Annotated in this window: 64 protein-coding genes and 4 tRNA genes (1 of these 68 running past the window's edge); 13 read left to right on the top strand and 55 right to left on the bottom strand. The window is 56.2% G+C overall.

Annotated features, from left to right (window positions below; translation table 11 throughout):
• Both clsB and IB250_RS19550 read left to right on the top strand, forming a co-directional pair.
• Positions 1-611 carry the 3' end of a cardiolipin synthase ClsB gene (clsB, locus tag IB250_RS19555; RefSeq protein ID WP_192345282.1) on the top strand. The gene continues 676 nt to the left of window position 1, outside the view, so 611 of the gene's 1,287 nt are visible here — the last part of the coding sequence; its start codon lies beyond the left edge, outside the window; it ends in the stop codon at positions 609-611.
• Entirely contained in the window at positions 608-1,594 is a 987-nt protein-coding gene (locus IB250_RS19550; RefSeq protein ID WP_192345281.1) for a lysylphosphatidylglycerol synthase domain-containing protein, read from the top strand. The genes clsB and IB250_RS19550 overlap by 4 nt, the downstream gene beginning before the upstream one ends.
• 130 nt (positions 1,595-1,724) lie before the next feature.
• Here the strand turns inward: IB250_RS19550 and IB250_RS19545 are convergent, their stop codons facing one another.
• The 3 genes from IB250_RS19545 to IB250_RS19535 all read right to left on the bottom strand — a co-directional run bounded on the left by IB250_RS19545 (position 1,725) and on the right by IB250_RS19535 (position 4,883).
• Positions 1,725-2,483 carry an alpha/beta hydrolase family protein gene (locus tag IB250_RS19545; protein WP_192345280.1) on the bottom strand — a complete coding sequence of 253 codons (759 nt, stop codon included), beginning with the start codon at positions 2,481-2,483 and terminating at the stop codon, positions 1,725-1,727.
• Positions 2,473-3,582: a DUF3182 family protein gene (locus tag IB250_RS19540; RefSeq protein ID WP_192345279.1), complete on the bottom strand. Its 1,110-nt coding sequence runs from the start codon at positions 3,580-3,582 to the stop codon at positions 2,473-2,475. The genes IB250_RS19545 and IB250_RS19540 overlap by 11 nt, the downstream gene beginning before the upstream one ends.
• 305 nt (positions 3,583-3,887) lie before the next feature.
• On the bottom strand, positions 3,888-4,883 hold the full coding sequence (locus IB250_RS19535; protein WP_192345278.1) for a GlxA family transcriptional regulator: 996 nt from the start codon (positions 4,881-4,883) through the stop codon (positions 3,888-3,890).
• Between the two features lie 102 nt (positions 4,884-4,985).
• Here IB250_RS19535 and IB250_RS19530 point away from each other — a divergent pair, with 102 nt between their 5' ends.
• The 10 genes from IB250_RS19530 (at position 4,986) to IB250_RS19485 (ending at position 14,320) form a co-directional block, all read left to right on the top strand.
• Positions 4,986-5,534: a cysteine hydrolase family protein gene (locus tag IB250_RS19530; RefSeq protein ID WP_192345277.1), complete on the top strand. Its 549-nt coding sequence runs from the start codon at positions 4,986-4,988 to the stop codon at positions 5,532-5,534.
• 215 nt (positions 5,535-5,749) lie between these two features.
• Positions 5,750-6,439 (top strand): YjfI family protein, encoded by a 690-nt coding sequence (locus IB250_RS19525; protein ID WP_412548347.1) that lies wholly within the window; start codon positions 5,750-5,752, stop codon positions 6,437-6,439.
• Positions 6,440-6,463: 24 nt separating this feature from the next.
• Positions 6,464-7,162, top strand: coding sequence for a PspA/IM30 family protein (locus tag IB250_RS19520; RefSeq protein ID WP_192345275.1), 699 nt, complete (start codon positions 6,464-6,466; stop codon positions 7,160-7,162).
• 156 nt (positions 7,163-7,318) lie between these two features.
• Positions 7,319-7,882 carry a rhomboid family intramembrane serine protease gene (locus tag IB250_RS19515; protein ID WP_192345274.1) on the top strand — a complete coding sequence of 188 codons (564 nt, stop codon included), beginning with the start codon at positions 7,319-7,321 and terminating at the stop codon, positions 7,880-7,882.
• Between the two features lie 73 nt (positions 7,883-7,955).
• Positions 7,956-8,990, top strand: a complete 1,035-nt coding sequence (locus IB250_RS19510; RefSeq protein WP_192345273.1) for an ion channel — start codon at positions 7,956-7,958, stop codon at positions 8,988-8,990.
• The gene (locus IB250_RS19505) at positions 8,977-9,651 is read left to right on the top strand and encodes a DUF2491 family protein (protein ID WP_192345272.1); all 675 of its coding nucleotides are present in this window, start codon (positions 8,977-8,979) and stop codon (positions 9,649-9,651) included. Before IB250_RS19510 ends, IB250_RS19505 begins: the two co-directional genes overlap by 14 nt.
• Before the next feature lie 15 nt (positions 9,652-9,666).
• Positions 9,667-10,095, top strand: a complete 429-nt coding sequence (locus IB250_RS19500) for a DUF350 domain-containing protein (RefSeq protein WP_192345271.1) — start codon at positions 9,667-9,669, stop codon at positions 10,093-10,095.
• A 19-nt stretch (positions 10,096-10,114) separates the two neighbouring features.
• Entirely contained in the window at positions 10,115-10,840 is a 726-nt protein-coding gene (locus IB250_RS19495; protein WP_007896804.1) for a DUF1190 domain-containing protein, read from the top strand.
• A gap of 12 nt (positions 10,841-10,852) precedes the next feature.
• Positions 10,853-12,010 (top strand): glutathionylspermidine synthase family protein, encoded by a 1,158-nt coding sequence (locus tag IB250_RS19490; protein ID WP_192345270.1) that lies wholly within the window; start codon positions 10,853-10,855, stop codon positions 12,008-12,010.
• A gap of 105 nt (positions 12,011-12,115) precedes the next feature.
• Entirely contained in the window at positions 12,116-14,320 is a 2,205-nt protein-coding gene (locus IB250_RS19485; protein ID WP_192345269.1) for an OsmC domain/YcaO domain-containing protein, read from the top strand.
• Positions 14,321-14,389: 69 nt separating this feature from the next.
• On the opposite strand, the gene IB250_RS19480 is transcribed toward IB250_RS19485, so the two are convergent.
• Both IB250_RS19480 and IB250_RS19475 read right to left on the bottom strand, forming a co-directional pair.
• A complete protein-coding gene (locus IB250_RS19480) occupies positions 14,390-14,911 on the bottom strand; it encodes a single-stranded DNA-binding protein (protein WP_007933689.1) in 522 nt (173 codons plus the stop codon).
• 9 nt (positions 14,912-14,920) lie between these two features.
• Positions 14,921-16,318: an MFS transporter gene (locus IB250_RS19475; protein ID WP_038981318.1), complete on the bottom strand. Its 1,398-nt coding sequence runs from the start codon at positions 16,316-16,318 to the stop codon at positions 14,921-14,923.
• Positions 16,319-16,509: 191 nt separating this feature from the next.
• On the opposite strand from IB250_RS19475, the gene uvrA reads away from it, so the two are divergent.
• Entirely contained in the window at positions 16,510-19,344 is a 2,835-nt protein-coding gene (uvrA, locus tag IB250_RS19470; RefSeq protein ID WP_008008903.1) for an excinuclease ABC subunit UvrA, read from the top strand.
• Between the two features lie 63 nt (positions 19,345-19,407).
• Here uvrA and bfr read toward each other — a convergent pair whose 3' ends face one another.
• From bfr to birA, 50 genes are all read right to left on the bottom strand, one after another.
• Positions 19,408-19,872 (bottom strand): bacterioferritin, encoded by a 465-nt coding sequence (bfr, locus tag IB250_RS19465; protein ID WP_007896795.1) that lies wholly within the window; start codon positions 19,870-19,872, stop codon positions 19,408-19,410.
• A gap of 155 nt (positions 19,873-20,027) precedes the next feature.
• On the bottom strand, positions 20,028-21,476 hold the full coding sequence (locus IB250_RS19460; RefSeq protein ID WP_192345268.1) for a catalase: 1,449 nt from the start codon (positions 21,474-21,476) through the stop codon (positions 20,028-20,030).
• Positions 21,477-21,716: 240 nt separating this feature from the next.
• Entirely contained in the window at positions 21,717-22,103 is a 387-nt protein-coding gene (gene rplQ / locus IB250_RS19455) for a 50S ribosomal protein L17 (protein ID WP_192345267.1), read from the bottom strand.
• 42 nt (positions 22,104-22,145) lie between these two features.
• Complete coding sequence (locus tag IB250_RS19450) at positions 22,146-23,147, bottom strand: DNA-directed RNA polymerase subunit alpha (protein WP_003186012.1); 1,002 nt, start codon at positions 23,145-23,147, stop codon at positions 22,146-22,148.
• Positions 23,148-23,169: 22 nt separating this feature from the next.
• Positions 23,170-23,790 carry a 30S ribosomal protein S4 gene (gene rpsD / locus IB250_RS19445; protein WP_003176404.1) on the bottom strand — a complete coding sequence of 207 codons (621 nt, stop codon included), beginning with the start codon at positions 23,788-23,790 and terminating at the stop codon, positions 23,170-23,172.
• A gap of 18 nt (positions 23,791-23,808) precedes the next feature.
• Complete coding sequence (rpsK, locus tag IB250_RS19440; RefSeq protein ID WP_002555466.1) at positions 23,809-24,198, bottom strand: 30S ribosomal protein S11; 390 nt, start codon at positions 24,196-24,198, stop codon at positions 23,809-23,811.
• Positions 24,199-24,228: 30 nt separating this feature from the next.
• Positions 24,229-24,585, bottom strand: coding sequence for a 30S ribosomal protein S13 (gene rpsM, locus IB250_RS19435; RefSeq protein ID WP_003186020.1), 357 nt, complete (start codon positions 24,583-24,585; stop codon positions 24,229-24,231).
• 130 nt (positions 24,586-24,715) lie between these two features.
• Positions 24,716-24,832 (bottom strand): 50S ribosomal protein L36, encoded by a 117-nt coding sequence (gene rpmJ, locus IB250_RS19430; protein WP_002555468.1) that lies wholly within the window; start codon positions 24,830-24,832, stop codon positions 24,716-24,718.
• 27 nt (positions 24,833-24,859) lie between these two features.
• Positions 24,860-26,188 carry a preprotein translocase subunit SecY gene (secY, locus tag IB250_RS19425; protein WP_008073883.1) on the bottom strand — a complete coding sequence of 443 codons (1,329 nt, stop codon included), beginning with the start codon at positions 26,186-26,188 and terminating at the stop codon, positions 24,860-24,862.
• Positions 26,189-26,626 (bottom strand): 50S ribosomal protein L15, encoded by a 438-nt coding sequence (gene rplO / locus IB250_RS19420; protein WP_007896782.1) that lies wholly within the window; start codon positions 26,624-26,626, stop codon positions 26,189-26,191.
• A 3-nt stretch (positions 26,627-26,629) separates the two neighbouring features.
• Positions 26,630-26,806 carry a 50S ribosomal protein L30 gene (gene rpmD, locus IB250_RS19415; RefSeq protein WP_003186033.1) on the bottom strand — a complete coding sequence of 59 codons (177 nt, stop codon included), beginning with the start codon at positions 26,804-26,806 and terminating at the stop codon, positions 26,630-26,632.
• Positions 26,807-26,808: 2 nt separating this feature from the next.
• Positions 26,809-27,309, bottom strand: a complete 501-nt coding sequence (gene rpsE, locus IB250_RS19410) for a 30S ribosomal protein S5 (protein ID WP_003186035.1) — start codon at positions 27,307-27,309, stop codon at positions 26,809-26,811.
• 3 nt (positions 27,310-27,312) lie between these two features.
• Positions 27,313-27,663, bottom strand: a complete 351-nt coding sequence (rplR, locus tag IB250_RS19405; RefSeq protein ID WP_003186037.1) for a 50S ribosomal protein L18 — start codon at positions 27,661-27,663, stop codon at positions 27,313-27,315.
• A 10-nt stretch (positions 27,664-27,673) separates the two neighbouring features.
• Positions 27,674-28,207, bottom strand: a complete 534-nt coding sequence (gene rplF / locus IB250_RS19400) for a 50S ribosomal protein L6 (protein ID WP_003176412.1) — start codon at positions 28,205-28,207, stop codon at positions 27,674-27,676.
• Between the two features lie 12 nt (positions 28,208-28,219).
• The gene (gene rpsH / locus IB250_RS19395; protein WP_003186040.1) at positions 28,220-28,612 is read right to left on the bottom strand and encodes a 30S ribosomal protein S8; all 393 of its coding nucleotides are present in this window, start codon (positions 28,610-28,612) and stop codon (positions 28,220-28,222) included.
• 207 nt (positions 28,613-28,819) lie between these two features.
• Positions 28,820-29,125 carry a 30S ribosomal protein S14 gene (gene rpsN, locus IB250_RS19390; protein ID WP_003176414.1) on the bottom strand — a complete coding sequence of 102 codons (306 nt, stop codon included), beginning with the start codon at positions 29,123-29,125 and terminating at the stop codon, positions 28,820-28,822.
• 13 nt (positions 29,126-29,138) lie between these two features.
• Positions 29,139-29,678, bottom strand: coding sequence for a 50S ribosomal protein L5 (gene rplE / locus IB250_RS19385; RefSeq protein ID WP_003176415.1), 540 nt, complete (start codon positions 29,676-29,678; stop codon positions 29,139-29,141).
• 20 nt (positions 29,679-29,698) lie between these two features.
• Positions 29,699-30,013: a 50S ribosomal protein L24 gene (rplX, locus tag IB250_RS19380; protein ID WP_007896770.1), complete on the bottom strand. Its 315-nt coding sequence runs from the start codon at positions 30,011-30,013 to the stop codon at positions 29,699-29,701.
• Positions 30,014-30,024: 11 nt separating this feature from the next.
• Complete coding sequence (gene rplN, locus IB250_RS19375) at positions 30,025-30,393, bottom strand: 50S ribosomal protein L14 (RefSeq protein ID WP_002555479.1); 369 nt, start codon at positions 30,391-30,393, stop codon at positions 30,025-30,027.
• Between the two features lie 23 nt (positions 30,394-30,416).
• Positions 30,417-30,683 (bottom strand): 30S ribosomal protein S17, encoded by a 267-nt coding sequence (rpsQ, locus tag IB250_RS19370; protein ID WP_003176419.1) that lies wholly within the window; start codon positions 30,681-30,683, stop codon positions 30,417-30,419.
• Between the two features lie 2 nt (positions 30,684-30,685).
• Positions 30,686-30,877, bottom strand: a complete 192-nt coding sequence (gene rpmC, locus IB250_RS19365; RefSeq protein WP_002555481.1) for a 50S ribosomal protein L29 — start codon at positions 30,875-30,877, stop codon at positions 30,686-30,688.
• Positions 30,877-31,290, bottom strand: coding sequence for a 50S ribosomal protein L16 (gene rplP, locus IB250_RS19360; protein ID WP_007896757.1), 414 nt, complete (start codon positions 31,288-31,290; stop codon positions 30,877-30,879). The genes rpmC and rplP overlap by 1 nt, the downstream gene beginning before the upstream one ends.
• Positions 31,291-31,302: 12 nt before the next feature.
• Positions 31,303-31,989 (bottom strand): 30S ribosomal protein S3, encoded by a 687-nt coding sequence (gene rpsC, locus IB250_RS19355; RefSeq protein ID WP_003176422.1) that lies wholly within the window; start codon positions 31,987-31,989, stop codon positions 31,303-31,305.
• A gap of 13 nt (positions 31,990-32,002) precedes the next feature.
• On the bottom strand, positions 32,003-32,335 hold the full coding sequence (gene rplV / locus IB250_RS19350) for a 50S ribosomal protein L22 (RefSeq protein WP_003103908.1): 333 nt from the start codon (positions 32,333-32,335) through the stop codon (positions 32,003-32,005).
• Between the two features lie 13 nt (positions 32,336-32,348).
• Complete coding sequence (gene rpsS, locus IB250_RS19345) at positions 32,349-32,624, bottom strand: 30S ribosomal protein S19 (protein WP_002555486.1); 276 nt, start codon at positions 32,622-32,624, stop codon at positions 32,349-32,351.
• A gap of 16 nt (positions 32,625-32,640) precedes the next feature.
• Complete coding sequence (gene rplB / locus IB250_RS19340; RefSeq protein WP_003176423.1) at positions 32,641-33,465, bottom strand: 50S ribosomal protein L2; 825 nt, start codon at positions 33,463-33,465, stop codon at positions 32,641-32,643.
• 14 nt (positions 33,466-33,479) lie between these two features.
• Positions 33,480-33,779, bottom strand: coding sequence for a 50S ribosomal protein L23 (gene rplW / locus IB250_RS19335; protein ID WP_002555488.1), 300 nt, complete (start codon positions 33,777-33,779; stop codon positions 33,480-33,482).
• Positions 33,776-34,378, bottom strand: a complete 603-nt coding sequence (rplD, locus tag IB250_RS19330) for a 50S ribosomal protein L4 (RefSeq protein ID WP_007896707.1) — start codon at positions 34,376-34,378, stop codon at positions 33,776-33,778. The genes rplW and rplD overlap by 4 nt, the downstream gene beginning before the upstream one ends.
• Positions 34,379-34,390: 12 nt before the next feature.
• Positions 34,391-35,026 carry a 50S ribosomal protein L3 gene (gene rplC, locus IB250_RS19325; protein ID WP_003186059.1) on the bottom strand — a complete coding sequence of 212 codons (636 nt, stop codon included), beginning with the start codon at positions 35,024-35,026 and terminating at the stop codon, positions 34,391-34,393.
• Positions 35,027-35,106: 80 nt separating this feature from the next.
• Positions 35,107-35,418, bottom strand: a complete 312-nt coding sequence (rpsJ, locus tag IB250_RS19320; RefSeq protein WP_003186070.1) for a 30S ribosomal protein S10 — start codon at positions 35,416-35,418, stop codon at positions 35,107-35,109.
• Positions 35,419-35,575: 157 nt separating this feature from the next.
• Positions 35,576-36,769, bottom strand: coding sequence for an elongation factor Tu (gene tuf / locus IB250_RS19315; RefSeq protein WP_007896660.1), 1,194 nt, complete (start codon positions 36,767-36,769; stop codon positions 35,576-35,578).
• A 31-nt stretch (positions 36,770-36,800) separates the two neighbouring features.
• A complete protein-coding gene (gene fusA / locus IB250_RS19310; protein WP_007896659.1) occupies positions 36,801-38,906 on the bottom strand; it encodes an elongation factor G in 2,106 nt (701 codons plus the stop codon).
• A gap of 30 nt (positions 38,907-38,936) precedes the next feature.
• Positions 38,937-39,407 (bottom strand): 30S ribosomal protein S7, encoded by a 471-nt coding sequence (rpsG, locus tag IB250_RS19305; RefSeq protein WP_002555493.1) that lies wholly within the window; start codon positions 39,405-39,407, stop codon positions 38,937-38,939.
• Between the two features lie 118 nt (positions 39,408-39,525).
• Entirely contained in the window at positions 39,526-39,897 is a 372-nt protein-coding gene (gene rpsL / locus IB250_RS19300; protein WP_002555494.1) for a 30S ribosomal protein S12, read from the bottom strand.
• A gap of 216 nt (positions 39,898-40,113) precedes the next feature.
• Entirely contained in the window at positions 40,114-44,313 is a 4,200-nt protein-coding gene (gene rpoC / locus IB250_RS19295) for a DNA-directed RNA polymerase subunit beta' (protein ID WP_007896632.1), read from the bottom strand.
• Positions 44,314-44,377: 64 nt separating this feature from the next.
• Positions 44,378-48,451, bottom strand: a complete 4,074-nt coding sequence (rpoB, locus tag IB250_RS19290) for a DNA-directed RNA polymerase subunit beta (RefSeq protein ID WP_007896631.1) — start codon at positions 48,449-48,451, stop codon at positions 44,378-44,380.
• A 220-nt stretch (positions 48,452-48,671) separates the two neighbouring features.
• On the bottom strand, positions 48,672-49,037 hold the full coding sequence (gene rplL, locus IB250_RS19285; RefSeq protein WP_008073881.1) for a 50S ribosomal protein L7/L12: 366 nt from the start codon (positions 49,035-49,037) through the stop codon (positions 48,672-48,674).
• Between the two features lie 80 nt (positions 49,038-49,117).
• Positions 49,118-49,618 carry a 50S ribosomal protein L10 gene (gene rplJ / locus IB250_RS19280; RefSeq protein ID WP_007896629.1) on the bottom strand — a complete coding sequence of 167 codons (501 nt, stop codon included), beginning with the start codon at positions 49,616-49,618 and terminating at the stop codon, positions 49,118-49,120.
• Positions 49,619-49,816: 198 nt separating this feature from the next.
• Complete coding sequence (gene rplA / locus IB250_RS19275) at positions 49,817-50,512, bottom strand: 50S ribosomal protein L1 (protein WP_007896626.1); 696 nt, start codon at positions 50,510-50,512, stop codon at positions 49,817-49,819.
• Positions 50,512-50,943: a 50S ribosomal protein L11 gene (gene rplK, locus IB250_RS19270; RefSeq protein WP_008008888.1), complete on the bottom strand. Its 432-nt coding sequence runs from the start codon at positions 50,941-50,943 to the stop codon at positions 50,512-50,514. Before rplK ends, rplA begins: the two co-directional genes overlap by 1 nt.
• Positions 50,944-51,060: 117 nt before the next feature.
• On the bottom strand, positions 51,061-51,594 hold the full coding sequence (gene nusG / locus IB250_RS19265) for a transcription termination/antitermination protein NusG (protein ID WP_007896622.1): 534 nt from the start codon (positions 51,592-51,594) through the stop codon (positions 51,061-51,063).
• 9 nt (positions 51,595-51,603) lie between these two features.
• Entirely contained in the window at positions 51,604-51,972 is a 369-nt protein-coding gene (gene secE / locus IB250_RS19260; protein WP_192345266.1) for a preprotein translocase subunit SecE, read from the bottom strand.
• Positions 51,973-52,017: 45 nt separating this feature from the next.
• Positions 52,018-52,093: transfer RNA gene (locus tag IB250_RS19255), tRNA-Trp, on the bottom strand.
• Between the two features lie 53 nt (positions 52,094-52,146).
• Positions 52,147-53,340, bottom strand: a complete 1,194-nt coding sequence (gene tuf, locus IB250_RS19250; RefSeq protein ID WP_007896619.1) for an elongation factor Tu — start codon at positions 53,338-53,340, stop codon at positions 52,147-52,149.
• Positions 53,341-53,424: 84 nt separating this feature from the next.
• A tRNA-Thr gene (locus IB250_RS19245) sits at positions 53,425-53,500 on the bottom strand.
• 26 nt (positions 53,501-53,526) lie between these two features.
• Positions 53,527-53,600, bottom strand: a tRNA-Gly gene (locus IB250_RS19240).
• 24 nt (positions 53,601-53,624) lie between these two features.
• Positions 53,625-53,709 (bottom strand) — tRNA-Tyr (locus tag IB250_RS19235).
• 142 nt (positions 53,710-53,851) lie between these two features.
• Entirely contained in the window at positions 53,852-54,292 is a 441-nt protein-coding gene (locus tag IB250_RS19230; RefSeq protein WP_192345265.1) for a hypothetical protein, read from the bottom strand.
• Between the two features lie 7 nt (positions 54,293-54,299).
• The gene (locus tag IB250_RS19225) at positions 54,300-55,049 is read right to left on the bottom strand and encodes a pantothenate kinase (RefSeq protein WP_192345264.1); all 750 of its coding nucleotides are present in this window, start codon (positions 55,047-55,049) and stop codon (positions 54,300-54,302) included.
• Complete coding sequence (gene birA / locus IB250_RS19220; RefSeq protein ID WP_192345263.1) at positions 55,039-55,998, bottom strand: bifunctional biotin--[acetyl-CoA-carboxylase] ligase/biotin operon repressor BirA; 960 nt, start codon at positions 55,996-55,998, stop codon at positions 55,039-55,041. The genes IB250_RS19225 and birA overlap by 11 nt, the downstream gene beginning before the upstream one ends.
• Between the last annotated feature and the right edge of the window lie 203 nt (positions 55,999-56,201).

The following is a 56,201-nucleotide window of genomic DNA, read 5'->3' as shown; positions in this document are numbered from 1 at the left end:
TGTATCGCGACAATGGCGAACACCCGGGCGATATCGAAGAGGTGTACTTGCAGGTCGTGCGCAATGCCCGACATCGCGTGGTAATCGCCAACGCCTACTTCTTTCCCGGCTATCGGCTGCTGCGGGAAATCCGCAACGCGGCACGCCGAGGGGTCGAGGTACGCCTGATTCTTCAGGGGCAGCCGGATTTGCGGGTGGCCAGACTCGCCGCGCGCATGACCTACGATTATCTGCTGCGAGCCGGAGTAGCGATTTACGAATACTGCGACCGTCCCCTGCATGGCAAAGTCGCCCTGGTCGATGAAGACTGGAGCACCGTCGGCTCAAGTAACCTCGACCCGCTGAGCCTGGCCCTGAACCTGGAGGCCAATGTGTTGATCCGCGACCGCGCCTTCAACCGCGACCTGTTCGAGCGTCTCGACGAATTGAGCAGCAACCACTGCAAGGTCATGTCGGCGGACAAGGCGCCTCGCGGACGGGTCTGGCACATGACCATCGGTTTTCTGGTGTTTCACTTCCTGCAGCATTTCCCGGCATGGGCCGGTTGGCTGCCGGCGCATAAACCGCGTCTGAAACCCTTCATTCATCCGACCGGGAGCGATAAGGCATGAGCCATTCTGATGCGCAGCCTGCCCCTCACTCCGACACGCCGCGAAAATCCCACTGGCACCGCTGGAAAAAGCCGCTGACGATGCTGTTTTTTCTGGCGTTGATCGTACTGTTCACGATGCTCGCCCAACGCATCGAATGGGGCGAAGTGTTCGATACCCTCGCCGATTTCAAAGTGCGCACACTGATCATCGCGTCCGGACTGACGTTGCTGAGTTTTCTGGTGTACGCCTGTTTCGACTTGATCGGTCGCACCTACATCCGACAGGATCTGACCTGGCGACAGATCCTGCCGGTGGGGATCATCAGCTATGCCTTCAACCTTAACCTGAGCGCCTGGGTCGGCGGCATCGCCATGCGTTATCGGCTGTATTCGCGGCTCGGCGTGAGCAAAAGCAACATCGCGAAAATCCTCGGGCTGAGCCTGGCGACCAACTGGTTCGGCTACATGGTGATTGCCGGCACGGTGTTCAGCAGCGGACTGGTGCGAATGCCGCCAGGCTGGAGGCTGAGCAGCGGTGCCCTGCAAGGCGTGGGCGTGTTATTGCTGCTGCTGAGCGCGGGTTATCTGGCGGCCTGTCGGTTTTCCAGGCGACGGGAATGGTCGATTCGCGGCGTGGAAATCAACCTGCCGTCGCTGCACATGGCCGTCCTGCAACTGGCCCTCGGCGCACTGAACTGGTCGTTGATGGCGGCGGTGATCTTCACCCTGCTACCGAGCAAACTGGATTATCCGCTGGTGCTTGGCGTGTTGCTGATCAGCGCCATTGCCGGGGTCATCACCCACATTCCGGCCGGGCTTGGCGTGCTGGAGGCGGTGTTCGTGGCGTTGCTGCAACACGAGGCCTCACGGGGAAGTCTGGTGGCGGGATTACTCGCGTATCGGGCGATCTATTTCCTGCTGCCGCTGCTGATTACCGTGGTGATGTACCTGGTGGTGGAAGCCAAGGCGAAGTCGTTGCGGATTTCGAAAAAACCGGGGTGAGGTATGGCGTTCGGGATGACGCCTTCGCGGGCAAGCCTCGCTCCTACATTGGATCCGCGCTGCCTGTCTGAAACGCGGTTTAATGTGGGAGCGAGCCTGCTCGCGAATGATCGCAAGAACACCACAAATCTCAACTCGACTGAATGATGCTCAACCGCTCGCCCACCACCATTTCCGTGATCCAGCCCACCAGGATCGAGGTGTACGCCTGTTGCGAGACAGGCTCGCTCAAGGCGTGATCGGCACCGTCGATAATCCGGTGAGTCAGCGAGTGGGTCTGCTGACACGCCGCGCGGTAACTCATGATGGTCGCGTGGGGCACATAGGCATCGGTCTCGGACTCCACCAGCAATACATCCCCGGTAAATTGCGAGCAGGCATGCAGTGCGCGATTGCTGTCGGCGCTGACCCGCGTGCTGCGGTAATCGCGCAGATCGAGCTTGTCCAGCTCACGCTTGGGTGTGTGCCAAAAGTCGTCGCGATACAACGCCGGCACCCGCAGCGCCAGCCAGCGCACCGGGCGCAAGGACGTCAGGATCGCCGCCAGATAACCACCATAACTGGTGCCGACCACGGCGATCGCAGACGTGTCGAGCGCCGGGTGGGCGAGCAAGCGGTCATAGGCTGCCAGCAGGTCACGCAGATTGTCTTCGCGGGTGACCCGGGACAACGGAATACCGGTCCCGCCGGTATGGCCTCGCAAGTCGAATGTCAGGCACACGCAACCCAACCCGGCGATGCCTTTGGCGCGCTCCAGGTCGCGCTCCTGACTACCGCCCCAGCCATGAACGAAAAGCACACCCGGGACTTTCGATTTGGGGCTGAGGAAGGTTCCGCTCATCTGTTCATCATCGATGTCGATCGCAATGGTTTCGCTTCTAGCCGTCATAGGATTTGACCGTTACGTACTTGAGAAGAAAGTCACTGTGTTCCGCAGGCCCGCGATAGACCTCAATGGCGTTGGCCGGCAGCGGTCGGTCGGTATAGGTTTCGCCCGACGACACGCGAATCGCGCGCAAGCCGGGGTTGTTGACGAAGCTCTGCAGCGCCGCGACTTCAGCACTGCTGGCACCGCCCAGGCGCCAGGACTGTTCGAGCACGCCGCTGCGTTGTTTGCCATCGCAATCCAGCCCCTGGGCGATGTCGTAGTTGCGCCGTGAGGCATAGAAACCGGGGTAGGCTTCATCGGCCGCGCTGTCGAATACCTGCGCTTGCTGGATCGCCAGCCTCGTGTCGTCCGGGAGCTCCAGCGCCAGCAGGTCCTCGTAATAACCCTGCACCACCAACAGATTGGACCCTCCATAAACCTGCTCGCCCTGACCGTCTTCGGTCAAGTATTGATCACCGCAATAACTCAGCACTTTGTCGCCGATAAAACTCTGACCGACGCTATGGGTGACCACCTCGGTCAAGTCTTGTTCCAGCACCACGCCGTCGGTGAACAATGTTTTGGCATCGGGGCGCGCGAGGATGGCGTCGAACTGGTCGAGGCTTTTGATCACTTCCTGACCACGTCCGGCGCAGGCATGAATAGGCTTCATGCGGATCGGACCGCTGTAGAGCAGGTGCTCCGCTGCCGGGCGAGCATCCTCCAGGGAGAACACGCTGAGGCCATCGAGCACTACGCTGCGTACCCGTTCGGAAAACAACGACGACCAGCCTTCGGGCGCGAACGCATAGCGATTCAACAACCCATGGCTGATGGCTTTGGTGCAGATGAAATCGTGGTCGACGTAACCGCCCCACAAATCCTCCGGCCCTTTGACACCCAGCTGCCGGGCGGCAGTAACGCCCACAAGCGTCTGGGTCGGCAACAGATAAATGTCCCGGCCGCTATGCAGCTGTGGGTCGTAACTGCCGCCGTATTCGAGCCCGACGACCTGCGCCAGCCAACGGGCCAGCGCGCGGTTGGTTTCGACTTCGTGCAGCGAGGCGTCGGGGCGCACCGAATGGGCGAGCACCAGTTTGTTGCGACTTGTTGGGGTCATGCGTTCCCCTTCAATCTGCGTTTGATAAATGTAGCTGAAGGAGGTGCAGAGATCAGGCCAATGGCGGCTGGAAAGAAACGGTTTTTAAATCAGCCAATTGCGAAACAGGTGGTAGCACAAGGCCTGTTTTATTCTGCACGACACCTTTCAATACCCCCGGCATTTTGCACGACCCTAGCTTGGCACAGATCCAATGTGGGAGCGGGCTTGCTCGCGAATGCGGTGGGTCAGTCAGCATCAATGTCGACTGATAGACCGCTTTCGCGAGCAAGCCCGCTCCCACATGGGTTCTGCAGTGATGCTCGCTACCGAGCCGTTGCCGCGGCCGCAGACACACCAAACCGCGCCCGGTAATCACTCGGCGCAAGCCCGGTAATCTTCTTGAACGTTGCCCGAAACGCACTCGGGTCCTGGTAACCCACGGTCCAGGCAATGTGATCAATGGTGCCGTTGGTGAATTCGAGCATTTCCCGCGCCTTGCCAACTCGCAGGTGCTGGCAGTACTCGGTGGGTTTCAACCCGGTCGCCGCACGGAATCGCCGCAGGAAAGTGCGCTCTTCCAGCCCCGCCCGCTCGGCCATTGCCGCCAGCGAGACATCGGTTGCCCCGGTGCTTTGCAGCCAATGTTGGACCTTGAGAATCGCCGCATCGCCATGGCTGAGAATCGGTGAAAAATTACTGCCGCACTCGCTCGCGCTGTCGCTGTGTTCCACCACCAGAAACCGCGCCGTGCCGGTGGCAATGCTCGGCCCGAGCAAGCGGTTCACCAACCGTAATCCCAACTCTGACCAGGCCATCAAGCCGGCGGTGGTGATCAGGTCACCGTCGTCGACAATCGGCGTGTCGGCCTTGAGCTTGATCGCCGGGTAACGCTCGGCGAAAGCCTTGGCCGAGGTCCAGTGGGTGGTGGCGCTACGGCCGTCGAGCAAGCCGCTTTCAGCCAACAGAATAGAACCCACGCAGACCCCGCCAAGGGTCGCACCGTTGGCATGTTGCTGACGAAGCCAGCGAATCAGCCCTTGGGGCGCCTGCCCCTCGGAAAAACCTCCGATCGAGGGCGGGATCAATATGGCAACCAATGCGCCGGCCGGGCCGGGATCAGTGTCATAGACCCGCTCGGGCACTTGATCACCCTCGACCTGCCAATGACTGACCCGCAGCAACGGTAGCTGCGCCGACTGATGCTCGGCGGCGATCCGGTTGGCCACGCCGAACAGGTCCGTCAACCCATGCACCGCCGCCATCTGCGCACCGGGATAGATCAGCACTCCCAGTTCGGCGACTGCCCTTTCCATGCCCATTGTCAGTTTTCCCCCTTCTATTGTCGGTGCGGCCAATCCTCGAATGAACGGCCAGCGCCAATACTTGATTCCACACCCAATACACACTTAGAGGAAACACCCATGGCCAAGCAAGCACTCATCGTAGTCGATATCCAGAACGACTACTTCCCCCAGGGCAAGTGGCCGCTGGTAGGCGCCGACGCCGCAGCAGACAACGCCGCACGGATGATTCAGGCGTTTCGCGAGGCCGGTGATCCGGTGGTGCATATCCGCCACGAATTCACCTCCGACGCCGCGCCGTTCTTCACTCCGGGCTCCGACGGCGCGAAGCTGCACCCCAAAGTCCTCAACCGCGCCGACGAGCCGGTGGTACTCAAGCACTTCGTCAACTCGTTCCGCGAGACCGAACTGGAGGCCATCCTCGACCAGAAAGGCATCGAACACCTGGTAATCGTCGGCAGCATGAGCCACATGTGCATCGACGGCATCACCCGCGCCGCGGCCGACCTGGGCTATACCGTCACAGTGATCCACGACGCCTGTGCCACCCGCGACCTGGAATTCAATGGCATCACCGTCCCGGCCGCACACGTGCACGCTGCCTTCATGTCGGCCTTGGGTTTTGCCTATGCAAGCGTAGTGTCCACTAACGATTTTCTGGCTGATTAAGATGAGGAACCTGTGGGAGCGGGCTTGCCCGCGATGAGGTCATCACATCCAACATCTTTGTTGACTGCTACATCGCTATCGCGGGCAAGCCCGCTCCCACAGGATTACTCGCTAGACACAACAGTCGAAAAAATCTCACGCGTGAGCTATTGAGGGCCACGAAAATTGCCTGTAGTGTTTCTCACGCGTGAGATTTTCACTACGGAGTCACCAGTATGAAAAGCAGCTCTCCATCAGATCCGCCTACCGGGTCTGTTACCGATTCAGCGAGCCAAAAGGGAGAGCGCTCAAAACCGTCCGCGAAAAAACCATCCAGCTTCTATATGAAGCAGATGCGCGCGGGCCTGGGTGCCGCCGGTTATGTGAAACACGAGACTTGGGTGCTTCCCGAAAACCGAAGCCTGCTCAAGCAGATGGAGAAACAGCTACGCCAACCGATTCTGGCTGGCTCATTCATGTCGGAGAATTACATGAGCGCAGGTAATAACTGGAACATCGATCGCCTCTACAGCGCCCTTCAGGCCCTCGACGAAGTGGTTTCGAACGACATCACCCTTTCCCTCATTCAAGGCTCCGAGTCCAGCATCAAGCTGGAAATGAACGAGTTCGGTGGCTTGCCGATTTACATCGCGGTGGTTGGCGATCAGATCATCGTCGATACCGTTCTGGTCGATATCGAGTCCATCAACGACGTACCGGCATTCAATGATGCTGTTCTGCGCAGCCGGGAAATGTTCCCGCTATCCTCGATCGGTATTGAGTCCATGCCCAACGGGCAGATCGTTTACAACATGTTCGGCGCACTCAGCTCCGACTCCAGCCTGACCAACGTCGTGACCGAGGTCAAAACCCTCGTCGACAACGTCCAGCGCGCCAGCGAAGCCTTTGAACGTTTCTTCATCTAATTTTTCGGGAACAGGAAATATCCAATGACTCAGTCCATCTGGAGCAAATTGTTCACCGCGCTGCGTGGCGGTGCCAACGAAGTCGGCGAATCGATCGTCGACCAACAGGCCCTGCGCATCCTCGACCAGGAAATTCGCGATGCTGACAGCGCGCTGGCCAATGCCAAGCGTGAGCTGGTCACCATCATGGCCAAGCACAAACTGTCGGCTGATCGCGTCAGCGAGTACAACGCCAAGATCAAGGATCTGGAATCCAAGGCCCTGGCCGCGATCCAGGCCAACCGCGAAGACCTGGCACTGGAAGTGGCCGAAGCCATTTCGACCCTGACCAACGAACTGGACGTTGAACAAAAGCAGGCCACCGAATTCGGCGGTTACGCTGAGAACATGCGTAAAGACATCACCAAGGCCGAAAGCCGCATCAAAAGCCTGCGTCAGCAAGTGGACATGGCCAAGGCGCGTGAAAGCGTACAGAAAGCCCAGGTCAGTGCTTCGATCGCCAGTGGCGGCGCCAACGGCAAGCTGGAAACCGCCGTCGGTACGCTGAACCGCCTGCAAGCCAAGCAGCAGCAACGCGCCGCGGAACTGGAAGCCCAGGACCAACTGGCCGATGCGTCGACCGGCACCGATCTGGAGCGCAAGCTGCGCGACGCCGGCATCACGCCGAACGAAGGCAGCGCCAATGCGATTCTGGAACGCCTGAAGAAAAAATCGGCTGAGTAACCGGCCCTGATGCCTGGCGCATAACCTGTGGGAGCGGGCTTGCTCGCGAAGAGGGAGTATCAGGCGACATCAATATTGCCTGACACACCGCCTTCGCGAGCAAGCCCGCTCCCACATGGATTCGTTGCCATATTTTTTGCCGAATCGAGGTCACGGATGGATGCCCTGAAGGGTTTCAAGACAATCGCGGGCGTGGCCCTCTTCATGGTCGCGCTGCAACTGCTCAATGTGGCGACCGGCTACAGCCTTATTGCCTTCGGCCTGGTCCCGAGAACATGGCAGGGACTGGTCGGCATCATCACCTCGCCTTTCTTGCACGGGTCCTTTGCGCACCTGAGCGCCAACCTGATTGCCTTTTTGATCCTCGGTACTTTGGTCATTGTCGAAGGGCTCAGCCGGTTCATGGCCGTCAGCACTATCATTATTCTGCTGGGCGGTTCGCTGGTCTGGCTGTTCGGTTTTGCAGGCGTTCACATCGGTGCCAGCGGATGGGTATTCGGGCTGTGGGCGTACCTCCTGTCGCGCGCCTGGTTCCAGAGGAGCTGGAGCAACCTGATAACAGCCAGTGTCGTGGTCCTGCTCTATGGTGGCCTGATTTTTGGCTTCCTTCCTCGCCAGGGCATGTCTTTCGAAGGGCATATCTTTGGTGCGATCTCCGGATTTATTGCAGCCAAGGTACTGTTATCTACGCCGCGCAGCAGGTTTAATGCCGCCGGGTAACCGCATTTGAGCACTCAGATGCCAGAGCGATAACTCGCCAGGAACGAGCCCCCCACGGAGTCAGGGATTTGTAATGTCGATTCTCCTTTTGCTGCGCACGTACGCCTCGTCCTTCTTCCATCGGTTCGGCTGGGCAGGCCTGACCATTGCGCTGGGTATACACATGAGCACGGCCTATATCGGCCTGGTGCTTCTGGGCGAACAACACCTCACCGCCCCCGCCACGTTTACCTATTTCTATCTCACCACCACGCTCACCGTCGGCTATGGCGATCTAGCGCCACAGACAGCCGCGGGACGAATTTTCGTGGCTACCTGGGTCATGCTCGGGGGCATTGCGCTGCTGACGGCAGCCATCGGCAAAACCACCAGCAGTGTCATCGATGTATGGAGAAAAGGCATGAAAGGCAAAGGCGATTTCACCGGCAAGGTCGGCCATACCGTACTCATCGGCTGGGAAGGCGCGTCCAGCGAGCGGGTCATTGAATTATTGCTGCAGGACGAAACCTCCAATGACAACCTGATCGTCATTTGCGATTGCGACCTCGAAGAAAATCCCATGCCGGGCAAAGCGGACTTTATCAAAGGCGAAAGCCTGTCCTCTGCCGCGCTGTTGCTGCGGGCCGGCGTTCCCGGTGCCGAACGCGTGCTGGTGCGAACCCATTCAGACGACCTGACCCTGGCCACCGTGCTGGCAGTCAATCAACTGAGCCCTGTCGGCCATGTGGTCGCCCACTTCAATGAAAGCGAAATCGCCGCCCTTGCCAGCGCCTACGCGCCCAGCCTGGAATGCACCTCGAGCATGGCCATCGAGATGTTGGTACGCGCCTCCCAGGATCCGGGCTCATCCGCGGTCATCAATGAATTGCTGTGCGTGGGTCAAGGCGCCACGCAGTACCTGATGAAACTGCCCGAGACCTTTGAAGCCACGTTCGGCGATCTGTATGCACAGCTGAAAGAACAGCACAACGCGACCCTTATCGGCTACCGCGCCAAAGACGCCCGACAGCCGTGGATCAATCCGCCCGGCACCACTCGCGTTGAGGGCGGCGAACTCTTCTACATCGCCTCCTCTCGCCTCAAGGAAATCACCAATGGGATGGTTTAAACAGTTGATGGGGCTTGAGGCCCCGAAAGCGAATACTGAATCGAAATGGGCAGCCAACGAAACCCTGCCCGCCATCGGCCCGCTGGGCCTGGCATTGGGCAAAGAGGTGATGTTCGACACCACCCTGAAGTTGTTGCTCGACGGTAACACCACCGTGGTCATCCCTGGCTCCCAACAGATCTGGAGCGCTGGCACGGTTGATCTCGGGCAGTCGACCTGGCTGTCACGCTATTACATGAATGACGAAGACTTCTGGCTGCAAGTGCACACCACTGGCGACATCGCCGGCCAGGTCGAGTCGGTGATCCTGTTCAATTACCTCAGTTACGTCACCATCAACAGTGAAGCAGAGCTGCGTCGACTGGCCGGCCCTCAGAGCCTGATCGGACTGCCGACCTACAACCACAACGGTGTCGAATACACCCGAGAATGGGGCACCGAAAGCGGCCAGACAGAACTGGTCGCACTGAGCGAACACCTGAAAAACCCGGATGAGTCCTACACCATCGAGCACCGTTCGATGCTGTATGCCCGCGAAACCGGCCTGACCGATCGCCGGGAATTCCTGCTGTTTTCCGTCGAAGAAGACGCCGAAGGCACCATCAGCTTGAGCACTTCGCTGGGCATTTCGCTGTACACCACTGACCTGAACACTTTTTAAATAAGGAAGAAGTCCATGCTTGAAGCGCTCTCCATCTCCCTGAACAAAGCCGCCGTGCTCGGGTTTGTTTTGTACATCCTCGGTGCCGCCGTATTGTTCGCGCTGTTCCAGTTCATCTACACCCGAATCACCCCGCACAAAGAGTTCGAACTGATCCGTTCTGGCAACGTTGCGGCCTCGATCGCACTGGGTGGCGCCATCATCGGTTTCGCCATTCCGGCCAGCAATGTGATTGCCTATTCGATCAGCATTCTGGACTTCGTCGTCTGGGCAGTGATCGCCGCTTTCGTACAACTGCTGGCTTTTCTGGTGACCAGCCTGGTGCTTAAAGGCGCCTCTGAACGAATTAAGAAAGGCGAAATCGCTGCGGGTATCTATGTCGCAGCAGTGGCCATCAGCGTCGGCATGTTGAACGCCGCCTGCATGACCCCTTCCCAGAACTGATTGCGCCACGGAGATCCCGATGAAACGAAGCAAGTACGTTCAGCTCTCGCTGGCCGCGTCGGTCGCCATGGCCATATCAGGCTGCGGGCAAGCGGAAAAAACCTACCCGGTGCAGAAGAAATACAACTTCCAGTCCGTTCAGCAGTGCGCCGATGAAAAGCTCCCGGTGGACGTCTGCTCTGACGCCTACATGAGCGCCATGGCCGAGCACCGCCGCATCGCGCCGGTCTACGACAACCAGGCCGATTGCGATGCCGACTTTGTCGCCGACTGGTGCCAACAGGATTCCGCCGGCAAGTTCATCCCCAAGCTGGGTGGTTTCGAACTGACTGCCGATGGCGAGGTAACACAATCCCAAGTGGACGCAGCCAAAGCTCAATTACCCGCATCGGAAGCGAACAGTGGAGGCTCCGGGTTCTCCGGCACCAGCCTGCTGACCGGCCTGCTGATCGGCAACATGCTGAGCAGCAACCGCAACAGCTACTTCTCCGAGCCGGTCTACCGCTACCGCGATGATCGCGGCAACTACGGCTCCTCGACGCTCAACCAGCGGATTTCCAAAGGCTCAACCTTTACCAAGTCCAATCAGGCGAGGTATGGCAGCAGCAGCTACGCCGACTCGATCCGTTCCGGCAGCAAGCCGATGTCCGTTGCCTCATCCACCTCCCGTGGCGGCTTCGGCAGCAAAGCCAGCGCCCGCAGCGGCTGGGGCGGTTCGAGTAGTGCTGGCCGATCGAGCAGTTAAGGAACGAGCACCATGAAGAAGATCCTCTGCGCAGAGCGTCATGACTGGAAACAGACCGCCGAAAGTCTTGGCTTTCTGTTCCATACCATCGACGACGAACCCTATTGGGACGAGAGCGCGTATTACCAATTCACGCTCAAACAGATCGAGAACGATCTCGAAGACCCGACCACCGAGATTCATGAGATGTGCATGGACCTGGTGGCCCGCGTGGTTCAGAGCGAGGAGTTGCTGGAGCGCCTGAGCATTCCCGCGCCATTCTTCGACATGGTTCGCAATTCATGGCTCGAAGGCCACCCGCACCTGTATGGGCGCATGGACTTCTCCTACAACGGCAGCGGGCCCGCCAAGCTGCTGGAACTCAACTACGACACGCCGACCAGCCTGTATGAGGCCGCGGCGTTTCAATGGGGCTGGCTGGAGCAATGCATCGAACGCGGCTTGCTGCCCAAGCATGCCGACCAGTTCAACAGCATCGACACCAAGCTGCATCAGGCCTTTGCCCAACTGCAGCTCAAACAGCCCTTCTATTTCGCCTCGATGAAAGACTCGGTCGAAGACAAAGGCACCACCGACTATTTGCGCCTGATCGCGGAAAAGGTCGGCATCGAATCGCGACACATCGATATCGAAGACATCGGCCTCACCGCTGAAGGACGTTTCGTCGATTTAGAAGATCGCTGGATTCCTCACCTGTTCAAGCTGCATGCCTGGGAGTTCATCTTCCACGAACCCTTCGGCGCAGCGATTGCCCAGAGCGACACCCAGTTTTTCGAACCGCCCTGGAAATCCATCATCTCCAACAAGGGCATCCTGCCACTGCTGTGGGAGTTCAACAAAGGTCACCCGAACCTGCTCGCGGCACACCTGGATACCGACCCAGGCAAAGCGGTGCCCAAAGGCTGGGTGCGCAAGCCGTTCTTCTCCCGGGAAGGCGCCAACATTGAGCTGCAAACCGCTGACGGTCTGATCGTGAAAGAGGACGGACCCTACACCGACGCGCCATTTATCCTTCAGGAGTTCGCTCCGCTGCCGAAGTTTGGCGACAGCTTTACGCTGGTGGGTTCCTGGGTCATTGGCGATCAGGCAGCCGGTATTGGTGTGCGGGAAGACAACAGTTTGATCACCAAGGATTCGAGCCGTTTCTTGCCGCACCTGATACTCGACTGACCCATCCATCGCCGGTGTGGACATAAGTACGATGTCCGCAAGACTTACGGCTGAAATACCGGATAATGGCGGCCATTCGTTTAGCCGTTATTCTGGTAATCCCCCATGGAAATCAAGGTCAACTTTCTCGACAACCTTCGACTTGAAGCCAAGTTCGATGACTTCACGGTGGTGGCCGATCAACCTATCCGCTACAAGGGCGATGGCTCTGCACCGGGTCCGTTCGACTACTTTCTGGCTTCATCGGCTTTGTGTGCGGCTTATTTCGTGAAGTTGTACTGCGACACTCGCAGTATTCCCACGGATAACATCCGCCTGTCGCAGAACAACATTGTTGATCCGGAAAACCGCTACAACCAGATTTTCAAGATCCAGGTCGAGTTGCCGGCGGACATCTCCGACAAGGATCGCCAGGGCATCCTGCGTTCCATCGACCGTTGCACCGTGAAAAAAGTGGTGCAAGCCGGGCCTGAGTTTGTGATCGAAGAGGTGGAAAACCTCGACGCCGATGCCCAAGCGTTGCTGATGCCTGCGTCCCGTTCAGAGGCGAGCACTTACATCGCGGGCAAGGATCTGCCGCTGGAGCAAACCATCGCCAATATGTCGGCCATTCTGGCGGACCTGGGCATGAAGATTGAAATCGCCTCGTGGCGCAATATCGTGCCCAATGTGTGGTCGCTGCATATCCGCGATGCGCACTCGCCGCTGTGCTTTACCAATGGCAAGGGTGCGACCAAAGAAGGCGCGTTGGCCTCGGCGCTGGGCGAGTTTATCGAGCGACTCAACTGCAACTTCTTCTACAACGACCAGTTCTGGGGCGAAGACATCGCTAACGCAGCGTTTGTGCACTACCCGGACGAACGCTGGTTCAAGCCTGGCCGAAAAGATGAGCTGCCGGCCGAAATTCTCGACGAGTACTGCCTGAAGATTTACAACCGCGACGGCGAGCTGCGTGGCTCCCATCTGATCGATACCAACTCGGGCAATGAAGAGCGCGGCATCTGCTCGCTGCCGTACGTGCGCCAGTCGGACGGCGAGGTGGTGTATTTCCCATCCAACCTGATTGAAAACCTGTTCCTGAGCAACGGCATGAGTGCCGGTAACACGCTGGCCGAAGCCCAGGTGCAGTGCCTGTCGGAGATCTTCGAGCGCGCAGTAAAACGCGAAATCATCGAAGGTGAATTTGCCTTGCCGGATGTGCCGGCCGATGTACTGGCGAAGTACCCCGGGATACTGGCCGGTATTCAGGCGCTGGAAGCGCAAGGATTCCCCGTGCTGGTGAAGGATGCATCCCTGGGCGGTGAATTCCCGGTGATGTGCGTCACCTTGATGAACCCGCGTACCGGCGGTGTGTTCGCCTCGTTCGGCGCGCATCCGAGCCTGGAAGTGGCGCTGGAACGCAGCCTGACGGAATTGCTGCAGGGCCGCAGCTTCGAAGGCCTCAACGACTTGCCGCAGCCCACGTTTGAAGGGCATGCGGTGACCGAGCCGAATAACTTCGTCGAGCACTTTATCGACTCCAGCGGCGTGGTGTCGTGGCGCTTCTTCAGTGCCAAGTCGGATTACGAATTCGTGGAGTGGGACTTCTCCGGCCAGGGTGAAAACTCGAACGCGGAGGAAGCCGCGACCTTGTTCGGCATTCTCGAAGGCATGGGCAAGGAAGTGTACATGGCGGTCTACGAGCATATCGGTGCGAAGGCATGCCGCATCCTGGTGCCGAACTATTCGGAAATCTATCCCGCAGACGATCTGATCTGGGATAACACCAACAAAGCGCTGTTCTTCCGCACCGACATCCTGAACCTGCATCGCCTGGACGATGAAGAACTGCAAGCGCTGGTTGAGCGTCTGGTGGAAAGTGAGCTGGACGACTACACCGATATCACCTCCTTGATCGGCATCGAATTTGACGACAATACGGCTTGGGGTCAGCTGACGATCCTGGAGTTGAAACTGCTGATTTATCTCGCCTTGCAGCAATTTGAAGAGGCGAAAGAGGCGGTGGAGATGTTCCTGCAGTACAACGACAACACGGTTGAGCGTGGCTTGTTCTACCAGGCCGTCAATGTGGTGCTGGAGATGAAGCTGGACGAAGACCTGGAACTGGAAGACTACGAGGCCAATTTCCGCCGGATGTTTGGCAACGAGCGGACGGATGCAGCGATCGGCTCGGTAGACGGCAGCGTGCGCTTCCATGGCTTGACGCCGACCAGCATGAAACTGGAGGGGCTCGACAGGCATCTGCGGTTGATTGATAGCTACAAGAAGCTGCACTCGGCACGGGCCAATGTGACTGCTGTATTCAGTTAACAACGCCCACAAAAAAGCGAAGCCAGATCACTGGCTTCGCTTTTTTATTACTTACTGGATAGCTGCTTTTTAGAACGGGATATCGTCATCAAAGCTGTCGAAATCCGGAGCCGGCTGCGGTGCGGCCTGCGGTGGAGCCGGACGCGACTGTTGCGGTGCCGACTGCTGCGGACGCGGAGCCTGTTGGCGTGGAGCCGGGGCGGACTGCTGGTAGTTATTGCCCCCACCTTGTTGGTCGCCCTGCTGTGGACGGCCGCCCAGCAGTTGCATGGTGCCTTGCATGTCGACCACGATTTCAGTGGTGTAACGCTTGATACCGTCTTTTTCCCACTCGCGGGTCTGCAGCTTGCCTTCGATGTACACCTGCGAACCTTTACGCAGGTATTCGCCGGCGATTTCGGCAACCTTGCCGAACATCGAAACACGGTGCCATTCGGTCTTCTCGACCTTCTGACCGGTTTGCTTGTCGGTCCACTGTTCGCTGGTCGCCAGACTCAGGTTGGTCACGGCGTTACCGTTAGGCAAGTAGCGAACTTCGGGATCCTGGCCGCAAGTGCCGACCAGTATGACTTTGTTAACCCCACGGGCCATAACGTTCTCCTAGGCTACGCACGCCGCCCCGGCCGGGTTGTTCACCAGGCGCTCAAGGGTGGTGCGATCCAATAGTTCTGTGTCCAATTTGATGTAAATCGCCGCTTCATCTTCGACGATCACTGCATCTGTTACCCCTACGACGGCCTTCAGGCGCTCGACCAGACCCGCTTCGCGGATCGCCTCGGGCGACAACGGCAAGCGCAGGCTCGTGACGTAAGGTGGTTCGCGCATGGTAACAGCAAAGGCCAGCCAGAGGGCAGCCAGGCCGGCGCATCCGAGGAATACAACCGACAAACCGCCGTGCTGGAACATCCAGCCGCCGAGGATCCCGCCCAGTGCCGAACCGAGGAACTGACTGGTGGAATATACCCCCATCGCTGTGCCCTTGCCGCCTGCCGGTGAAACCTTGCTGATCAACGATGGCAAGGAGGCTTCCAGCAGATTGAACGCGGTGAAGAACACCACCGTACCAATCACCAGAGCCCGCAAGCTGTCGCCGAACTGCCAGAAGAATAGCTCAGTGAACATCAGCGTCACGACGGCACCGAGCAAAACTCGTTTCATTTTGCGTCGCTTCTCGCCGTAGATAATGAACGGGATCATGGCGAAGAAGGAAATCAGCAACGCGGTCAGGTACACCCACCAATGCTGCTCTTTGGGCAGTCCGGCTTTTTCGACCAGGGCCAGGGGCAATGCAACGAAGCTCGACATCAACATCGCGTGCAACACAAAAATACCCAGGTCCAGGCGCAGCAGGTCCGGATGCTTGAGTGTCGGTATCAGCGCCTGGCGCGCAACACCGGATTCACGGTGCTGCAACGGCCCGGTTGCACGCGGCACCATGAACATCACGATGACGATGCCGACCAGCGCCATGCCACCGGTGGCGAAGAACAACCCGGACAGACCGAAGACACGGGTCAGCAACGGTCCTACAACCATGGCGACAGCGAACGACAGACCAATCGTCATGCCGATCATGGCCATGGCTTTGGTCCTATGCTGTTCTCGGGTCAGATCTGACAGCAACGCCATCACCGCCGCAGAAATCGCCCCGGCACCTTGTAAGATACGCCCGGCGATAACGCCCCAGATCGAATCGGCATTGGCCGCCAGCACGCTGCCCAGGGCGAAGATGATCAGCCCCAGATAAATCACCGGACGTCGACCGATGCGGTCGGAAATGAAGCCAAAAGGAATCTGAAAGATCGCCTGGGTCAGGCCGTAAGCGCCAATCGCCAACCCGATGAGGGCCGGGGTCGCTCCCGCCAGGTCCATCCCATAGGTCGCCAGAACCGGCAACACCATGAACATGCCAAGCATACGGAAGGCGAACACCAGGGCCAGACCGCTTGCTGCGCGGGTCTCACTGCCACTCATGCGTTCGCTGTGGGGATCGTGCATGGAAAAACCTCATGTGAACCGGCGGCGATTCTACCAGTCCCATCGATTGACGGGGTATATCGCGACGCTATGACGCGCACAGATGACGCAGTCTTCATGCAAGGCTGCGCACCCCGCATTTGATAGTGTGCATCCATCCAGTATTTGGCCGTATACTCCTACGTTTTCGACGCCCGCCGAGCGAGGCCACTTTGGACAAGATCCTGATTCGTGGGGCCCGAACCCACAACCTGAAGAACATCGACCTGACCCTGCCACGGGACAAACTGATCGTCATCACCGGCCTGTCCGGATCCGGCAAGTCGTCGTTGGCCTTCGACACGCTGTACGCCGAAGGCCAACGCCGTTACGTCGAATCGCTGTCGGCCTACGCCCGGCAATTCCTGTCGATGATGGAAAAACCTGACGTCGATACCATTGAAGGTCTGTCGCCAGCGATCTCCATCGAACAGAAGTCGACCTCGCACAACCCGCGCTCGACGGTTGGCACCATTACCGAAATCTACGACTACCTGCGCCTGCTCTATGCTCGCGTTGGTATTCCGCGCTGCCCGGATCACGACATTCCGCTGGAAGCCCAGACCGTCAGCCAGATGGTCGACCTGGTGCTGGCACAACCGGAGGGCAGCAAACTGATGCTGCTGGCCCCGGTGATCCGCGAGCGCAAAGGCGAACATCTTTCGGTCTTCGAAGAACTGCGCGCCCAGGGTTTTGTGCGGGCCCGGGTCAACGGCAGGCTTTGTGAGCTGGACGAGTTGCCGAAGCTGGATAAACAGAAGAAGCACTCGATCGATGTTGTGGTCGATCGCTTCAAGGTCCGGGCCGATTTGCAACAACGCCTGGCCGAATCGTTCGAGACCGCGCTGAAACTGGCGGACGGTATCGCTCTTGTGGCGCCAATGGATGACGAACCCGGCGAAGAAATCATCTTCTCCGCGCGCTTTGCCTGCCCGATCTGCGGCCACGCCATCAGCGAGCTGGAACCCAAGCTGTTTTCCTTCAACAACCCGGCCGGCGCCTGCCCGACCTGCGATGGTCTGGGGGTTAAACAGTTCTTCGACACCAAACGACTGGTGAACGGTGAACTGACCCTGGCCGAAGGTGCGATCCGCGGCTGGGACCGGCGCAACGTCTATTACTTCCAGATGCTCGGCTCGCTGGCCTCGCACTACAAGTTCAGCCTTGAAGTGCCGTTCAACGACCTGCCGGCCGATCAGCAGAAGTTCATCCTGCATGGCAGTGGCTCGCAGAACGTCGACTTCAAATACCTGAACGACCGTGGCGACATCGTCAAACGTTCGCACCCGTTCGAAGGCATCGTGCCAAACCTGGAACGCCGCTACCGCGAAACCGAATCGGCTTCGGTCCGTGAAGAACTGGCCAAGTTCCTCAGCACCCAGCCCTGCCCGGATTGCCGCGGCACTCGTCTGCGTCGCGAGGCGCGGCACGTGTGGGTTGGCGAGAAGACCTTGCCGGCGGTAACCAATCTGCCGATCGGCGACGCCTGCGAATATTTCGGCGTACTGAAACTGACCGGTCGCCGTGGCGAGATCGCCGACAAGATTCTCAAGGAAATCCGCGAGCGTTTGCAGTTCCTGGTCAACGTTGGCCTGGACTATCTGTCACTGGATCGTAGTGCCGACACGCTGTCCGGCGGCGAAGCCCAGCGGATCCGTCTGGCCAGTCAGATTGGCGCCGGTTTGGTGGGGGTTCTGTACATTCTCGATGAGCCATCGATCGGTCTGCATCAACGGGACAACGACCGGTTGCTGGGCACCCTCAAGCACCTGCGGGACATCGGTAACACGGTGATCGTGGTCGAGCACGACGAAGACGCGATTCGTCTGGCCGACTATGTGGTGGATATCGGCCCGGGCGCGGGTGTACACGGTGGGCATATCGTTGCCGAAGGTACGCCGGCCGAGGTCATGGCTCACCCTGATTCGCTGACCGGCAAGTACTTGTCGGGGCGAGTGAAGATCGCCGTGCCAGCCAAACGCACGCCGCGTAACAAGAAGTTGTCGCTAGCCCTCAAGGGCGCTCGCGGAAACAATTTGCGCAATGTCGATCTGGAGATTCCGATCGGCCTGTTGACCTGCGTGACGGGTGTTTCCGGTTCAGGCAAGTCGACGCTGATCAACAACACACTGTTTCCTTTGAGCGCTACCGCACTCAATGGGGCAACGACGCTGGAAGCGGCTGCTCACGACAGCATTAAAGGCCTGGAACATCTGGACAAGGTTGTGGACATCGACCAGAGCCCGATCGGTCGCACACCGCGCTCCAACCCCGCGACCTATACCGGGCTGTTCACGCCGATTCGCGAGTTGTTCGCCGGTGTGCCGGAATCCCGCTCCCGCGGTTATGGGCCGGGGCGGTTCTCCTTCAACGTGAAGGGTGGTCGTTGCGAAGCCTGTCAGGGCGATGGCCTGATCAAGGTGGAAATGCACTTCCTGCCGGACATCTATGTCCCGTGCGACGTCTGCAAGAGCAAGCGTTACAACCGCGAGACGCTGGAGATCAAGTACAAGGGTAAGAGCATCCACGAAACCCTCGAGATGACTATCGAGGAAGCCCGAGTATTCTTCGACGCCGTTCCAGCTTTGGCGCGCAAGCTTCAGACGCTGATGGACGTAGGCCTTTCCTACATCAAGCTGGGGCAATCGGCGACGACGCTGTCCGGCGGTGAAGCCCAGCGGGTGAAACTGTCTCGTGAGCTGTCCAAGCGTGATACCGGCAAGACCCTGTACATCCTCGATGAACCGACTACCGGCCTGCACTTTGCGGATATCCAGCAACTGCTCGACGTACTGCATCGTCTGCGCGACCACGGTAATACCGTGGTGGTGATCGAGCACAACCTGGACGTGATCAAGACCGCCGACTGGTTGGTGGACCTGGGACCGGAAGGTGGTTCCAAGGGTGGGCAGATCATTGCCGTCGGTACGCCTGAAGAAGTGTCCGAGATGAAGCAGTCGCATACCGGCTTCTATCTCAAGCCACTGCTGGAGCGTGATCGGGCCTGAATCCGGCTCCAAAAAAAGCCCCTGTCACTTGCTCAGTGACAGGGGCTTTTTGTATCGGTGCAATCAGGCGTGGGATTGCAGGTAGTTCTCGAGACCGATCAACTTGATCAGACCCATCTGCTTTTCAAGCCAGTAGGTGTGGTCTTCTTCGGTGTCATGCAACTGAACCCGCAGCATCTCGCGGCTGACATAGTCCTTGTGCTGCTCGCAGAGTTCAATGCCCTTGCAGAGCGCGGCGCGGACTTTGTATTCCAGGCGCAGGTCAGCGGCGAGCATGTCCGGCACAGTGGTGCCAACATCAAGGTCGTCCGGACGCATGCGAGGCGTGCCTTCGAGCATCAGAATACGACGCATCAGGGCATCAGCGTGCCCGGCTTCTTCTTCCATCTCGTGGTTGATACGTTCGTAGAGCTTGGTGAAACCCCAGTCCTCATACATCCGCGAATGGACGAAATATTGATCACGGGCTGCCAGTTCGCCTGTCAGCAACGTGTTGAGGTAATCGATTACGTCTGGGTGACCTTGCATCGCCCTACATCTCCCTGCTTGAAAGTCTGTAGTTTGAACCAACCTGACTGGAAGGTCACTCGCCCGACGCTATAAAAGCGAAGATATTCTTAGAAAAGCAGCTTAAATAACGCAAAAACCGCCCAAATGAGGGCGGTTCTGCTTATCGTTTAGACTTAGTTAAGCTGTACGTTGAGCGCTTTTGCGATTGCTTCTCCATACGCCGGGTCGGCCTTGAAGAAATGCTGCAATTGGCGATCAACCACATCGCTGGAAACCCCTGCCATTGCGCCGGCAATGTTGTTGATCAGCAGAGTTTTCTGCTCATCGCTCATCAGGCGGAACAGCGCACCGGCGTGGCTGTAGTAGTCGGTGTCTTCGCGATGATCGTAACGATCAGCCGCGCCGCTCAAGGCCAAAGCAGGTTCCGCGTAGCGCGGTGCCTGTTTCGGTGATTCTACGTAACTGTTCGGTTCGTAGTTAGGGGCTGCGCCGCCATTGGCGCCAAACGCCATGGAGCCGTCGCGCTGGTAAGTGTTGACCGGGCTGCGAGGCGCATTCACCGGCAGTTGCTGGTGATTGGTCCCCACACGATAGCGGTGAGCATCAGCGTAAGCGAACACACGACCTTGCAGCATGCGATCAGGCGACAGACCGACGCCCGGGACCATATTGCTCGGACCGAACGCCGCCTGCTCGACTTCAGCGAAGTAGTTCAGCGGATTGCGGTTGAGTTCAAGCTCACCCACCTCGATCAATGGGAACTCTTTCTGCGACCAGGTCTTGGTCACGTCGAACGGGTTCTCGTAGTGAGCCGCAGCCTGAGCCTCGGTCATGATCTGGATATTGACACTCCATTTCGGGAAATCACCGCGCTCAATGGCGCCGAACAGATCACGTTGCGCGTAATCCGGATCAGTACCCGCCAGGCGTGCTGCTTCTGCCGGAGCGAGGTTCTTGATCCCTTGCCTGGTTTTGTAGTGCCACTTCACCCAGTGACGTTCGCCATTGGCGTTGATCAGGCTGTAGGTGTGGCTGCCGAAGCCATGCATGTGGCGATAGCCGTCAGGGATACCGCGGTCCGAGAACAGGATAGTGACTTGGTGCAACGCCTCTGGTGAATGCGACCAGAAATCCCACATCGCCTGCGCGCTTTTCAGGTTGCTTTGCGGCAGGCGCTTTTGGGTGTGGATAAAGTCGGGGAATTTCAGCGGATCGCGAATGAAGAACACCGGCGTGTTGTTACCGACGATGTCCCAGTTGCCTTCTTCTGTGTAGAACTTCAGGGCAAAACCGCGTGGGTCACGCTCAGTGTCAGCCGAACCGCGTTCGCCGCCCACAGTGGAGAATCGCAGGAAGGTCGGGGTTTGTTTGCCGACGGACTCAAACAGCTTGGCACTGGTGTACTCGGTAATGTCGCGAGTCACGGTGAACGTACCGTAAGCACCCGAACCTTTGGCGTGTACACGACGCTCAGGAATGTTTTCACGGTTGAAATGCGCAAGCTTCTCGATCAGGTGGAAATCGTCGAGCAGCAAAGGGCCACGAGGGCCGGCGGAGCGGGAATTCTGGTTGTCGGCGACAGGAGCGCCACTGGCGGTCGTAAGCGTTTTGTTTTGGCTCATGCGATCTCATCCTCTGTCAGTTTTGGAACTGCCGGCTAATCGGCGTGGGAGGGAGTATTGACCATCAATCATGGCACCTACAAATTCATTAATTTGTAGACATCAATAGAAAAATACTACCAACAATCCCGCTCATATACTGAAGGCATGAACCGCAAGGAAGCTTGTACGAACAGCGCGTTTTCTGACACGCACAAAAAACCGGGCACTAGGCCCGGTTCTTTGTTTCAGACTGACGTCTTACTCAGCGGATACAGCTTCACCGCCGACAGGACGATCAACCAACTCGACGTACGCCATAGGCGCGTTGTCGCCAGTGCGGAAGCCGCACTTGAGGATGCGCAGGTAGCCACCCTCACGGGTAGCGTAACGCTTGCCCAGCTCGTTGAAGAGCTTACCAACGATAGCTTTCGAACGAGTACGGTCGAAAGCCAGACGGCGGTTAGCCAGGCTGTCTGTCTTGGCCAAAGTGATCAGCGGCTCAGCAACGCGGCGCAGTTCTTTGGCTTTTGGCAGTGTAGTTTTGATCAGCTCGTGCTCGAACAGCGACACCGCCATGTTTTGAAACATGGCCTTGCGGTGCGAGCTGGTGCGGCTCAGGTGACGACCACTTTTACGATGACGCATGGTTCATTCCTTACCAAACACAACGTTCGGTGATTACGACGATCAGGCAGTCGCCTTGTCGTCCTTCTTAAGACTTGCAGGCGGCCAGTTGTCGAGGCGCATGCCGAGGGACAGACCGCGGGAGGCCAGAACGTCCTTGATTTCAGTCAAGGATTTCTTGCCAAGGTTCGGAGTCTTCAACAGCTCTACTTCGGTACGCTGAATCAGGTCACCGATGTAGTAGATGTTTTCCGCCTTAAGGCAGTTAGCCGAACGTACAGTCAGTTCCAGATCGTCAACCGGGCGAAGCAGGATCGGATCGATCTCGTCTTCCTGCTCGACAACCACTGGCTCACTGTCACCTTTGAGATCGACGAACGCAGCCAACTGCTGTTGCAGAATGGTTGCAGCACGGCGGATAGCCTCTTCAGGATCCAGGGTACCGTTGGTTTCCAGATCAATAACCAGCTTGTCCAGGTTAGTACGCTGTTCGACACGGGCGTTTTCCACCACGTAAGCGATACGGCGAACCGGGCTGAACGAAGAGTCAAGCTGCAAGCGACCGATGCTGCGGCTTTCGTCTTCATCGCTCTGACGCGAGTCTGCCGGTTCATAACCACGACCACGAGCTACGGTGAGCTTCATGTTCAGGGCGCCGTTAGACGCCAGGTTAGCGATTACGTGATCGGGGTTAACGATCTCGACATCATGATCCAGCTGAATATCGGCAGCGGTAACCACCCCCGAACCCTTCTTCGACAAGGTCAGCGTAACTTCGTCTCGACCGTGCAGCTTGATAGCCAGACCTTTAAGGTTCAACAGGATTTCAATTACGTCTTCCTGTACACCTTCGATGGCGCTGTACTCATGGAGCACACCGTCAATCTCGGCCTCGACTACTGCACAGCCGGGCATTGAGGACAACAGGATGCGGCGCAGCGCGTTGCCCAGGGTGTGGCCAAAACCACGCTCGAGAGGCTCGAGAGTGATCTTGGCGCGGGTTGGACTGACAACCTGCACATCAATATGGCGGGGTGTCAGGAACTCATTTACCGAAATCTGCATGGATGCACCTATTTTCTAGCCCTTACTTGGAGTAGAGCTCGACAATCAGGCTTTCGTTGATGTCGGCGGACAGATCACTGCGAGCAGGAACGTTCTTGAAAACGCCCGACTTCTTCTCAGTGTCTACTTCTACCCATTCTACGCGGCCACGTTGGGCACACAGATCGAGAGCTTGGACAATGCGAAGTTGGTTCTTTGCTTTCTCGCGAACTGCGACCACGTCACCAGCACGAACCTGGTAAGACGGAACGTTTACGGTCTGACCGTTAACGCTGATCGACTTGTGCGATACCAGCTGACGGGATTCGGCACGAGTAGAGCCAAAACCCATACGGTATACAACGTTGTCCAGACGGCATTCGAGCAGCTGCAACAGGTTTTCGCCAGTTGCGCCTTTCTTGCCAGCAGCTTCTTTGTAGTAGCCGCTGAATTGACGCTCGAGAACGCCGTAGATACGACGGACCTTCTGCTTTTCACGCAGTTGGGTGCCGTAATCGGACTGGCGACCGCGGCGTTGGCCGTGGATACCAGGTGCTGCTTCGATGTTGCACTTCGATTCGATCGCGCGCACGCCGCTCTTCAGAAAGAGATCGGTGCCTTCGCGACGAGCGAGTTTGCATTTTGGACCAATGTAACGAGCCATTCTTTACAATCTCCTGGATTACACGCGGCGCTTCTTCGGCGGACGGCACCCGTTGTGCGGGATTGGCGTCACGTCGGTGATGCTGGCGATCTTGTAGCCACAGCCGTTCAAAGCGCGGACTGCGGATTCACGACCTGGGCCTGGACCTTTGACGTTAACGTCGAGGTTTTTCAGGCCGTATTCCAGCGCAGCTTGACCAGCACGTTCAGCAGCTACTTGAGCAGCGAACGGGGTGGACTTGCGGGAACCGCGGAAACCCGAACCACCGGAGGTAGCCCAGGAAAGAGCGTTGCCTTGACGGTCGGTGATGGTCACGATTGTGTTGTTAAAAGAAGCATGGATGTGGGCGATGCCATCAACCACTGTCTTTTTAACTTTTTTACGAGGACGAGCAGCAGGTTTAGCCATGATTAATTTCCTGTCGATTCGCTGGGGCGATTACTTGCGGATCGGCTTACGCGGACCTTTACGGGTACGCGCGTTAGTCTTCGTACGCTGACCGCGCACTGGAAGACCACGACGATGACGCAGACCGCGATAGCAACCGAGGTCCATCAAACGCTTGATTTTCATGTTGATTTCGCGACGCAGGTCACCTTCAGTGGTGAACTTCGCCACTTCGCCACGCAGCTGTTCAATCTGCTCGTCGCTCAGATCTTTGATCTTTGCGGCTGGGTTTACCCCAGTCACTGCACAAATTTTCTGTGCAGTAGTGCGACCAACACCATAGATGTAGGTCAGCGAGATAACAGTATGCTTGTTATCTGGAATGTTAACGCCTGCAATACGGGCCATTCAGTGGGACTCCAATTGACAGCTACCTACGCCCCGGAAGCCAAGAAATAGGGCGCGAGATAATATCGCTGTAATAACAAATAATCAACCCGGCAGCGCACTAGCTGCCGGGCTTGAAGCACAATCACACTCAGCCTTGGCGCTGTTTGTGACGCGGTTCCGCGCTGCAAATTACTCGAACAACACCTTCGCGGCGAATAATCTTGCAGTTACGGCACAGCTTTTTCACCGATGCACGAACTTTCATCACCAACTCCTCGAACCTTATGGGTACTCAGCGCAACATGCCGCTGCCGTAACCCTTCAGGTTGGCTTTCTTCATCAGGGATTCGTACTGGTGCGAAACGAGGTGCGATTGTACTTGGGACATGAAGTCCATCACAACCACGACGACGATCAGCAACGAGGTCCCGCCAAGGTAGAACGGAACGTTTGCCGCAACCACCAGGAACTGGGGCAACAGACACACGGCCGTCATATATAGAGCACCGAACAGGGTCAAACGAGTCAGAACGCCATCAATGTAGCGCGCAGACTGCTCACCTGGACGGATGCCCGGAATAAAGGCACCGGACTTCTTCAGGTTTTCCGCTACGTCTTTCGGATTGAACATCAACGCCGTATAGAAGAAGCAGAAGAAAATAATCCCTGCACTAAACAGCAGAATATTCAACGGCTGACCAGGAGCGATCGACTGCGAGATGTCCTGCAGCCAGCCCATACCTTCAGACTGACCAAACCAGGTACCCAACGAAGCCGGGAACAGCAAAATGCTGCTCGCGAAAATGGCCGGAATAACACCGGCCATGTTCACCTTCAACGGCAAGTGGCTAGTCTGCGCAGCAAAGACCTTGCGGCCTTGCTGGCGCTTGGCGTAATGAACAGCAATACGACGCTGACCACGCTCAATGAACACCACGAAACCGATAATCGCTACTGCCAGCAAACCGATGGCAACCAGGGCAAAAATGTTGATATCACCCTGACGCGCAGACTCGAAAGACTGCCCGATCGCTCTCGGAAGACCGGCGACGATACCTGCGAAAATCAACATCGAGATACCGTTGCCAACACCACGCTCAGTAATCTGCTCACCCAGCCACATCATGAACATCGCACCAGCCACAAACGTGGATACCGCGACGAAATGGAAGCCAAAGTCACCAGTGAACGAAACGCCCTGCCCCGCCAGGCCAATGGACATGCCAATTGCCTGAACGAGAGCGAGAACGACAGTGCCGTAGCGGGTGTACTGGGCGATCTTGCGACGCCCAGCTTCACCTTCCTTCTTCAACTGCTCCAGCTGCGGGCTGACTGCGGTCATCAGCTGCATGATGATCGATGCCGAAATGTACGGCATGATCCCCAGTGCAAAGATGCTCATCCGCTCCAGCGCGCCGCCGGAAAACATGTTGAACAAGCTAAGAATGGTCCCCTCATTCTGTCGAAACAGGTCCGCGAGTCGGTCCGGGTTGATACCTGGAACCGGGATGTGTGCGCCTATTCGGTAGACGATAATCGCCAAGAATAGAAAACGCAGACGAGCCCAGAGTTCAGACATACCGCCTTTGCCGAGCGCAGAGAGAGCACCTTGCTTAGCCATTTATTCCTCGAACTTGCCGCCAGCTGCTTCGATAGCCGCACGCGCACCTTTGGTGGCGCCGATTCCCTTTCCGATGGTGACAGCGCGAGTAACTTCGCCGGACAGCATGATTTTCACACGCTGAACGTTGACGTTGATCACGTTGGCATCTTTCAGGGACTGCACGGTGACGATATCGCCTTCCACTTTAGCCAGCTCGGACAAACGCACTTCTGCGCGGTCCATGGCTTTCAGGGAAACGAAACCGAACTTCGGCAGGCGACGATGCAGCGGCTGTTGACCGCCTTCAAAGCCTGGAGCAATGGTGCCACCGGAGCGGGAGGACTGACCTTTGTGGCCACGGCCACCGGTCTTGCCCAAACCACTACCGATACCACGGCCCGGACGATGCTTTTCGCGACGGGAACCCGGCGCTGGACTCAGATCATTGAGTTTCATCGATTAACCCTCGACACGCAGCATGTAGTAAGCCTTGTTGATCATCCCGCGATTCTCGGGAGTATCAAGTACTTCTACAGTGTGACCGATGCGACGCAGACCCAGACCCTTAACGCACAGTTTGTGGTTAGGGATGCGGCCGGTCATGCTTTTGATCAGCGTAACTTTAACGGTAGCCATGATCAGAAGATCTCCTTGACGCTTTTGCCACGCTTGGCGGCAATGGATTCAGGAGACTGCATAGCTTTCAAACCTTTGAAAGTGGCGTGAACCACGTTTACCGGGTTAGTCGAGCCGTAGCACTTGGCCAGAACGTTCTGAACGCCAGCAACTTCGAGGACAGCACGCATAGCGCCGCCAGCGATGATACCGGTACCTTCAGAAGCAGGCTGCATGTACACCTTCGAAGCGCCATGGGCGGACTTCATTGCGTACTGCAGAGTGGTGCCGTTCAGATCAACTTGGATCATGTTGCGGCGAGCAGCTTCCATTGCCTTCTGGATCGCAGCAGGCACTTCACGCGACTTGCCACGGCCGAAGCCAACACGCCCTTTACCGTCACCAACCACGGTCAACGCGGTGAAAGTGAAGATACGGCCGCCTTTAACGGTTTTGGCTACGCGGTTAACTTGAACCAGCTTCTCGATGTAGCCTTCGTCGCGCTTTTGGTCGTTATTTGACATAACTTAGAACTCCAGCCCAGCTTCACGAGCAGCATCAGCCAGCGCCTTGACGCGGCCGTGGTACTTGAAGCCAGAGCGGTCGAAAGCCACCTGCGAGACGCCAGCGGCTTTAGCACGCGTAGCGACCAGCTGGCCAACCTTAGTGGCCGCGTCGATGTTGCCAGTGGCGCCATCACGCAGTTCTTTATCCAAAGTCGAGGCACTTGCCAGGACTTTGTTGCCGTCGGCCGAAATGACCTGGGCGTAGATGTGCTGCGACGAGCGGAACACGCAGAGACGCACGACTTCGAGTTCGTGCATTTTCAGGCGTGCTTTGCGAGCGCGACGCAGTCGAGTAACTTTTTTGTCGGTCATTTGCTATGCCCTACTTCTTCTTGGCTTCTTTACGACGGACGACTTCGTCCGCGTAGCGCACACCTTTGCCTTTGTACGGCTCTGGTGGACGGAAGTCGCGGATCTCGGCGGCCACTTGACCTACCAGCTGCTTATCGATGCCCTTGATCAGGATATCGGTCTGGCTAGGAGTCTCAGCGGTGATGCCTTCCGGCAGTTCATAATCCACTGGGTGCGAGAAGCCAAGAGCCAGGTTCAGCACTGTGCCTTTTGCTTGCGCTTTATAACCAACACCGACCAGCTGGAGCTTGCGCTCGAAGCCTTGGCTTACGCCTTGGACCATGTTGTTAACCAACGCACGAGTGGTACCAGCCATTGCGCGAGTCTGTTGATCGCCATTGCGAGCAGCAAAACGCAGCTCACCAGCTTCTTCAACAATCTCAACGGACGAATGGATGTTCAGTTCGAGAGTACCCTTGGCACCCTTCACCGAAAGCTGTTGGCCTGCGAATTTGACTTCGACACCGGCTGGCAGCTTAACGGGGTTCTTAGCGACGCGTGACATGCTTATCCCCCCTTAGAACACAGTGCAAAGAACTTCGCCGCCGACACCGGCAGCGCGCGCAGCACGATCCGTCATCACACCTTTGTTGGTGGAGACGATAGACACACCGAGACCGCCACGAACTTTTGGCAGATCATCGACGGACTTGTACTGACGCAGGCCTGGACGGCTAACGCGCTTCACTTCTTCGATGACCGGACGGCCTTCGAAGTACTTCAGCTCGATGGACAGCAGTGGTTTGATTTCGCTGCTGATCTGATAACCCGCAATGTAACCTTCGTCCTTCAGGACTTTGGCAACAGCTACCTTCAAAGTAGAAGATGGCATGCTTACGACGGACTTTTCAGCCATCTGGGCATTACGGATTCGAGTTAGCATGTCCGCTAACGGGTCCTGCATACTCATGGGCTAGACGCTCCTAATACACAAAAAATTAGCCTTGCGGCTACTACGTGTCGCCGAGTACATCCGCGCGAAAAAAGCACGGGCTCAGGCGAGCCGGGTATTCTAGACACACCCCACAAATGAATCAAGCCCCAATAGGGGCTTGATTCAAGTTCAAGGTCACCGATGGTCAGGATCTTGCGATCCCGAACACCGAGACTTTGACACTTACCAGCTGGCTTTAACCAGACCAGGTACGTCACCACGCATAGCAGCTTCACGCAGTTTGTTACGGCCGAGGCCGAACTTGCGGTAAACGCCGTGTGGACGACCGGTCAGGCGGCAGCGGTTACGCATGCGCGAAGCGCTTGCATCACGTGGCTGCTTCTGCAGAGCTACTGTAGCTTCCCAACGCGCTTCTGGACTTGCGTTCAGATCAACGATGATAGCTTTCAGTGCTGCACGCTTTTTGGCGTACTTGGCAACCGTGAGCTGACGCTTCAGCTCGCGGTTTTTCATGCTCATCTTGGCCATTTTCCTACTCCAATCAGTTGCGGAACGGGAATTTGAAAGCGCGCAGCAGAGCGCGACCTTCATCATCGTTCTTGGCAGTGGTGGTCAGGGTAATGTCCAGACCGCGGAGAGCATCGATCTTGTCGTAGTCGATTTCCGGGAAGATGATCTGCTCTTTAACGCCCATGCTGTAGTTACCACGACCATCGAAGGACTTGGCATTCAGGCCGCGGAAGTCGCGAACCCGAGGCAGGGAGATCGACAGCAGACGATCCAGGAATTCATACATACGCTCACGGCGCAGAGTCACTTTGACGCCGATCGGCCAACCTTCACGGACTTTAAAGCCAGCGATGGATTTCCGAGCGTAAGTCACAACGACTTTCTGACCGGTGATCTTTTCCAGGTCGGCAACAGCGTGCTCGATGACTTTTTTGTCACCGACTGCTTCGCCCAGACCCATGTTCAGGGTGATTTTGGTAACGCGTGGAACTTCCATCACGTTCGAAAGCTTAAGTTCTTCCTTAAGCTTCGGTGCGATTTCCTTCCAGTAAATCTCTTTTAGTCGTGCCATGGTCTTCTACCTAGCAGTGTTCAAGCATCAACCGCTTTTTGGGTCGACTTGAAGACACGAATTTTCTTGCCGTCTTCTACTTTAAAACCAACGCGATCAGCCTTGTTGGTTTCGCCGTTGAAAATGGCAACGTTGGAAGCGTGCAGTGGCGCTTCTTTCTCGACGATACCGCCTTGTACGCCCGACATCGGGTTTGGCTTGGTATGACGCTTAACCAGGTTCAGACCACCAACGACCAGACGGTCGTCAGCGAGAACCTTAAGCACCTTACCGCGCTTACCTTTGTCTTTGCCGGCGATCACGATGATCTCGTCGTCACGACGAATCTTTTGCATGTCGGATCTCCTTACAGCACTTCTGGGGCGAGCGAGACGATCTTCATGAACTTCTCAGTACGAAGTTCACGGGTCACTGGCCCAAAGATACGGGTGCCGATCGGCTCTTGCTTGTTGTTCAGAAGAACAGCAGCGTTGCCATCAAAGCGGATAATGGAGCCATCAGCACGACGTACGCCGTGACGAGTGCGGACTACTACAGCAGTCATCACTTGGCCTTTTTTCACTTTACCGCGAGGAATTGCTTCCTTCACGGTAACTTTGATGATGTCACCGATACCAGCGTAACGACGATGGGAGCCACCCAGCACCTTGATGCACATAACACGGCGAGCGCCGCTGTTATCGGCCACATCGAGCATGGATTGAGTCTGAATCATATAATTTCTCCGACCCCTAGTCCTTAGACTTCCACAGCGCGTTCGAGAACATCAACCAGCGCCCAAGACTTGGTCTTGGCCAAAGGACGAGTTTCACGAATAGTGACTTTGTCGCCGATGTGGCACTGATTGGTTTCGTCGTGCGCGTGCAGCTTAGTCGAACGCTTAACGTATTTACCGTAGATCGGGTGCTTAACGCGACGCTCGATCAGAACGGTGATGGTTTTGTCCATCTTGTCGCTGACAACACGGCCAGTCAGCGTACGGACAGTTTTTTCGGCTTCAGCCATGATTACTTACCTGCCTGCTGGTTGAGCACAGTCTTCACGCGAGCGATGTCACGCTTAACTTGCGAGAGCAGATGAGACTGCCCCAACTGGCCAGTTGCTTTCTGCATACGCAGATTGAACTGGTCGCGCAGCAAGCCGAGCAGTTGCTCGTTCAGCTGCTGTGCGGATTTTTCACGAAGTTCATTCGCTTTCATCACATCACCGTCCGTTTAACAAAGGCGGTGGCGAGCGGCAGCTTTGCAGCAGCCAGGGCAAAAGCCTCACGCGCCAGCTCTTCAGAAACACCCTCGATTTCATACAGGACTTTGCCTGGCTGAATCTGGGCAACCCAGTACTCCACACTACCCTTACCTTTACCCATCCGAACTTCGAGTGGCTTTTTGGAAATAGGCTTGTCCGGGAATACACGGATCCAGATCTTGCCGCCACGTTTAACGTGACGGGTCAGAGCACGACGCGCTGACTCGATCTGACGAGCGGTGAGACGACCACGAGCTACAGACTTCAGCGCGAACTCGCCGAAGCTGACTTTGCTACCGCGCTGAGCCAGACCACGGTTGTGGCCTGTCATCTGCTTGCGGAACTTCGTACGCTTTGGTTGCAACATTTGGCGTACCCCTTACTTAGCAGCTTTTTTACGAGGCGCTGGTGCTTGTGGTTTCAGTTCTTCTTGGCGACCACCAATTACTTCGCCTTTGAAGATCCAAACCTTTACACCGATCACACCGTAAGTGGTGTGAGCTTCGTAGTTGGCATAGTCGATGTCGGCACGCAGGGTGTGCAGTGGCACACGACCTTCGCGATACCATTCAGTACGTGCGATTTCAGCACCGCCGAGACGACCGCTCACTTGGATTTTGATGCCTTTGGCACCAATGCGCATGGCGTTCTGAACAGCGCGCTTCATAGCGCGACGGAACATTACGCGACGCTCCAGCTGCTGAGCTACGCTCTGCGCAACCAGCATACCGTCGAGCTCCGGCTTGCGGATCTCTTCGATATTGATGTGCACAGGCACACCCATTTGCTTGGTCAGGTCCTGACGCAGTTTCTCAACATCTTCACCTTTCTTCCCGATAACGATACCTGGACGAGCGGTGTGGATGGTGATACGTGCAGTCTGAGCCGGACGATGGATATCGATACGGCTTACGGACGCGCTTTTTAGTTTGTCTTGGAGATACTCACGCACCTTCAGATCAGCGAACAAATAGTCCGCATAAGTCCGACCGTCTGCGTACCAGACGGAGGTGTGCTCCTTGACGATTCCCAGGCGAATGCCAATGGGATGTACTTTCTGACCCATCTCTTCGACTCCGTTACTTGTCAGCAACCTTGACAGTGATATGGCAAGACCGCTTGACGATGCGATCAGCACGGCCTTTGGCACGTGGCATGATTCGCTTCAGCGAACGCCCTTCGTTGACGAAAACGGTGCTGACCTTCAGATCATCAACGTCTGCGCCTTCGTTATGCTCGGCGTTGGCTACGGCCGACTCCAGCACTTTCTTCATGATCTCGGCGGCTTTCTTACTGCTGAAAGCCAACAGGTTGAGCGCTTCGCCCACCTTCTTCCCGCGGATCTGGTCGGCGACCAAGCGGGCTTTCTGGGCGGAGATTCGAGCGCCCGACAACTTAGCGGCTACTTCCATCGTTCCTTACCCCTTAACGCTTGGCTTTCTTGTCTGCCACGTGCCCACGATATGTGCGGGTACCGGCAAACTCGCCCAGTTTGTGGCCGACCATGTCTTCGTTCACGAGAACTGGAACATGTTGACGACCGTTATGCACTGCAATGGTCAGACCGACCATTTGTGGCAGGATCATCGAACGACGCGACCAGGTCTTAACTGGTTTGCGATCGTTCTTTTCCGCCGCCACTTCGATCTTCTTCAGTAGGTGAAGATCAATAAAAGGACCTTTTTTCAGAGAACGTGGCACTGTCGTATCCCTCTATTTACTTGCGACGACGGACGATCATTTTGTCGGTACGCTTATTACCACGAGTCTTCGCGCCCTTAGTCGGGAAGCCCCATGGCGATACCGGATGACGACCACCAGAGGTACGACCTTCACCACCACCATGTGGGTGGTCAACCGGGTTCATGGCAACACCACGAACGGTTGGGCGAACGCCACGCCAGCGTTTGGCACCAGCTTTACCCAGCGAACGCAGGCTGTGCTCGGAGTTCGAGACTTCACCCAGGGTCGCGCGGCATTCAGCCAGCACTTTACGCATCTCACCAGAACGCAGACGCAGGGTCACGTAGACACCTTCACGAGCGATCAGCTGAGCCGAAGCACCAGCGGAACGAGCGATTTGCGCGCCTTTACCTGGCTTCAATTCGATGCCGTGTACGGTGCTACCAACTGGAATGTTACGCAGTTGCAGAGCGTTGCCCGGCTTGATCGGTGCCAAAGCACCTGCGATCAGCTGGTCACCAGCACTCACGCCTTTAGGGGCGATGATGTAGCGACGCTCGCCATCTGCGTACAGCAGCAGAGCGATGTGAGCAGTACGGTTTGGATCGTATTCAATACGCTCGACAGTGGCAGAGATGCCATCTTTGTCGTTGCGACGGAAATCGACCAGACGATAATGCTGCTTATGGCCACCACCGATGTGACGAGTGGTAATACGACCATTGTTGTTACGACCACCAGTCTTCGATTTTTTCTCGAGCAGCGGTGCGTGAGGAGCGCCTTTATGCAGCTCCTGGTTGACCACCTTGACCACAAAACGGCGGCCAGGGGAAGTCGGTTTGCATTTAACGATTGCCATGATGCACCCCTTCCTTACTCAGCACTGCTGCTGAAATCGAGATCTTGGCCTGGCTGAAGGGAGATAACTGCCTTCTTCCAGTCATTACGCTTGCCCAGACCGCGAGCAGTGCGCTTGCTCTTACCCAGAACATTCAGGGTAGTAACACGCTCTACTTTCACGCTGAACAGGCTTTCGACGGCCTTCTTGATTTCCAGCTTGGTTGCGTCAGTTGCAACCTTGAAAACGAACTGGCCTTTCTTGTCAGCCAGAACCGTAGCCTTCTCGGAAACGTGCGGGCCAAGCAGAACTTTAAATACGCGTTCCTGGTTCATCCCAGCAGCTCCTCGAATTTCTTCACGGCCGACACGGTGATCAACACCTTGTCGTATGCGATCAGACTAACTGGATCGGAACCTTGCACGTCACGTACATCAACGTGCGGCAGGTTGCGAGCAGCCAGGTACAGGTTCTGATCAACCACTTCAGACACGATCAAGACGTCAGTCAGGCCCATGCCGGTCAGTTTGTTCAGCAGATCTTTGGTCTTCGGTGCATCAACAGCGAAGTCCTGAACCACAACCAGACGATCAGTACGCACCAGCTCAGCAAGGATGGAACGCATTGCTGCGCGATACATCTTCTTGTTCAGCTTCTGGGTGTGATCCTGAGGACGAGCTGCGAAAGTGGTACCGCCGCCGCGCCAGATTGGGCTACGGATAGTACCGGCACGAGCACGGCCAGTACCTTTCTGACGCCATGGGCGCTTACCGCCACCACGAACGTCGGAACGGGTCTTTTGCTGCTTGCTACCTTGACGGCCGCCAGCCATGTAGGCCACGACTGCTTGGTGAACCAGCGTCTCGTTGAATTCGCCGCCAAATGTCAGTTCGGAAACTTCGATCGCTTGAGCGTCATTTACATTTAATTGCATGTCAGCTTCCCCTTAACCGCGAGCCTTGGCTGCTGGACGTACAACCAAGTTGCCGCCAGTAGCGCCAGGAACAGCGCCCTTGACCAACAACAGATTGCGTTCAGCGTCCACGCGCACTACTTCGAGGGACTGCACGGTCACGCGCTCAGCGCCCATATGACCGGACATTTTTTTGCCCTTGAATACACGACCAGGAGTCTGGCACTGGCCGATAGAGCCTGGAACGCGGTGGGACACGGAGTTACCGTGGGTATTATCTTGCCCGCGGAAGTTCCAACGCTTGATCGTACCCTGGAAGCCTTTACCTTTGGACTGACCGGTTACATCAACCAGTTGACCAGCAGCGAAGATTTCAGCGTTGATCAGATCGCCGGCCTGGTACTCGCCTTCTTCAAGACGGAATTCCATTACGGTACGACCAGCGGCAACGTTCGCTTTAGCGAAGTGGCCAGCCTGAGCAGCTGTAACACGCGAAGCACGACGCTCGCCTACAGTGACTTGCACTGCACGATAGCCATCGGTCTCTTCAGTTTTGAACTGGGTGACGCGATTCGGCTCGATCTCAATGACCGTGACCGGAATGGAGACACCTTCTTCGGTGAAAATACGGGTCATACCGCATTTACGACCGACTACACCAATAGTCATGTTGTAAACCTCATGAGTGTACGGGGCTTTCACCCGCTATGGCCGCCCATTTCAGAGCGTTACACGACTAAGACCGAGTCTTAGCCGAGGCTGATCTGCACTTCCACACCGGCCGCAAGATCAAGCTTCATAAGTGCATCAACGGTTTTATCCGTTGGCTGGACGATGTCCAGAACGCGCTTATGAGTACGGATCTCGTACTGGTCACGCGCGTCTTTGTTGACGTGCGGGGAGACCAGAACGGTGAACCGCTCTTTACGGGTAGGCAGTGGAATTGGACCACGCACTTGAGCACCAGTACGTTTCGCGGTTTCCACGATTTCCTGGGTGGATTGGTCGATCAGGCGATGGTCAAAAGCCTTCAACCTGATACGGATTTGCTGATTTTGCATTGGATTTCAGACTCCGGCTGCTATTCCCACCGAGCGCAATACGCCCGTTAAAAGGAGGCGCAATTCTATAGACGCCCCATATAGGTGTCAACCCAATAAAAAAGCCCCCGCTAAGCGGAGGCTTTTTCAACTCATCAAAGCTAACTCAAAAAAGAGCTTACTCGATGATTTTGGCTACGACGCCAGCGCCGACGGTACGACCGCCTTCACGGATAGCGAAACGCAGACCGTCTTCCATTGCGATGGTCTTGATCAGGGTGACAACCATTTTGATGTTGTCGCCCGGCATTACCATTTCAACGCCTTCCGGCAGCTCGCAGTTACCAGTCACGTCAGTAGTACGGAAGTAGAACTGTGGACGGTAGCCTTTGAAGAACGGAGTGTGACGACCGCCTTCTTCTTTGCTCAGAACGTAGACTTCGGCTTCGAACTTGGTGTGCGGCTTAACCGAACCTGGCTTAACCAGAACCTGGCCACGCTCAACGTCGTCACGCTTGGTACCACGCAGCAGAACGCCGCAGTTCTCGCCAGCACGACCTTCGTCGAGCAGCTTACGGAACATTTCAACACCGGTGCAGGTGGTGACGGTAGTGTCACGCAGGCCAACGATTTCCAGTGGATCCTGAACCTTGACGATACCGCGCTCGATACGGCCAGTTACAACAGTACCGCGACCGGAGATCGAGAATACGTCTTCGATTGGCATCAGGAACGGCTTGTCGATAACACGAACTGGATCCGGAATGTAGCTGTCCAGAGTCTCAACCAGTTTACGAACGGCAGTGGTACCCATTTCGTTGTCGTCTTGGCCGTTCAGAGCCATCAGAGCCGAACCGATGATGATCGGAGTGTCGTCACCTGGGAAGTCGTAAGTGCTCAACAGATCGCGCACTTCCATCTCAACCAGTTCCAGCAGCTCAGCGTCGTCAACCATGTCAGCCTTGTTCAGGAAGACAACGATGTACGGAACGCCAACCTGACGGGACAGCAGGATGTGCTCACGGGTTTGCGGCATCGGACCATCAGCGGCCGAGCAAACCAGGATAGCGCCGTCCATCTGAGCAGCACCGGTGATCATGTTCTTCACATAGTCAGCGTGACCTGGGCAGTCAACGTGAGCGTAGTGACGGATCAGCGAGTTGTATTCAACGTGCGCGGTGTTGATGGTGATACCACGAGCCTTTTCTTCCGGAGCGCTGTCGATTTTGTCGAAAGCAACAACGGCCGAACCGAAAACTTCGGAGCAGACGCGAGTCAGAGCAGCGGTCAGCGTGGTTTTACCGTGGTCGACGTGACCGATGGTGCCAACGTTGACGTGCGGGAGGGTACGGTCAAATTTTTCTTTAGCCACGACAATTAACTCCTAGCCTAAAGGGGCTGAATCAGCCTTGTTTTTTGGTAACAGTTTCGACGATATGCGACGGAGCTGTATTGTATTTTTTGAATTCCATAGAGTAGCTTGCGCGACCTTGGGACATGGAACGGACGTCGGTCGCATAACCGAACATCTCACCCAGCGGCACTTCGGCGCGAATCACTTTGCCGGAGACCGTGTCTTCCATACCCAGGATCATGCCGCGACGACGGTTAAGGTCGCCCATCACGTCACCCATATAGTCTTCAGGCGTAACAACCTCTACCGCCATGATCGGCTCAAGCAACTCACCACCGCCCTTCTGGGCCAGTTGCTTGGTTGCCATGGAAGCAGCCACTTTAAACGCCATCTCGTTGGAGTCGACGTCGTGGTAGGAACCATCAAACACGGTAGCCTTCAGGCCGATCAGCGGATAGCCGGCAACAACGCCGTTCTTCATCTGCTCTTCGATACCCTTCTGGATAGCCGGGATGTATTCCTTAGGAACCACACCACCCACTACTTCGTTCAGGAATTGCAGACCTTCCTGACCTTCGTCAGCAGGAGCAAAACGAATCCAGCAGTGACCGAACTGGCCACGACCGCCGGACTGGCGAACGAACTTGCCTTCAATCTCGCAGCTCTTCGTGATGCGCTCACGGTACGAAACTTGAGGCTTACCGATGTTGGCTTCGACGTTGAACTCACGGCGCATCCGGTCAACCAGGATGTCCAGGTGCAACTCGCCCATGCCGGAGATGATCGTTTGACCAGTCTCTTCATCAGTCTTGACGCGGAAAGATGGATCTTCCTGAGCGAGCTTGCCCAGAGCGATACCCATTTTTTCCTGGTCGTCCTTGGTCTTAGGCTCTACGGCAACCGAAATAACCGGCTCCGGGAAGTCCATGCGAACCAGGATGATTGGCTTGTCAGCGTTGCACAAAGTTTCACCAGTGGTGACGTCCTTCATGCCGATCAAGGCTGCGATGTCACCAGCGCGCACTTCCTTGATTTCTTCACGGGCGTTTGCGTGCATTTGCACCATACGACCCACGCGCTCTTTCTTGCCTTTAACCGAGTTGATCACGCCGTCGCCGGAGGCCAACACGCCCGAGTAAACTCGAACAAAGGTCAAGGTACCCACGAATGGGTCGGTAGCGATCTTGAACGCCAGAGCCGAGAACGGCTCGCTGTCGTCTGCGTGACGCTCCATTTCCTTGGTCTCGTCATCCGGGTCAGTACCCTTGATGGCAGGAATGTCGGTAGGAGCAGGCAGGTAGTCGATCACGGCGTCGAGAACCAGGGGAACACCCTTGTTCTTGAAGGAAGAACCGCAAACAGCCAGAACGATCTCACCAGCGATAGTACGCTGACGCAGAGCGGCCTTGATTTCCGCGTTGGTGAGCTCTTCACCTTCGAGGTACTTGTTCATCAGCTCTTCGCTGGCTTCGGCCGCAGCCTCAACCATGTTGCCGCGCCACTCGTCAGCCAGTTCCTGCAGCTCAGCAGGGATAGGCTTGCGAACTGGAACCATGCCTTTGTCAGCGTCATTCCAGTAAACAGCTTCCATGGACATCAGATCGATCTGACCCTGGAAGTTGTCTTCGGAACCGATGGCCAACTGGATTGGCACCGGAGTGTGACCCAGACGCTGCTTGATCTGACCGATCACGCGCAGGAAGTTCGCACCAGCACGGTCCATCTTGTTTACGTAAACAAGACGTGGAACGCCGTATTTGTTGGCTTGACGCCATACGGTTTCCGACTGAGGCTCAACACCCGAGGTGCCGCAGAACACAACGACCGCGCCATCGAGAACACGCAGGGAACGCTCAACTTCAATAGTGAAGTCAACGTGACCCGGGGTGTCGATGACGTTGAAGCGGTATTGGTCCTTGTGCTGCTTCTCGGAACCCTGCCAGAAGGCGGTGATTGCAGCAGAAGTAATGGTAATACCACGCTCCTGCTCCTGCACCATCCAGTCCGTGGTCGCGGCGCCGTCATGCACCTCGCCCATTTTGTGACTTTTGCCAGTGTAAAAAAGGACGCGCTCGGTGGTGGTGGTTTTACCAGCATCCACGTGAGCAACGATACCAATGTTACGGTAGCGGTTAATCGGTGTAGTACGAGCCATAAAGCCCTCGCAAAATTAGTGACGCTAAAATTAGAAGCGGTAGTGCGAGAAAGCCTTGTTGGCTTCAGCCATACGGTGCACGTCTTCACGCTTCTTAACTGCAGCACCTTTGCCTTCGGCAGCGTCCAACAGTTCGCCAGCCAAACGCAGAGCCATAGACTTCTCGCCGCGCTTACGGGCGAAGTCTACCAACCAGCGCATTGCCAGAGCGTTACGACGGGACGGACGAACTTCGACCGGAACCTGGTAAGTAGCACCGCCTACACGGCGCGACTTTACTTCGACCAGCGGAGCGATGGCGTCGAGAGCTTTCTCGAAGATTTCCAGGGGATCGCTGTTCTTGCGTTCTTTAACCTTTTCCAGCGCGCCATAAACGATACGTTCGGCAACGGCTTTCTTGCCGCTTTCCATAACGTGGTTCATGAACTTGGCCAGGATTTGGCTGCCGTATTTTGGATCGTCAAGCACTTCGCGCTTGGCTGCTACGCGTCTTCTTGGCATGGATAAGCCCTCAAACGGTCTTCAGGTTCGCTCGGAATCGGTGCCCTTTCGGGACGCCTCCGACCTTACTCTTATCGACTCAGAAAAATAGAAAATCAGTTTTTACAAAAAGCCACTACTACTTAGGCTTCTTGGTACCGTACTTCGAACGACCCTGGTTACGACCTTTAACGCCGGAAGTATCCAAAGAACCGCGTACGGTGTGGTAACGAACACCTGGCAAGTCTTTTACACGACCGCCGCGGATCAGTACCACGCTGTGCTCTTGCAGGTTGTGGCCTTCACCACCGATGTACGAGGAAACCTCGAAACCGTTGGTCAGACGCACACGGCATACTTTACGCAGTGCCGAGTTAGGTTTTTTCGGCGTGGTGGTATACACACGGGTGCATACGCCACGACGTTGCGGGCAGTTCTGCAGCGCAGGCACGTCGGATTTCTCGACGATACGCTTACGCGGCTGACGTACCAGCTGGTTGATAGTTGCCATCTACTAGCTCCACTGTTGTCTTGCGACGCTATTGTCTTGCAAGAAAAGCAAAATGGCAGGAACGAATTCCCGCCAAATTTAGGGGTACAAGAGTCTAAAGAGGATCTTGCCCCCAGTCAAGGCAAGGCCCCGACCTCCCCACTCATCCAACCTCGACAAATTGTCTCGATTCGATGAACGGAACGGCCAGGGCCTTACGCTCATTTATCGCAGAACTCAGTTACCGCTTGAGTTCAGCGCTTCGGTCAGTGCAGCTTCCACTTCACTGGCGCTTACGCGCAACGGTTTGTCAGCATCACGGCGGCGCTTGCGCTCGCTGTGGTAAGCCAGACCGGTACCCGCCGGGATCAAACGACCCACGACTACGTTTTCTTTCAGGCCGCGCAGGTAATCGCGCTTGCCGGTTACCGCCGCTTCGGTCAGTACGCGAGTGGTTTCCTGGAAGGAAGCCGCCGAGATGAACGATTCGGTGGACAACGACGCCTTGGTGATACCCAGCAATACGCGAGTGAACTTGGAAACGAACTTCTCGTCGCCAGCCAGACGCTCGTTCTCTACCAGAACGTGAGTCAATTCCATCTGGTCGCCCTTGATGAAACTGGAATCGCCGGATTCAGCGATTTCAACTTTACGCAGCATCTGACGCAGGATGGTCTCGATGTGCTTATCGTTGATCTTCACGCCTTGCAGACGATAAACGTCCTGGATCTCGTTCACGATGTACTTGGCCAGCGCACTCACACCCAGCAGACGCAGGATGTCGTGTGGATCGCTCGGGCCGTCGGAGATAACTTCGCCGCGGTTTACCTGTTCGCCTTCGAAGACGTTCAGGTGACGCCACTTCGGAATCAGCTCTTCGTACGGATCGCTGCCGTCGTTCGGGGTGATAACCAGACGGCGCTTGCCTTTGGTTTCTTTACCGAACGCGATGGTGCCGCTGACTTCAGCCAGAATCGAGGCTTCTTTCGGACGGCGGGCTTCGAACAAGTCGGCAACACGCGGCAGACCACCGGTGATGTCACGGGTTTTCGAAGTCTCTTGCGGAATACGAGCGATAACATCACCGATCGCGATTTTCGCGCCGTCCGCTACGCCGACCAGGGCGTTAGCAGGCAGGAAGTACTGAGCAATTACGTCGGTACCCGGCAGCAAGAGATCCTTGCCGTTGTCATCAACCATCTTCACAGCAGGACGGATATCTTTACCGGCAGCTGGACGGTCTTTGGCGTCGAGTACTTCAATGTTGGTCATACCGGTCAATTCGTCAGTCTGACGCTTGATCGTGATGCCTTCTTCCATGCCCACGTAGGTCACGGTACCTTTCATTTCGGTAACGATTGGGTGAGTGTGCGGATCCCACTTGGCCACGATTGCGCCAGCGTCGACCTTGTCACCTTCTTTAACCGAAATCACAGCACCGTACGGCAGCTTGTAACGCTCGCGCTCACGACCGAAGTCATCAGCGATCGCCAGCTCACCGGAACGGGACACAGCAACCAGGCAACCATCCACTCGCTCAACGTGCTTCAGGTTATGCAGACGGACGGTGCCGCCATTCTTCACCTGAACGCTGTCGGCTGCGGAGGTCCGGCTTGCCGCACCACCGATGTGGAACGTACGCATGGTCAGCTGGGTACCCGGCTCACCGATGGACTGGGCAGCAATAACGCCGACCGCTTCACCGATGTTCACCTGGTGACCACGAGCCAAGTCACGGCCGTAGCACTTGGCGCAAATGCCGTAGCGGGTTTCGCAGCTGATCGGCGAACGCACGATCACTTCGTCGATGCTGTTCAGCTCGATGAACTCGACCCACTTCTCGTCTACCAGAGTACCGGCAGGAACGATGATTTCCTCGGTACCTGGCTTGAATACGTCACGGGCGATAACACGACCCAATACGCGCTCACCCAACGGCTCGACAACGTCACCGCCTTCAATGTGCGGAGTCATTACCAGGCCATGTTCGGTGCCGCAATCGATCTCGGTCACAACCAGATCCTGCGCCACGTCTACCAGACGACGAGTCAGGTAACCGGAGTTCGCAGTTTTCAACGCGGTATCCGCCAAACCTTTACGAGCACCGTGAGTGGAGATGAAGTACTGAAGTACGCTCAAACCTTCACGGAAGTTCGCTGTAATCGGCGTTTCGATGATGGAACCGTCCGGCTTGGCCATCAGGCCACGCATACCGGCGAGCTGACGGATCTGCGCAGCAGAACCCCGTGCGCCCGAGTCGGCCATCATGTACATCGAGTTGAAAGATTCTTGGTCGACTTCGACGCCATGACGGTCGATGACTTTCTCTTTCGAGAGGTTGGCCATCATCGCCTTGGAAACTTCGTCGTTCGCCTTGGACCAAAGGTCGATCACTTTGTTGTACTTCTCGCCCTGGGTTACCAGGCCGGAGGCGTACTGACTTTCGATCTCTTTCACTTCGTCGGTAGCAGCACCGATGATGCGGGCTTTTTCATCCGGGATAACGAAGTCGTTAACACCGATGGAAACGCCGGAAATGGTCGAATAAGCAAAACCGGTGTACATCAACTGGTCAGCGAAGATCACGGTCTCTTTCAAACCAACCACGCGGTAGCACTGGTTGATCAGCTTGGAGATCGCCTTTTTCTTCATCGGCTGGTTGACGACGTCGTACGACAGGCCTGGTGGAACAACCTGGAACAACAGCGCACGGCCGACAGTGGTGTCGACGATACGGGTGTTCTTGACGCTGCCGCCATCACGATCGTTGACGGTTTCGTTGATCCGCACTTTGACTTTAGCGTGCAGTGCGGCTTCGCCGGCACGGAACACACGGTCAACTTCTTGCAGATCCGCGAACACACGACCTTCGCCCTTGGCGTTGATCGCTTCACGAGTCATGTAGTACAGACCCAATACAACGTCCTGCGACGGAACGATGATTGGCTCACCGTTAGCTGGCGACAGAATGTTGTTGGTCGACATCATCAACGCACGCGCTTCCAACTGGGCTTCCAGTGTCAGCGGTACGTGCACGGCCATTTGGTCGCCGTCGAAGTCGGCGTTGTACGCAGCACAGACCAGAGGGTGCAGCTGGATAGCCTTACCTTCGATCAGTACCGGTTCAAACGCCTGGATACCCAGACGGTGAAGGGTCGGTGCACGGTTGAGGAGAACCGGGTGTTCGCGAATCACTTCAGCGAGAACGTCCCAAACCTCTGGCAGCTCGCGCTCGACCATCTTCTTGGCCGCTTTGATGGTGGTAGCAAGACCACGCATTTCCAGCTTGCCGAAAATGAACGGCTTGAACAGCTCGAGAGCCATCTTCTTCGGCAGACCGCACTGGTGCAGACGCAGGGTCGGACCTACGGTAATTACCGAGCGACCGGAGTAGTCAACACGCTTACCGAGCAAGTTCTGACGGAAACGACCCTGCTTACCCTTGATCATGTCAGCCAGGGATTTCAGAGGACGCTTGTTGGAACCAGTGATAGCGCGGCCACGACGACCGTTGTCGAGCAGTGCATCGACGGCTTCCTGCAACATACGCTTTTCGTTGCGCACGATGATGTCCGGAGCGGACAGATCGAGCAGACGCTTCAAGCGGTTGTTACGGTTGATCACTCGACGATACAGATCGTTGAGGTCGGAAGTCGCGAAGCGACCGCCATCCAGCGGGACCAGTGGACGCAGATCTGGCGGCAGAACCGGCAGAACGGTCAGCACCATCCACTCTGGCAGGTTGCCGGAACCCTGGAAGGCTTCCATCAACTTCAGACGCTTGGACAGCTTCTTGATCTTGGTTTCGGAGTTGGTTTGCGGAATTTCTTCACGCAGGCGACCAATCTCGTGCTCCAGGTCGATAGCGTGCAGCAGTTCACGGACAGCTTCGGCACCCATGCGGGCATCGAAATCGTCGCCGAACTCTTCCAGCGCTTCGAAGTACTGCTCGTCGTTGAGCAGCTGACCCTTTTCAAGGGTGGTCATGCCTGGATCGATAACGACATAGCTCTCGAAGTAGAGAACACGTTCGATATCACGCAGGGTCATGTCCATCAGCAAGCCGATACGGGACGGCAGCGATTTCAGGAACCAGATGTGGGCAACTGGCGAGGCCAGTTCGATGTGCGCCATGCGCTCACGACGAACTTTTGCCAGCGCGACTTCAACGCCGCACTTCTCGCAGATCACACCACGGTGCTTCAAGCGCTTGTACTTACCGCACAGGCACTCGTAATCCTTTACCGGGCCAAAGATCTTGGCGCAGAACAGGCCGTCACGCTCAGGTTTGAACGTACGGTAGTTGATGGTTTCCGGCTTTTTAACTTCACCGAACGACCACGAACGGATCATCTCAGGCGATGCCAATCCAATACGGATGGCGTCGAACTCTTCGACTTGACCCTGGTTTTTCAGCAAATTCAGTAGGTCTTTCAAGGCCTTTCCTCCTGGCGGAGCAGAGAGCGGGCAATCCTGCCCCGCTCTCGATTCGCGTCACGTGTTATTCGGTTTCCAGATCGATATCGATGCCGAGGGAACGAATTTCTTTGATCAACACGTTGAAGGACTCGGGCATGCCCGGCTCCATACGGTGATCGCCGTCCACGATGTTTTTGTACATCTTGGTCCGACCGTTCACATCGTCCGACTTCACTGTGAGCATTTCTTGCAGAGTGTAAGCAGCACCGTATGCTTCCAGTGCCCAGACCTCCATCTCCCCGAAACGCTGACCACCGAACTGTGCCTTACCACCCAGCGGCTGCTGGGTAACCAGGCTGTACGAACCGGTAGAACGAGCGTGCATCTTGTCGTCTACCAAGTGGTTCAGCTTCAGCATGTACATGTAGCCAACAGTAACCGGGCGCTCGAACTTGTTGCCGGTACGGCCGTCGGTCAGCTGCATCTGGCCGCTTTCTGGCAGGTCTGCCAGTTTCAGCATGGCCTTGATTTCGCTTTCCTTGGCGCCGTCGAACACTGGAGTGGCCATTGGTACGCCGCCACGCAGGTTCTTCGCCAGATCCAGGATTTCCTGGTCGGAGAAGCTATCCAGATCTTCGTTACGACCGCCGATCTGGTTGTAGATCTCATCCAGGAAGGTGCGAAGCTCAGCAACTTTACGCTGCTCTTCTACCATCCGGTTGATCTTCTCGCCCAGACCTTTGGCCGCGAGACCCAGGTGGGTTTCAAGGATCTGACCAACGTTCATACGCGAAGGTACGCCCAACGGGTTGAGGACGACGTCGACCGGGGTGCCATTGGCATCGTGCGGCATGTCTTCAACCGGCATGATCACGGAGACCACACCCTTGTTACCGTGACGACCGGCCATCTTGTCGCCCGGCTGGATGCGACGACGGATTGCCAGGTAAACCTTGACGATTTTCAGCACGCCTGGAGCCAGGTCATCGCCCTGCTGCAGTTTGCGCTTCTTGTCTTCGAACTTGTCGTCCAGCAGACGGCGGCGATCAACGATGTAGGCCTGAGCCTTCTCGAGCTGCTCGTTCAGAGCATCTTCAGCCATGCGCAGTTTGAACCACTGACCATGCTCAAGACCGTCGAGAACTTCGTCGGTGATTTCCTGACCTTTCTTCAGACCGGCGCCGCCTTCGGCTTTGTGGCCGACCAGAGCGGAACGCAGACGTTCGAAAGTGGCGCCTTCAACGATACGGAACTCTTCGTTCAGATCCTTGCGGATCTCGTCGAGTTGAGTCTTCTCGATCGACAGCGCACGAGCATCACGCTCAACGCCGTCACGGGTGAAGACCTGTACGTCGATGACAGTACCCTTGGTGCCGGTAGGCACACGCAGGGAAGTGTCTTTAACGTCGCTGGCTTTTTCACCGAAGATGGCACGCAGCAGTTTTTCTTCCGGAGTCAGTTGGGTCTCGCCTTTCGGAGTGACCTTACCAACCAGGATGTCGCCTGCGCCAACTTCAGCACCTACGTAAACGATACCGGCTTCGTCCAGCTTGTTCAGTGCAGCCTCACCCACGTTCGGGATGTCTGCAGTGATTTCCTCTGGTCCAAGCTTGGTGTCACGTGCCACACAGGTCAGTTCCTGAATGTGGATCGTGGTGAAACGGTCTTCCTGAACAACACGCTCGGACAGGCAGATGGAGTCTTCGAAGTTGAAGCCGTTCCATGCCATGAACGCGATACGCATGTTCTGACCCAGAGCCAGTTCACCCATATCGGTGGACGGACCGTCGGCCATGATGTCGCTGCGCTGAACCCGATCACCCTTGCTCACCAGCGGACGCTGGTTGATGCAGGTGTTCTGGTTGGAGCGGGTGTACTTGGTCAGGTTGTAGATGTCGACACCAGCTTCGCCGGTTTCAACTTCATCATCAGCAACACGAACCACAATACGGCTGGCGTCGACGGAATCGATCACGCCGCCACGACGAGCCACGACGCAAACGCCGGAGTCACGGGCTACGTTACGCTCCATGCCAGTACCGACCAGCGGCTTGTCAGCGCGCAGGGTTGGTACAGCTTGACGCTGCATGTTCGAACCCATCAACGCACGGTTGGCGTCGTCGTGCTCGAGGAACGGGATCAGAGACGCTGCGACCGAAACTACCTGCTTCGGCGATACGTCCATCAAGGTGACGTCTTCCGGCGCCTTGACGGTGAACTCGTTCAAGTGACGAACAGCTACCAGCTCGTCGATCAGGACTTTCTTGTCGTTCATCGTGGCCGAAGCCTGAGCGATCACGTGATCAGCTTCTTCGATGGCGGACAGGAACACGATCTCGTCGGTGACCAGAGCGTCTTTCACCACACGGTACGGGCTCTCGAGGAAGCCGTACTGGTTGGTGCGCGCATAGGCAGCCAAGGAGTTGATCAGACCGATGTTCGGACCTTCCGGCGTTTCAATCGGGCATACACGACCGTAGTGAGTCGGGTGTACGTCACGCACTTCAAAGCCAGCACGCTCACGAGTCAAACCGCCAGGGCCGAGTGCAGAAACACGACGCTTGTGGGTGATCTCGGACAGCGGGTTGTTCTGGTCCATGAACTGGGAAAGCTGGCTGGAACCGAAGAACTCTTTCACCGCCGCAGCCACTGGCTTGGCGTTGATCAGGTCTTGCGGCATCAGGCCTTCGCTTTCAGCCATCGACAGACGCTCTTTGACCGCACGCTCAACACGTACCAGGCCAACGCGGAACTGGTTCTCGGCCATTTCGCCTACGCAGCGAACACGACGGTTACCCAGGTGGTCGATGTCATCGACGATGCCTTTACCGTTACGGATGTCGACCAGAGTCTTCAGTACCGCGACGATGTCTTCCTTGCACAACACGCCCGAACCTTCGATCTCGGTACGACCGATACGACGGTTGAACTTCATCCGGCCGACCGCAGACAGGTCATAGCGCTCAGGGCTGAAGAACAGGTTGTTGAACAGGGTTTCGGCAGCGTCTTTGGTTGGCGGCTCGCCAGGACGCATCATGCGATAGATCTCGACCAGCGCTTCCAATTGGTTGCTGGTGGAGTCGATCTTCAGAGTGTCGGAGACGAACGGACCGCAGTCGATATCGTTGGTGTACAGAGTTTCGATGCGAACAACCTGAGCCTTGGCGATTTTTGCCAGGATCTCGGTGTTCAGCTCGGTGTTGCACTCTGCCAGGATTTCGCCGGTTGCCGGATGCACGATGACCTTGGCGGTAGTGCGACCCAGGACGTAGTCCAGAGGCACTTGCAGCTCTTTGATCCCTGCTTTTTCCAGCTGGTTGATGTGGCGAGCAGTGATACGACGACCTTGCTCGACAATAACCTTGCCTTTGTCATCCAGGATATCCAGGACAGCAATTTCACCACGCAGGCGCTGAGGCACCAGTTCCAGGCTGAGGTTTTCACCTTGCACGTGGAAGACGTTGGTGGTGTAGAACGCGTCCAGCACTTCTTCAGTGGTATAGCCCAGCGCGCGCAGCAGTACCGATGCAGGCAGCTTGCGACGACGGTCGATACGCACGAACACGCAGTCTTTCGGGTCGAACTCGAAGTCCAGCCACGAACCGCGGTAAGGAATGATGCGCGCGGAGTACAGCAGTTTGCCGGAGCTGTGCGTCTTGCCACGGTCGTGGTCGAAGAACACGCCCGGGGAACGGTGCAGCTGGGAAACGATTACACGCTCGGTACCGTTGATTACGAAGGTACCGTTTTCAGTCATCAGGGGGATTTCACCCATGTAGACTTCTTGCTCTTTGATGTCCTTGATCGCTTTGTTCGACGATTCTTTGTCGAAAATGATCAGGCGCACTTTTACCCGCAAAGGTACGGCGTAAGTTACACCGCGCAATACGCATTCTTTGACATCAAATGCCGGTTCGCCCAGGCGATAACCGACGTACTCCAGCGCAGCATTGCCGGAGTAGCTGATGATCGGGAAAACGGATTTGAAGGCCGCATGCAGGCCCACGTCGCGGAACTGATCTTTAGTCGCTCCCGCTTGCAAGAATTCACGATACGAATCCAGCTGGATGGCCAGGAGGTACGGCACATCCATGACGTCCGGCAACTTGCTAAAGTCCTTGCGGATACGTTTTTTCTCAGTATATGAGTAAGCCATCAGCGTTCCCCAGCTTGGTCACCTGCTTGTTTGGCCCCTCCCGACGGGAGCAGCCAGAAAATCGTGCAAACCCCATGGTTTGCGCCACCGCATCGGGTGGTTACAGCTCGTTACCAGCACCGACCCAGTCGGCTGCCAATAACGGAAAAAGGCCGGTGGCAAGAGCCACCAGCCATCAGCCTTTCGCTTAACGCTCGGGCTGGAGGTGCAAAGTCGATGCTTACTTCAGCTCGACTTTAGCGCCTGCTTCTTCCAGAGTTGCTTTGGCTTTGTCAGCTGCGTCTTTCGAAACAGCTTCCAGAACCATGGCAGGAGCGCCGTCAACTACAGCCTTGGCTTCTTTCAGGCCCAGACCGGTCAGTTCACGTACTGCCTTGATCACGTTAACTTTCTTCTCGCCAGCTTCGGTCAGCATGACGTTGAATTCAGTTTGTTCTTCAACAACGGCAGCAACAGCAGCTGGACCAGCGGAAGCAGCGGCAGCGGAAACGCCGAACTTCTCTTCCATGGCCTTGATCAGCTCAACGATTTCCAGAACGGATTTTTCGCCGATTGCTTCGATGATTTGGTCGTTAGTCAGAGACATGACTATAAATTCCTGTATTGGGGTGACAGCCTACGCGGCCATCGAAATAAACAATAAACGCTGAAAGGAGTCGCTCAGCCTTAGGCTGCAGCAGCTTCTTTCTGGTCGCGAAGGGCCGCCAGAGTACGAGCCAATTTGCTGGTTGCGCCTTGAATCACGCTCATCAGCTGAGAAATTGCTTCGTCACGGGTCGGCAGACTTGCCAGTACGTCGATCTGATTAGCTGCGAGGAACTTGCCCTCGAACGCAGCTGCCTTGATCTCGAACTTATCCTGACCTTTTGCGAATTCTTTGAAGATACGAGCAGCAGCGCCCGGATGTTCTTTCGAAAATGCAATCAAGGTCGGGCCGGTGAACACGTCGTTGAGCACGTCATATTGAGTGCCAGCAACGGCGCGCTTAAGCAGGGTGTTACGTACAACACGTACGTAAACGCCAGCTTCACGAGCCTCTTTACGGAGTCCGGTCATAGCGCCAACTGTCACGCCGCGGGCATCAGCCACAACAGCAGACAGGGCAACATTGGCAGCCTCGTTGACTTCAGCGACGATGGCCTTCTTGTCTTCGAGTTTAATTGCCACGGGTTTAACTCCTGCTTGTTACCGTTTCATCCAACCGAAGCCGGATGTCGTTTTGGTGTCTGATTCGGTAAGGAACCGGGAGCACCATCTGCGTAGGCTTGAGGTTTAAGACTTGCGTCGCCTACGGTCTTGGATAGCCCCCGCCAGGCAGGGACCCCAATCTTTCAATTGGCGCAATCGCTTGCGCCAACCTGTGTCTTACGCGTCGAGCGAGCCTTGGTCGATGACCAGACCTGGACCCATGGTGGTGCTCAGGGTAACGCGCTTGACGTAAATACCTTTCGAGGAAGCTGGCTTGATACGCTTCAGATCAGCGATCAGGGCTTCAACGTTTTCCTTCAGCTTGACGGCATCGAAGCCGACTTTGCCAACGGAGGTGTGGATGATGCCGTTTTTGTCGGTGCGATAACGAACCTGACCAGCCTTGGCGTTTTTAACCGCGGTAGCTACGTCTGGAGTTACAGTGCCGACTTTAGGGTTAGGCATCAGGCCGCGTGGGCCCAGGATCTGACCCAACTGACCAACAACGCGCATGGCATCCGGGGATGCGATAACTACGTCATAGTTCAGGTCGCCGCCTTTCATTTCGGCAGCCAGGTCGTCCATACCTACACGGTCAGCGCCGGCAGCCAGAGCAGCCTCGGCAGCTGGACCCTGGGTGAACACAGCAACGCGAACAGTCTTGCCAGTGCCGTGTGGCAGCACGGTAGCGCTACGAACGACCTGGTCGGATTTACGCGGATCAACACCCAGGTTCACAGCAACGTCGAACGACTCGCTGAACTTGACAGTCGACAGCTCAGCCAGCAGAGCGGCAGCGTCTACAAAGTTGTAGGACTTGCCTGCTTCGATTTTGCCGGCGATAGCCTTTTGACGCTTGGTCAACTTAGCCATTACACACCCTCCACGTTAAGGCCCATGCTACGAGCAGAACCGGCGATAGTACGCACGGCTGCTTCCATATCAGCTGCAGTCAGATCCGCGTTTTTGGTTTTCGCGATTTCTTCCAGCTGAGCACGGGTCACGGTGCCAACCTTAACGGTGTTCGGACGAGCGGAACCGCTAGTCAGACCGGCAGCCTTCTTCAGCAGAACCGAAGCAGGTGTGGATTTGGTTTCGAAAGTGAAGCTACGGTCGCTGTAGACAGTGATGATCACTGGAGTCGGCAGACCTGGCTCAATACCCTGAGTACGGGCGTTGAAAGCCTTGCAGAATTCCATGATGTTCACGCCGTGCTGACCCAGAGCAGGACCAACAGGTGGACTTGGGTTAGCCTGAGCGGCCTTCACTTGCAGCTTGATGTAAGCGGTAATCTTCTTGGCCATGAGGCACTCCAATTACGGGTTCGAACGCCTCGTAAGGCTCCCCGGTTACTTGCGCGTTTATCCCAGTGACGACAAAACCCCACAGCCTAGGGCTGCGGGGTTGGGATGCTTGCTCAGCTAGACCTTTTCGACCTGGCTGAACTCTAGCTCTACCGGAGTAGAGCGACCGAAAATGAGCACTGCCACTTGGATCCGGCTCTTCTCGTAGTTAACTTCTTCAACCGTGCCAGTAAAATCAGCAAACGGCCCATCATTGACACGTACCGACTCACCCGGCTCGAACAACGTCTTCGGCTTCGGCTTGTCGCTACCATCAGCAACGCGACGCAGAATCGCTTCTGCCTCTTTATCAGTGATCGGCGCAGGCTTATCAGCAGTACCGCCGATGAAACCCATCACCCGAGGAGTATCCTTGACCAAGTGCCAAGTACCCTCGTTCATGTCCATCTGGACCAGCACATAACCTGGGAAGAACTTGCGCTCGCTTTTGCGTTTCTGGCCATTACGCATTTCAACCACTTCTTCAGTGGGAACCAGAATTTCGCCAAAGCCATCTTCCATGCCAGCCAGCTTTACGCGCTCTACCAACGAGCGCATGACATGCTTCTCGTAACCGGAGTAAGCATGCACAACGTACCAACGCTTAGCCACGGGACACCCTTAGCCGACAATCAAGGAAACAAGCCAGCCGAGCAGGGAATCAAGCCCCCACAACAGCAACGCCATAACCAGGACAACAGCCACAACAATCAGCGTGGTCTGCGTGGTTTCTTGGCGAGTTGGCCATACGACTTTACGAATCTCGGTGCGAGCTTCCTTAACCAGTACAAAGAAAGACTTGCCCTTGACTGTCTGCAGGCCTACAAAGGCAGCTACAACAGCAATGACAAGCAAAGCAAGTACGCGGTACAGGATCGGCGAAGCAGAGTAATACTGATTGCCAACAACGCCAACAACCACCAAAGCGACTACTACTAGCCACTTGAGCAGATCGAAGCGAGAGCCTTGAGCTTCAGCTTTAGGAGTCATCTATGAAGATCCTGTGAAAAGAAAGCCAGACACACCAAGTGAATCTGGCAGGTCAGGAGGGAATCGAACCCCCAACCTACGGTTTTGGAGACCGTCGCTCTGCCAATTGAGCTACTGACCTAAAACAAAATCAGGCCGACCATTATGCCGGCCCGAAAAAGACATTACAACAACTTACTCGATGACTTTTGCTACGACACCAGCGCCGACGGTACGACCGCCCTCACGGATAGCGAAACGCAGACCATCTTCCATCGCGATGGTTTTGATCAGGGTAACGGTCATTTGAACGTTATCACCCGGCATCACCATTTCAACACCTTCCGGCAGCTCACAGTTACCAGTCACGTCAGTTGTACGGAAGTAGAACTGTGGACGGTAGCCCTTGAAGAACGGAGTGTGACGACCGCCTTCTTCCTTGCTCAGAACATAAACCTCAGCAGTGAACTTGGTATGCGGCTTGACAGTGCCGGGCTTGACCAGAACCTGGCCACGCTCAACATCATCACGCTTGGTACCACGCAGCAAAACGCCGCAGTTCTCGCCTGCACGACCTTCGTCGAGCAGCTTGCGGAACATTTCAACACCAGTGCAAGTAGTTTTGACAGTGTCACGAAGACCAACAATCTCAACTTCTTCCTGAATGCGGACAATGCCACGCTCAACACGACCAGTCACAACAGTACCGCGACCGGAGATCGAGAACACATCCTCGATCGGCATCAGGAACGGCTTATCGATAGCACGCTCAGGCTGCGGAATATAGCTATCCAGAGTCTCGACCAACTTCTTGACGGCAGTAGTGCCCATCTCGTTGTCGTCTTGACCATTCAGCGCCATCAGCGCCGAACCAATGATGATCGGAGTGTCGTCACCTGGGAAATCGTAAGTGCTCAACAGATCGCGCACCTCCATCTCAACCAGTTCCAGCAACTCAGCATCGTCAACCATGTCAGCCTTGTTCAGGAAGACAACGATGTACGGAACGCCAACCTGACGGGACAGCAGGATGTGCTCACGGGTTTGCGGCATCGGACCATCAGCGGCCGAGCAAACCAGAATCGCACCATCCATCTGCGCAGCACCGGTAATCATGTTTTTTACGTAGTCGGCGTGACCTGGACAGTCAACATGCGCGTAGTGACGCACAGCCGAATCGTACTCAACATGAGCAGTGTTAATGGTGATACCACGAGCTTTTTCTTCTGGGGCGCTATCGATCTTGTCGAAGTCAACCTTTGCCGAACCGAACACTTCGGAGCAGACGCGGGTCAGAGCGGCGGTCAAGGTCGTCTTGCCATGGTCTACGTGACCAATGGTGCCAACGTTGACGTGCGGCTTGTTACGTTCGAACTTTTCCTTAGCCATCGAAATCACCCCTAGCAGAAGAATTAAGCAAGTACTATCAGCCATTAAAACAAAGGCAGATATTTTCATATCTGCCTTGTTATATGGAGCTCTTGAGCGGATTTGAACCGCTGACCTCACCCTTACCAAGGGTGTGCTCTACCAACTGAGCTACAAGAGCGTAACACTTTGCAGGACCTGCAAACTTGGAGCGGGTAGCGGGAATCGAACCCGCATCATCAGCTTGGAAGGCTGAGGTTCTACCACTAAACTATACCCGCGGAGCTTGCAGCTCTCGCTAAAAATGGTGGAGGGGGAAGGATTCGAACCTTCGAAGTCGTAGACGTCAGATTTACAGTCTGATCCCTTTGGCCGCTCGGGAACCCCTCCTAAGCGAGCCGGCATTCTATATCATGCCAGCCTTCTGTCAAGCATTTTCTCATTAAAAACCTGAGGTTAGCTGCGTTGACCTCGCTTCACACTGCTGACCGCTAAAGGTCTTCACTGCGAAGCGGGCGCCATTCTATGCAAACTATTCGACGGGTGCAACCCCCTCGCACGGCATTATTTTATGTTTTAACTCATTGAATTCTTTAGAAAGGTTTTGCAACTGCGAGTCACCCAGCAAACGCCGGCTTTCCGGGGCTATGCGCACCCAGTAACCAGCATATTCGGGAAGATCCTTCGGCAAGGACTGAAACCTGATATCCATGTCATTCAATCGGCGCTCGATTACCTGGGCGACGTCCTGTCGAGCAGAACCTCCCAGATAGAGACAACTGCTATCCGCCTGCGTGGATTTTCCTTTGTCTCGAGCCGTATCCGTCGCCTCGCTCAACAAACGAATATCCTGCTGCGAGCCGCGATACAAACTCAAGGGCGTTACATCCTTCGCGCGAAGCGGAGCCTCCTGTTGGTGCCAGACGTAATAGAACACATTGAGAACAAGCAACAGCAGGAACAACCAACGCATAAATACCTCAGGACAAGGGACACGCCATCGCCAAACCTACAAATACCAGGTCTGGAACCACCCTGGCCTCGGGCACAATCTCGGAGACCAGATCAGCATCCCCTCCAGTCAGGAAGACTGCGAAATCTTCTCCCCAATAGCTGCGCGCCAACTCTAGCTGAGTCAGGACAAACCCTCTCAACATTAGCAAACAACCTCGCTCGACCGCCTCGACGGTTGTACGCCCAGGAACAAGACTTTCCAAAGCGCGCTCGGCAGCAAGATCTCCATAGCGAATTCTACGGGTATGGGTACGCAGCTGGTTGCGCATCAAAGGCATCCCCGGACAGATAAATCCACCGAGATGCTCACCATCTCCTGCAATAAAGTCAGCCGTAACAGCCGTACCAAAGTCGAGCACCAGACAAGCACCCGAAGCCAGATGAAATCCTCCGAGCACTGCAAGCCAGCGATCAAGCCCTAGCCGCTCGAACTCCTCATAGCCATTTCGAACCCCGGACATCTCCCGAGCCGGTGCCGCGCACACGACGGAAACGCCAAAAGCCTCGGTCAACAGAGAAATCAGTGCACTGGTTTCTTCGGCGGTTCTGACACTAACCAAACGACAATGCATGAGAGCGAGCCCCTTGAGCCCTCTCAAGCTCTCCAGCAATGCGAGATCTGTATCAACGACCCCCTCGCCAATCACCCGCCGGACATCCTCGCCGAGCACACGCCATTTGATGAAACTGTTTCCACAATCGAGCTCAAGAATCATCACGCAACCTCAGGCTGAGCTCGCCACCACTAAAGACCTTCTCCACACCATTCACCTTCAAGCGCAAGGCACCCTGACTATCGATACCCAGCACCTCCCCATCTATCTGACTCACACCGGCAATCAACGATACCGTCCGCCCCTGCCATAGATGATTTTGCTCCCACTCCGCCTGGATAGCCGAAAACCCGCCGGCCTGGTGGCGATTTAAATAGGCCTGGAGCATCAACCCTAACTCCGCAACCAGATGATTGCGATCAACTGCCTTACCCGACTCGAGGCGCATGGACGTCCATTGCTGATCAACCTCATCGGTCATCTGCATGTTCACATTTATTCCGACACCGATCACCACGTGACACACATCAGCAGGATCCCCCACCAACTCGAGCAGTATTCCAGCAATCTTTTGCTGACCCACCAGAACATCATTCGGCCACTTCAACCCCACACCCGAGACACCAAGCTCTCGCAAGGCCTGCATTACGGCAAGCCCGACAACAAGACTCAAGCCCTCCAGCTGCCGCATCCCACCATCAATACGCAGCACCAGACTGTAATAGATGTTTTCCGCGAACGGGCTGACCCATTTGCGCCCACGCCGTCCACGACCGGCCGTTTGCCGCTCAGCGAGCACCAGAAATGGCGCAGGCTGGCCACGCTCGATAGCGCGCAAGGCTTCAGCGTTGGTGGAGTCAATTGAGTCGAAGACTAGAATGGGCCACTCACAAGAAGGCGCCTGCGCGCTTATTTCCGCAGGATCAAGCAGTGTCAATGGCGCAGCTAGTTGATAGCCGCGACCGCGCACTTTGTGAATGGATAAACCGAGTTCAGCTTCCAGGTGCTGAAGTTGCTTCCATACAGCGCTACGACTGACGCCCAAGGCAGCACCCAGGGCTTGGCCCGAATGGAATCGACCATCCTTAAGAAGCTTTAACAACGTCAGCATGCAAGTCTCGCCTCACAATGAGGCCCGCATGATATCCATGCCCCGGGCTGTTGCATAGAAACCCTACAAGCGAGATTTTCCTGCGGACAAAACAAAACCCCTACCTGCATACGCAGATAGGGGTTTCGGAATTTAATCTTGACGATGACCTACTCTCACATGGGGAAACCCCACACTACCATCGGCGATGCATCGTTTCACTG

The organism is Pseudomonas sp. PDM09 (assembly GCF_014852305.1).
GTDB lineage: Bacteria > Pseudomonadota > Gammaproteobacteria > Pseudomonadales > Pseudomonadaceae > Aquipseudomonas.
This window is presented reverse-complemented; position numbering and strand designations above follow the sequence as displayed.

Bases quoted from the DNA above. Each gene is read 5' to 3' on its own strand.
- IB250_RS19550 (WP_192345281.1), top strand. From the start codon at position 608: ATGAGCCATTCTGATGCGCAGCCTGCCCCTCACTCCGACACGCCGCGA.
- IB250_RS19545 (WP_192345280.1), bottom strand. From the start codon at position 2,483: ATGACGGCTAGAAGCGAAACCATTGCGATCGACATCGATGATGAACAG.
- IB250_RS19540 (WP_192345279.1), bottom strand. From the start codon at position 3,582: ATGACCCCAACAAGTCGCAACAAACTGGTGCTCGCCCATTCGGTGCGC.
- IB250_RS19535 (WP_192345278.1), bottom strand. From the start codon at position 4,883: ATGGGCATGGAAAGGGCAGTCGCCGAACTGGGAGTGCTGATCTATCCC.
- IB250_RS19530 (WP_192345277.1), top strand. From the start codon at position 4,986: ATGGCCAAGCAAGCACTCATCGTAGTCGATATCCAGAACGACTACTTC.
- IB250_RS19525 (WP_412548347.1), top strand. From the start codon at position 5,750: ATGAAAAGCAGCTCTCCATCAGATCCGCCTACCGGGTCTGTTACCGAT.
- IB250_RS19520 (WP_192345275.1), top strand. From the start codon at position 6,464: ATGACTCAGTCCATCTGGAGCAAATTGTTCACCGCGCTGCGTGGCGGT.
- IB250_RS19515 (WP_192345274.1), top strand. From the start codon at position 7,319: ATGGATGCCCTGAAGGGTTTCAAGACAATCGCGGGCGTGGCCCTCTTC.
- IB250_RS19510 (WP_192345273.1), top strand. From the start codon at position 7,956: ATGTCGATTCTCCTTTTGCTGCGCACGTACGCCTCGTCCTTCTTCCAT.
- IB250_RS19505 (WP_192345272.1), top strand. From the start codon at position 8,977: ATGGGATGGTTTAAACAGTTGATGGGGCTTGAGGCCCCGAAAGCGAAT.
- IB250_RS19500 (WP_192345271.1), top strand. From the start codon at position 9,667: ATGCTTGAAGCGCTCTCCATCTCCCTGAACAAAGCCGCCGTGCTCGGG.
- IB250_RS19495 (WP_007896804.1), top strand. From the start codon at position 10,115: ATGAAACGAAGCAAGTACGTTCAGCTCTCGCTGGCCGCGTCGGTCGCC.
- IB250_RS19490 (WP_192345270.1), top strand. From the start codon at position 10,853: ATGAAGAAGATCCTCTGCGCAGAGCGTCATGACTGGAAACAGACCGCC.
- IB250_RS19485 (WP_192345269.1), top strand. From the start codon at position 12,116: ATGGAAATCAAGGTCAACTTTCTCGACAACCTTCGACTTGAAGCCAAG.
- IB250_RS19480 (WP_007933689.1), bottom strand. From the start codon at position 14,911: ATGGCCCGTGGGGTTAACAAAGTCATACTGGTCGGCACTTGCGGCCAG.
- IB250_RS19475 (WP_038981318.1), bottom strand. From the start codon at position 16,318: ATGCACGATCCCCACAGCGAACGCATGAGTGGCAGTGAGACCCGCGCA.
- bfr (WP_007896795.1), bottom strand. From the start codon at position 19,872: ATGCAAGGTCACCCAGACGTAATCGATTACCTCAACACGTTGCTGACA.
- IB250_RS19460 (WP_192345268.1), bottom strand. From the start codon at position 21,476: ATGAGCCAAAACAAAACGCTTACGACCGCCAGTGGCGCTCCTGTCGCC.
- rplQ (WP_192345267.1), bottom strand. From the start codon at position 22,103: ATGCGTCATCGTAAAAGTGGTCGTCACCTGAGCCGCACCAGCTCGCAC.
- IB250_RS19450 (WP_003186012.1), bottom strand. From the start codon at position 23,147: ATGCAGATTTCGGTAAATGAGTTCCTGACACCCCGCCATATTGATGTG.
- rpsD (WP_003176404.1), bottom strand. From the start codon at position 23,790: ATGGCTCGTTACATTGGTCCAAAATGCAAACTCGCTCGTCGCGAAGGC.
- rpsK (WP_002555466.1), bottom strand. From the start codon at position 24,198: ATGGCTAAACCTGCTGCTCGTCCTCGTAAAAAAGTTAAAAAGACAGTG.
- rpsM (WP_003186020.1), bottom strand. From the start codon at position 24,585: ATGGCCCGTATTGCAGGCGTTAACATTCCAGATAACAAGCATACTGTT.
- rpmJ (WP_002555468.1), bottom strand. From the start codon at position 24,832: ATGAAAGTTCGTGCATCGGTGAAAAAGCTGTGCCGTAACTGCAAGATT.
- secY (WP_008073883.1), bottom strand. From the start codon at position 26,188: ATGGCTAAGCAAGGTGCTCTCTCTGCGCTCGGCAAAGGCGGTATGTCT.
- rplO (WP_007896782.1), bottom strand. From the start codon at position 26,626: ATGAAACTCAATGATCTGAGTCCAGCGCCGGGTTCCCGTCGCGAAAAG.
- rpmD (WP_003186033.1), bottom strand. From the start codon at position 26,806: ATGGCTACCGTTAAAGTTACGCTGATCAAAAGCATGACCGGCCGCATC.
- rpsE (WP_003186035.1), bottom strand. From the start codon at position 27,309: ATGTCAAATAACGACCAAAAGCGCGACGAAGGCTACATCGAGAAGCTG.
- rplR (WP_003186037.1), bottom strand. From the start codon at position 27,663: ATGACCGACAAAAAAGTTACTCGACTGCGTCGCGCTCGCAAAGCACGC.
- rplF (WP_003176412.1), bottom strand. From the start codon at position 28,207: ATGTCACGCGTCGCTAAGAACCCCGTTAAGCTGCCAGCCGGTGTCGAA.
- rpsH (WP_003186040.1), bottom strand. From the start codon at position 28,612: ATGAGTATGCAGGACCCGTTAGCGGACATGCTAACTCGAATCCGTAAT.
- rpsN (WP_003176414.1), bottom strand. From the start codon at position 29,125: ATGGCCAAGATGAGCATGAAAAACCGCGAGCTGAAGCGTCAGCTCACG.
- rplE (WP_003176415.1), bottom strand. From the start codon at position 29,678: ATGGCACGACTAAAAGAGATTTACTGGAAGGAAATCGCACCGAAGCTT.
- rplX (WP_007896770.1), bottom strand. From the start codon at position 30,013: ATGCAAAAGATTCGTCGTGACGACGAGATCATCGTGATCGCCGGCAAA.
- rplN (WP_002555479.1), bottom strand. From the start codon at position 30,393: ATGATTCAGACTCAATCCATGCTCGATGTGGCCGATAACAGCGGCGCT.
- rpsQ (WP_003176419.1), bottom strand. From the start codon at position 30,683: ATGGCTGAAGCCGAAAAAACTGTCCGTACGCTGACTGGCCGTGTTGTC.
- rpmC (WP_002555481.1), bottom strand. From the start codon at position 30,877: ATGAAAGCGAATGAACTTCGTGAAAAATCCGCACAGCAGCTGAACGAG.
- rplP (WP_007896757.1), bottom strand. From the start codon at position 31,290: ATGTTGCAACCAAAGCGTACGAAGTTCCGCAAGCAGATGACAGGCCAC.
- rpsC (WP_003176422.1), bottom strand. From the start codon at position 31,989: ATGGGTCAGAAAGTACATCCCATTGGCATTCGCCTGGGAATCGTCAAG.
- rplV (WP_003103908.1), bottom strand. From the start codon at position 32,335: ATGGAAGTAGCCGCTAAGTTGTCGGGCGCTCGAATCTCCGCCCAGAAA.
- rplB (WP_003176423.1), bottom strand. From the start codon at position 33,465: ATGGCAATCGTTAAATGCAAACCGACTTCCCCTGGCCGCCGTTTTGTG.
- rplW (WP_002555488.1), bottom strand. From the start codon at position 33,779: ATGAACCAGGAACGCGTATTTAAAGTTCTGCTTGGCCCGCACGTTTCC.
- rplD (WP_007896707.1), bottom strand. From the start codon at position 34,378: ATGCAATTAAATGTAAATGACGCTCAAGCGATCGAAGTTTCCGAACTG.
- rplC (WP_003186059.1), bottom strand. From the start codon at position 35,026: ATGACTATTGGTGTAGTCGGTCGTAAATGCGGTATGACCCGTATTTTC.
- rpsJ (WP_003186070.1), bottom strand. From the start codon at position 35,418: ATGCAAAATCAGCAAATCCGTATCAGGTTGAAGGCTTTTGACCATCGC.
- fusA (WP_007896659.1), bottom strand. From the start codon at position 38,906: ATGGCTCGTACTACACCGATTAACCGCTACCGTAACATTGGTATCGTT.
- rpsG (WP_002555493.1), bottom strand. From the start codon at position 39,407: ATGCCAAGAAGACGCGTAGCAGCCAAGCGCGAAGTGCTTGACGATCCA.
- rpsL (WP_002555494.1), bottom strand. From the start codon at position 39,897: ATGGCAACTATCAACCAGCTGGTACGTCAGCCGCGTAAGCGTATCGTC.
- rpoB (WP_007896631.1), bottom strand. From the start codon at position 48,451: ATGGCTTACTCATATACTGAGAAAAAACGTATCCGCAAGGACTTTAGC.
- rplL (WP_008073881.1), bottom strand. From the start codon at position 49,037: ATGTCTCTGACTAACGACCAAATCATCGAAGCAATCGGCGAAAAATCC.
- rplA (WP_007896626.1), bottom strand. From the start codon at position 50,512: ATGGCTAAGTTGACCAAGCGTCAAAAGGCTATCGCCGGCAAAATCGAA.
- rplK (WP_008008888.1), bottom strand. From the start codon at position 50,943: ATGGCCAAGAAGATTACCGCTTACATCAAGCTGCAAGTGAAGGCCGCT.
- secE (WP_192345266.1), bottom strand. From the start codon at position 51,972: ATGACTCCTAAAGCTGAAGCTCAAGGCTCTCGCTTCGATCTGCTCAAG.
- tuf (WP_007896619.1), bottom strand. From the start codon at position 53,340: ATGGCTAAGGAAAAGTTCGAACGTAACAAGCCGCACGTCAACGTTGGC.
- IB250_RS19230 (WP_192345265.1), bottom strand. From the start codon at position 54,292: ATGCGTTGGTTGTTCCTGCTGTTGCTTGTTCTCAATGTGTTCTATTAC.
- IB250_RS19225 (WP_192345264.1), bottom strand. From the start codon at position 55,049: ATGATTCTTGAGCTCGATTGTGGAAACAGTTTCATCAAATGGCGTGTG.
- birA (WP_192345263.1), bottom strand. From the start codon at position 55,998: ATGCTGACGTTGTTAAAGCTTCTTAAGGATGGTCGATTCCATTCGGGC.